Consider the following 57,671-nt stretch of genomic DNA (forward strand, 5'->3'; position numbering starts at 1 on the left):
CTGCGCTGTACAATAAGGCAGCCGGCTCACTGACGCCGTATGCACCGGTAAATTTAAAGACTGTTTCAGAAGGGTTCTGAAGTTTAATGGAGTTCAATTCATCTGGTGTGTAATAAATAAACTCCCAACGGTTTTTTTTCACCACTTCGAGCAGTCCCGCTTCATCCTTTTTTAGATCAATCGTGCAAACTGCTTTGACACTTTTTTTGAAAACCCTAATTCCTCAAGCGTTTCGTCGATTACTGCTTCGATTTCCGCTGCAGTGGTCCCGCGGTTGCAGCCCAATCCAAGGACGATCACCTTTGGTCGATATAAAACACCATTATGTAAAATCTCCGTATCGTCTTCGGATAAATTCCGATGGGTTACTACTAAGGCAGCATCTGGCTTTGCGGCCAGCGCTTCTTGGATCGATGAATACGGCTGAATATTTCCTGGTAGCGGCCGGTCATATGGCCACCAGTCTTTTTCGCCTGACTCCTGAACCACGGCGATTTTTTCTTCGTTCACAACCGAAGCGCTAACGGGCGTCAGCTTATCAGCCGAGTCCCAAATCCAGCCAAATCGTTTCCCGAACAAATCAACCGCAATCGTTCCCTGTACATCTGAAGCTGTGGTAATAATGGGACGGGCATGTAGAGTGGCCGCCACTTCTTTCGTTAGTTCATTGGCACCGCCGATATGGCCTGACAGCACGCTGATCACATGTTCGCCCTTGTCATCGATAACGACAACCGCAGGATCTGTTTTTTTATCCTTTAAAATAGGTGCAATCATTCGTACCACGGCCCCAAGGGAAATGATAATGATCAGCCCCTTATAGGCCTCGAAAAGAGAGGGCAGAAGAAGGCGAACGCTCCCGGTAAATAACTGGATGTCCTTGTTCTTCTCATCTCCTTTTTCAAACTTCGCCATATAGTACACATCGGCATTTTGAAACGAATGTCCCAGCTTTCGAGCCAGTTCGACCCCATGCTTTGTAATGGCGACAACCGCATAGTCCCCCTTCTGCTGGATGACCGCCCTTTGCGCTTCTTGCAGCTCGATCATTACGATTCCACCCCCCTGCGGAATCCGTGTGTAAACTTTTTGTCATAAAGCTTGGAACGATAATCTTGTTCGTGGATGTTTTCATCCAGCGCCCATCCTGCTAAAATCATCGCCTGTTTACGAATCCCGTTTACCCGCATATCCTCGTCTAAGCGTTCCAGTGTGGTCCGGACAATTTTTTGATCTGGCCACGACGCTTTATAAACAACCGCAACAGGAGTATCCTTGCTCCATCCTGCCCCGATCAATTCCTTGACAAGTTTCTTCGTTAACGTCGCACTTAAGAAAAGCGCAATCGTGCAATTATGTTTTGCTAAATCCGCCAGCTTTTCAAATTCTGGCACAGGTGTCCTACCCTCGGCTCTTGTCAGGATCACGGTTTGGGTTAAATCAGGAATCGTCAGCTCAGCTTGAGCGGCCGCGGCGGCCGCAAACACAGAGCTCACACCTGGAACAATCTCTATTTCGATTCCTCTCTTCTTTAACAAGACGATTTGTTCCATAATCGCCCCATAGACAGCCGGATCGCCCGTGTGTACACGAACAACCTTTTTCCCTTGTAGAATTCGGTCAGCCATGACGTCAACCATTTCTTCTAAGTGCATCCCGGCGGTTTTCAATATTTCGGCGGAAGGTTTTGCTTTTGCAATTAAGTCTTCGTTTACAAGAGAATCCGCATATAGAATAACATCTGCTTCCTGAAGATGCTGAAGACCTTTTACCGTGATTAAATCTGGATCACCCGGTCCGGCACCAATGATATAAAGCTTCATTTTCTCACCACCATTAGTGTTAAATATTCAAGCTCAGCTCCTTCGAGCTCATCTGCCCTCCAAATAATTTCTTCATCCGATGTTACCTTTGTGACGACTGAAGCCTTGTCAAGCAAATCTAAATCTCGTAATACTTCTAGCATTAAATCAATCACTTTCGCTACTTTTATAAAAATGACACAATCATTGTCTTGAATGACTTTTTTCATGGTTTCATAGTCTTCCCGTGCTGGAACAATTGCCACATGCTCATCCCCATCTGCCAATGGAATTCCCAGCCTAGAAGCCGCCCCATTGATGGACGAAATCCCCGGAACAACTTCAATCGGAACTTGCGGATACTTCTGCTGCATCAAACGCATCATATGAATAAACGTGCTGTATAAAAGAGGGTCCCCTTCAGTTACAAAAGCAACATCCTTTCCCTCCTGCAGCTTCGCCCATACATTTTCCACGGTTTCCGTCCATTTTCTTTCTAATGTGGCTGGATCCTTTGTCATTGGAAAGACAAGGCCCAGCATTTCTTTTTCGTTCGACTGAAAATAGACATCAATGATTCGATGGGCATAACTTTTGCTGCCCTTTTGTTTTTTCGGATATGCAATCACTGGTGATTCCTTTAATTTACGGAACGCCTTAACGGTAATGAGCTCTGGATCCCCCGGGCCAACCCCAAGGCCGTATAATGTACCTAACATGTTTACTCCCCTTCCTTGCGCCATGCTTCAATTATGTAAATCGGATTTAATGCATCAAATCTTGTCAAATTCAAAATGGGCTTACTTCTGGATATTTGAGCAAGCGTAATGTTCGTCTCATATCCCCGCTTTTTAAACACAAGCATCGCTTCTGATAGATTTTCAATTGTGACGGCATTTAAGACAATGCGTCCACACGCTTTCAAGCGGCTACAGCAAATATCCAAAATGTCTTCCATCCCACCTGCCGTCCCGCCAATAAATACCGAATCCGGATCCGGGAAGGTTTCTAGTCCCTCTGGTGCTTTCCCATGGACGAGTGTTGCATCCACACGAAACTTTGCTAAATTTTGCTTACAGTTTTCTAAGTCGCCCTCGTTCTTTTCGATGGCAAACACTTGTCCTTCCCTGGCGATTTTCGCAGCCTCAATCGCAACAGAACCTGTGCATGTCCCAATATCCCAAACTGTGCTATCTTCTTTTAACCTTAGGCCGCTAATGCTTAGTGTCCGAATTTCCTTTTTTGTAATTAAGCCCTTATCTGGTTTACGCTGTAAAAATTCCGAATCGTCAATGCCAATCGGCCAATGTGGGCTTTCCCCCTTTTTCTTAAGAATTACTACATTGAGCGGTGAAAACTCTTCATCCTTCATTTCAGAAAGGGTAAACCAGCGGCATCGTTCCTTGTCATTGCCAAGGTTCTCGCCCACAAACGCTTCATATTCAGTCATGCCAAAGGAAAGCAAATATTGAGCGATTTTATTTGGGGAATTTTCTGTGTCGGTTAAGATTGCGACTGTTTTTTTTCCATCCACTCGCTGTGCCAACCCTTTTATACTCCTGCCGTGAACACTAGTAAAATAAGCATCCTGCCATCTTTCTTTCATTCTGGCAAAAGCAAGCTGGATTGAACTTATATATGGATAAATATCCAAATCGATTTTAGAAGATAAATAGCTTCCAATTCCATAGAATAACGGGTCTCCTGAAGCTAGAATCACTACGTTTCTAGTCTCCGACTGCAACCGTTCCACTAGAGAATAAAGCCCGCCTTCAATCGCCATTTTTTCGCCGGCGAATTCAGAAAAAAAAGAAAGCTGTCTCTTTCCTCCTATTAATAGTTCACTTTCATTAATCCACTTTTCGTACATCGGGAGCAGGCTGACTTTCCCTTCATCCCCAATGCCGATCATTTTAATTGATGCCACTCTTTCGCACCGCCTTTCCTAACAATTGCCCCTTCATGGTATATAGGGTGGTATCTATGTCGATCCCACCATCGACTTCCTTTAACGCAGCGAGGCAGCAATAGTCGCTAAGCATTTCGAAAAAGGATAGGTGGCCCTGTGCTGCCATCAAATCACCAACCTGTGATGCCGTATTGGCAGTTCGAATTTCCTCGACCAGGGTAGCATCAGCACCGGTACGGCTTGCCACCTCAGCTAAAAAATCAAAATCTATCGGGGCACTTTTTGAGTGGACCATCATGATCCCCATTGCCACTTTTGAGAATTTCCCCATCATGCCGACCATCGAAACTCTCTTTACCCCTTGCTTCTTGCATTGTTTAAGGGTAAACCCGACAAAGTCACCCATTTCGATAAAAGCTTCCTCAGACAGCTCAGGGAATTGCTTTATGGCATTTTTCTCGCTCCGCCCGCCTGTTGTAATGACTACGTGCTCGCAGCCACTTGCCCGGGCAACACTAATAGCCTGGATGATACTGGCTTTATAAGCGGCTGTGGAAAAAGGAACGACAATCCCGCGAGTTCCGAGAATAGAAATCCCGCCAATGATTCCTAAGCGTCCATTGAGTGTTTTTTTGGCGATTTCTTCACCCGCTGGTACGGAAATGACGATTTTAATGCCTCTTGTAATCCCGAAATCTTTTAATACCCCTTCGGCTGTCTCGCGGATCATCCTGCGGGGAACGGGGTTAATCGCGGCCTCGCCGACAGGAACGGGCAAGCCGTCCTTTGTAACGCGGCCAACTCCAATTCCCCCATCAAGCACAATGCCTGGTTCATCGAGCCATGACACAGTGGAAACAATCAAGGCCCCATGGGTGGCATCTGGGTCATCCCCCGCGTCTTTTATCGTACTAGCTGTAGCCGTTTGTTCCGTTACTTCACAACTTTCTACCTGGAAGGTTGCAAACCGCTTAACGGGCAAGTATATCGTTGATTCTGTTTGCGGTTCACCGGTAATTAATGCCGTCAGCGCTGCTTTGGTGGTTGCTGTTGCGCAGGCCCCAGTCGTATATCCTTCCCGCAGTTTTCCTTTTGGTACTTCCTGCATGGGTTATCCCCGTTCAGCCATAATGGAAATGGCATTTAATGCGGCAACGGTCACGGTACTGCCACCTTTCCGGCCAATATTGGTGATGAATGGGATATCGAGCTTAGCTAGTTCTTCTTTTGACTCAGCCGCAGAAACAAACCCAACAGGCAATCCAATGACAAGACCAGGTTTTGCTTCTCCTTCTTTAATCAGGCGGATAAGTTCGAGTAAGGCGGTTGGGGCATTCCCAATGGCAAAAATACCGCCATCTGCTTCTTTGATCGCCTTCCGCATCGAAATAATCGCCCTTGTTGTATTCAGCCGTTTGGCTTCCTGGATGACATCCGGGTCGGAAATATAGACTTTAATTTCTCCTCCGAATTTTTGAATTCGTGCTTTATTTGCCCCGCTTTGAATCATTTGAACATCTGCAACTACCATTTTCCCGCTCCGAATCGCCCGAATACCGGACTGAATTGCGTCAGGATGGAAGAGGACGCTTTGCCCAAGTTCAAAATCAGCGGATGCATGGATGATACGCTGGACAACTGGATACTGATCCTCAGTAAAAGGGTGCTCCCCAATTTCTTCATTAATCATTTCAAAACTTCTACCTTCAATCTGTTCCGGTTGGACGGTTAACGGTTTAAATTCAGTACGAAAATCCATTTCTCTCACTCCTGTATTAAAATGATTGTTCTGTTGTGACAATTTGTGTGGAACCAATCTTTTTATGTAATTCTGTGATGACATCGATAAAATTAGCATAGACGGTGCCATAATTCAGTTTCGGGCGGCCAATAAGGATAACCTCAATCCCCAGTTCCTTGGCTGCTTCCACCTTTTCATCGACCGATCCGACTTTCCCACTCTCTTTAGTCACCATTAAGGTCACGCCATATTGCTTATATAGGGCTTTGTCGAACTCTTTTGAAAATGGGCCCTGGATCGCAATAATATTTTTCTGTGGCAGCCCTAGTTGCTCACATTTTTCCATATTATCCATACGAGGCAGCATCCTGGCGATCAAGCGAATGTCCGGGTTACCTAATAGTTTTTCTGTGAAAATTTGAAGCGTCTTGCTGCCTGTCGTCAGCATCACCACGCCTTTATTGGCCAATGCAAGCTCCGCAGCCTCCTCGTAGCTTTCGACGACTTTCATTTTGTCATATTGGAAATTTTGTGACTCCCGTTCATATCGAATATAGTGGATTCCCGCTGTTTCGGACGCCTTGATAGCGTTTTTCGAAGCTTCTTCCGCAAACGGATGACTGGCATCGACAACCGCTAGAATACCTTTTGTGTCAATCAACTCCACCATGTCCTCATCCGTTAATCTGCCTACTTGAACACATATACCTGACTCCCTTAATTCAACCGCTGCATTTTCTGTGACAACTGAGGCCAAGAGATTAAAGCCCTCCTTTTTTATTTCTAAAGTAAGGGCTCTTGCATCACTTGTACCAGCTAATACGAAAATCATCCTCTATCTCCAGCCTTTTGCACCGCATGTTTGTGATCATGGTGATGATCATGTTGATGATCATGGTGATGCTCATGGTCATGGCCGTGATGATGATCGTGGTCATGATGGTGGTGATGATCGATATGTTCCATCACATTAAGACGGTATTGGCAGGTATCACAGTTCATCTTCACTTCATCACGAAGGGCTTCTTCCACCCGATCTATTAAAATCGTCTGTAATTTTGGATGATAACCAAAATAGTCAGCCAACTTAATTTCAACCGCGGAATATTGATTTTGAATAGGTACCATCATATCTTCTAACCGTTTAATCAGGATGCCAGTGAATAGAAAGTAAGGCAGGATTACTACTTTTTTTGCTCCAAGCTTAATACAGCGCTCAATCCCTTCGTTCACAGAGGGATTGGTCACCCCCATAAAAGCAGGTTCGACGATTTTATAGTTTGTTTTTTCCCATAGTAATCTAGCAATTTTATATAAATCACTATTCGCATCAGGATCGCTTCCGCCACGTCCTAACAAAAGGACAGCCGTATCGTCTTCGATGGTTTCTACATTCTCGCCAATTTCTATTAATCTAGTTTTTAGAATTTCAAATGTTTCCTCATGAACACCAATTGGTCGGCCATAAGTAAATTGAACAAGCGGATATTTATTCTTTGCCTCATCAATAGCTGCTGGAATATGAATTTTGGAGTGTCCTGCCTGTAAGAGCATGATCGGAATCAAGACAATATGGTCGGCACCTTTCTCCACACATAGATCGATGCCTTGATTCACCGTTGGTCGTTCAAATTCTAAAAAACACGTCTCGACCAGGAAAGAACCTTCCCAAGTCTTTCTCATCTCACGGATGAACTCACGAACCTGCTGATTTCCCTCTTGATCTCTACTTCCATGCCCCACAAATAAAATTGCTCTCAAAATATTTCCTCCCCTTTGTTTGTAAATGCCTTACCTTCCAATTACCGCTAGACTTCTCTCCCTTATTCCCCGCAAACAGCTGCTTCGATCTTAAGATTTGGTGTGATATCCTGGTACACAAAACCTTGAACTTCTTTGACCCGTTTAAAAAATTTATAGAAACGTTCATTTGGATACGCCTTTTGTTGGTACTCTTGAACAATCCCCTCTATGACCCCGACAATTTTGTCCGGTGCGATTCCTTCAGCTACGATTTGGCCATTATGAGCGGTTCTTCCAGCTGTCTTGGCTCCTAAAAATAAATCAAACGCTCCCTTACGATAGACAATGCCAATATCTTCTTTAACGGCTCCATAACAGGCCATACCGCAGCCATTCACACCAAGTTTCAATTCTTTTGGGAGTTCCATGCCGCCAAGCCTTTCTTGAAGCTCATTGGCATAAGGGATGGAATCCTTCTTTTCTCCGTCACAAAAATCACAGGCTTTTACGGTTAATACATCGCCAACAGGTGCAATTAAAAAGTTGGCTGCAGTTAGTTTTTTAATAATCTCATCAGGCTTAGAGGTTAAAATTTGCAGCTTCATAAAATGGTCTTGTGTGTATTCCATGACTCCTTCTTCTCCGACAATTTCGGAAAGAATAACCATCTGATGCGCGGTAAATTTTTTATTGGCGACACCAGGGCTGACCGCTACCTCAAAAATAGATTGAAAGTCTTGCTTCACAATTAAACCTTGGGTTCGTCCATAGGTCTCACCAAGGATCATTTGCAAGGCTTCCTCAGCCAACTCTCTTGGCGACTCTTTCACTGAGGTTGGGGTGACTAGTTTCTTGTTTACCGGCATTACATCTTCCATTTGCTCCAGTGCCCATGGTTCGGCTTCCTTTTGCAGACGCTGATGCGGTTTCAACGGCTGAATTGCCTGATTTAATGTATACTTCCGCTGATAACCACGCGGAGTGATCATCAATTCATCGTAGAAAAATGTTGAAGAGTTGCCTATTAAAACGGTAGTTAACATGCCAATTTCATGTTCTAACATTTCTTGTAAATTTGTTAAGACGATCTTTTGACTATCACGGTATGCACTCTTTACCAATCCTACAGGGGTGTCTGGCGAGCGGTATTTTAATAGAATTTTTTGTGCTTCCATGATTTGCCGTGTTCTTCTCCCGCTTTTTGGATTGTATAGGGCAATCACAAAATCAGCTTGAGCGGCCGCTTCGATTCGTTTCTCGATCAAGCTCCAAGGTGTTAAATGGTCACTTAAGCTAATCGTACAGGCATCATGCATGACCGGCGCGCCTAATAAAGCAGCACAGGAGTTGATGGCAGAAATGCCAGGGACCACCTCCACATTTACCCCTGAGTCTTTTTTCCAGCCTTTTTCAATTAGCACTTCGTAAACAAGTCCTGCCATTCCATATACACCGGCATCACCGCTCGAAATAACAGCTACCGTGTAACCGAGCTCAGCTTGTTTCACAGCCTCCTGGGCACGGCTCACTTCTTCTGTCATTCCTGTGCTGATGATTTGCTTTCCAGCTATTAATCCCTTGATTAAATCAACGTAGGTTTTGTAGCCAATGATGATATCACTTTCTTGGATGGCTTCCTTTGCCCGTCCGGTAATATGTTTTTCATCACCAGGGCCAAATCCAATAACCAATAATTTGCCTTTCACACTATTACGCCACCTTCCACAATTTCAAACTAGAATCCAGCTACTATCCGCTGTTAAATCTTTTCTTTAACCGCTTTTTGTATTCCTTCGATGCATTCCGACCCTTCTGGATGTATGAATCCAGCTTCGGAATATTGATAGATCGAATGCTCCTGAAGGCAATGACCTTCCGCCAGATGACGCTTTACAATCGTAGTTCCCACTTCTGGGGTTACGTTTTTATACCAAGTCCCTGAAGGATAGACGATGGCAACGGGTGCATCCTTACATCTCCCATTGCATCTCGTTCTTGTAGTATGTATGATTGAATCTAAGCTTAAATTTGTGATTTCATTCCGTATCGCTTGTGTCGCTTCCTCCCCACCCTTTCTCATACAGCTGCTGCCGTTACAAATGAAAACATGGTGTTTCGTCCCTTGTAAATTCCAAGTAGTCATGTCACACACTCCTTTTTGTTTTTTTTCATAAAAAAAGCACCCCTATGGACATAGGGGTGCAGAAAATATACACACAAAAAAATAGCGATGTAAGTTCAGCACTTCTACCTATGTTCCCGTAGGTTGAATGAAGCTATTAGGTAAAGGCAGGTCTCCTGACTTAGGTTCATCATTCTATTGCGTCTTCCCGAAATTCCTTCAGTGACATCTGCAATGAACTCCCCTTACAGTGGCGGGTACCGTGACGGATTTAAACCGTACTTCCCTATTAAGCACTTTTTCAAAGTGCACCAATCCTAATCTATTCAATTTTTAAAAAGACTTGTTTCTTCTAGAGGCATACTATAAGCATAAAAAAATGATTTAGAATCATTAAAACGAAAAAATCCGTTCAACATAAGTTGAACGGATAAAACGCCAGCACAAAGAAAGTTAAAAAATAATCCTTTTTGTCCGAACGTTTCATCTTCTCAACCCCCGAAGAAATCGAAACTTTAAAAGCTAAGACAGGTCTCCTGACTTGTGTATCTTCCTACTTTAGACCCTTCCCGTAACGTCCATATAAACGTTTCAGTGGTTTGTCTATTTCGTCCACACTTACAGTTGCGGGGACAGTTCTGGTAATTCTCCAGATTCCCTATTAAGCCCTAAGGCATCTTAACTAATTGTTAACAAATTAGTATTTAATTTATTAGATATTAATATTCTAGTCTATCAGATTTAATATTTCAAGAGTTTATTAAACTACTTTAAGGAAAACGCTACCCTCCAATAACTTCATCTTGTTTAAGTAATTGAATGTAATATCGACATTTCTTTTTTTAAAACTTATTGTTATTTTAGGACAATTAAAAAGAGAACGCTTCGTGTGGTTTTCTTGTAAACCTGTGCGTGAAATTGTCCGCACTTTTTATATTTATATTTAATTCTATAAAAATTGAAATAAAAAAAACCTTGTAATTACAAGGTTTTTTAATTATATTTTCTCGACTACTACAGCGGTTCCATATGCTACAATTTCGCTCATGTTTTGCCCTATTTCACCTGAATCAAAGCGCATCATGATAATTGCATTTGCATCCATTTCACTAGCATTTTTAGTCATTCGATCCATCGCTTCTTTTCTCGCATCCTCAAGCATTGCAGTGTATTGTTTGATTTCTCCACCAACAAGACTTTTTAGACCAGCTAAAATATCGCCCCCTAATCCTCTACTACGTACAATTACTCCAAATACAGGTCCTTTTACTTCAACTAGTTTATACCCTTCAATGTTTTCAGTTGTAACTACGATCATATTGTCCACCTCAAAATTTTTATTCTTTACACAAATATATTTATCCAATTTTGTGTATGCATTTCAAAACCATTTTTAAACTTCTTTAGTTAAAAATGGAAAATTTGAAACGTATAATGTATTAATTCTATGTAATAGGTTTAATCCCTTTTTACTAAAGTGAATTTCAATCTTTAAGAAAATTATTATTAGTTAATATTTGCAAGACTGATTTTTCTACTTCAATTGATGCCTTCTCTTTTACATCAATAAACTTAGTGTTTAATTGCTTATACCAATCTTTTTCAAATTGATATAATTTCATATTTGATCAATTATAATCATCGAAATTACAATCTTATTTCATCATAATATTATTCTCAATTAATTACCAACAATTAGCAAATTAGACTATAATAATGTTATATTATCATTTTTTAAAGTTAGTTAAGGAGAATTTATGCTTACAATTTTCATCATAATTGGGGGTTTACTTTTATTTATTCTTTATGGACCAATACCAAGTTTACTAACTCGTTTATTTAAAATTTTTTCAATACATCATGTTTCAAATAAAAGTCAAAAACGCATTGCTTTAACCTTTGACGATGGCCCACATCCAGTTTATACAACTTTACTTTTAGATTTACTCCGAAGTCATTCAATAAAAGGGACTTTTTTTGTATTAGGTTCAGAGGCAGAAAAGTATCCATCAATCATTAAAAGAATACATGAAGACGGTCATTTAATAGGAATTCACAATTATAAACATAAATGTAATTGGTTTCTCAGTCCAAAATACTTAAAAAATCAAATAGAAAAAACTGCAAGTATTATTAAGAAAATAACGAACAGTGATCCACTTTATTATCGACCACCTTGGGGGTTAGTTTCACTGCCACTCCTATTTCAAAAAAAGTTCAAAATTATTTTATGGTCTGTAATGGCAAATGATTGGAGTAGTAAAAAAGGAAGTGAAGGCATTTATACTCGTTTGTTAAATCAAACGAAACCAGGATCAATTATTTTATTACATGATAATGGAGATACACTAGGTGCAGATGTAGATGCACCTATTCATACAATAAAAGCTTTAGAAAGATTTATTGAACATTGTTTTCAAAACCAATATATATTTGTTAGGATTGATGACTAGCTATTCATTCAAACCAATAACCACAAGGATACTCTTTACCTTGTGGTGTTTTTACGTATTCATAAAGTTATTGTTCATAAAACATCTAAGAAATCGAACTAAAAATATCATTAACAATTAATTGTGAACTAAATCCTTTATTTAATGCAGTTAAAGATGATTTCATTTGTTCTAAATGATTTGATTTGAAAAGAATTCGATTAATATAAAAGGTTAATTCATTTAACGACTTTACTGTTACTGAAGCACCAGCATTTTCAAATAATCGGGAATTCTCTTTTTCTTGACCTGGTGTTGGTTTATATAGGATTGTCGGTAAACTACATGCAATACATTCTGATAATGTAATACCACCGGGCTTCGTTATTAAGAGATCAGATTTTTTATACAAATTACGTATATTATTTACGTAGCCAAATATTTGTAGTCGGTCTTCGTATTCTTCATTCAACTTACTTAATTTATTATAAAGTATGCGATTATAGCCACAAACAACTGCTACATTAAGTTTTGTTTCAGCAAGTAACTGCTTGACCATTTTTTCTACGTCCTTTAATAATCCAACTGCCCCAGCAACTATTAAGATTTGATCGTTTGATTTCGATTTACTTGTTCCTTCATTTAAAAAATTTGTTTCCTTAAATTCTTGGCGTAAAGGTATACCACTTACAAATATTTTCGATAAAGAAACGCCTAAATTCACCATTTGATGTATTAATCCTTCCGTCGCTATATAGTAGCGATCGATTTCATTATGAATCCACGAACGGTGAATATAATAGTCTGTAACAACTGTATATAATTTGCAAGGATGTGATGAATATTTTTTCCATTTTGCTACTGACCCAACTGGAAATGTAGTAATAATAATATCTGGCTTCTCTTTTTGAAGAATACTTTTTATATTCTTTCCGCATAATTCTAAAAGCCTGTCAAAAATGACTGTACTGAATAATTTCTCAGTCCCATAGAAAAACCATTTATAAATTGTTTGTGCATGTTGGAATAATTGCAAATGAATATTTTTTGCAAATACATTTATTGTTGGATATGCTTCTTCGTATATATCAATAATTGTTACATCGTTAAAGTTAATATGTTCAAACTCACTTTTTAACGCTTTTGATACTTCTTTATGCCCATTTCCAAAACTCGATGTAACGACAAGTATTTTAGGCTGCAATACCATACTAATCAACCTCTCAGAATAGACAAATTAATTAAACGAATGTATGAATTAACATTGAGATTACAACTGCAAATGAAAGATAGTAATGCCAGTTTTTATCTTTGCGTTTATATCTTAAAAAACCTAATATTCCTAATGGAACTAGGAGCAAATAAGTTATTACTCCTGAAATATAAACTGCATCTGTTTTCCATTGAAAAAAAGTCATAATCACAGAGTGTACTGTAATTAAAGCAAAAGTAATTAACGAGATTGGGACATGAATTAACTTGCACCATTTCAATAATTTACTTAAGTATTTCTTAAATTTCTTTTTACCATTTAACTTTTTTAATCTAATTAAAAAATAAAGTGGAAAGAGAATAAATGCCGCAAATACACCTAACCTTCCAAGGGATCCTTTATCTTTCGCATAAAATTTCAAAGGATTCATTTTATGAAAGCCATGTTGTATTCCATTTTGTATATGAGGTCCAATATTCGTTAATAATTCAGTTTGATGCGAGACTTTCCACCATGCAATAATAAAAATAATGATTGAAATTGCTAATGCTATATAAATTAATTTTCTCTCAGATTTATTTTTTATCCAATTACTAATCATTTTGGTTTGTTCCTTTCAAGTTTTGAAGAAATATTAGATAATACATGGAATTTTACCCTCCCTTTTAATACAACTAATGTACAAAATAATAGTGAAAATTTAATGAAAATTGTCTTATGTTTTAGTTAAATTGATTAATTTTGTGTCAATTTAGTTTTCTTACTTAATTTTCTAAGAACATCGATTAAAATTGGAATGATTGAAATAAAAATGATCCCAATGGTTAATAGACCAAAATGATTTTTAACAATTGGAATATTACCAAAAAAGAAACCAATCGACACCATTAGTCCAACCCAAAGTGTCGCTCCGAATATGTTATATGAAATAAATTTTGAATAGTTCATTTCACCAATTCCTGCTACAAATGGAGCAAATGTCCTAACAATCGGAATAAACCTTGCTAATACAATAAATTTAGGACCTTTTTGTTTGTAAAAGTTTTCAGTTTCATGAATGTATTTTGTATTTGTTTTTTTACTCTTACTTAATTTACTTCCGAATTTCCTACCTATAAAATAATTTAAAGAATCACCTAAACTAGCTGCGATTATTAGAAGGATTAGTAATCCAAATAAGTTTAATAAATGTAAGGATGCAAGTGCACCTGCAGTAAAAATTAATGAATCTCCAGGTAAAAATGGTGTCACAACAAGTCCCGTTTCCAATAAAATAATGAAAAATAAGATGATATAAGTTATTGCCCCATAGTTGTGCACAAAAGTTAATAAATGTTGATCTAAATGCAATATGAGATCAATTAAATTTTTAATAATCTCCATATAAATCTAACTCCCCCAAAATTTTCTCTATATTTTTGTCTTAAGTTGAAACAAATTTGAAATCGGAATTTTAATTTTAAAACTGCTACCCTTACCGAATTCGCTATTAACAATAATTTCTCCATTGAGAGACTCTATAATCGATTTTGCGATCGATAACCCGAGTCCAGTATTACCTTCATCCCTTGACCTATGCTCTTCTATTCGATAAAACCGATTAAATATTTTGTCTTGTAGCTCTTTGGCAATTCCAATACCATTATCATTTATTTCATAATAGAAATAGTTTGCTTTTTTTTCTGATCTTACGTAGTAATTTAACGATATTGTACGGTTCTCAAGTGAGTACTTAATCGCATTATCAACAAAGATATTAATTAATTGTTTTAGAATTTCTTGATTTGTTTTAACGATAAATTTTTCTTCATTTAATAGCTGTATTGTTTGTTTTTTTTCTGATGCTTTATATTGCCATGCTTTTTGAATTTGTTCCGAAAAGACATCGATTCTAAATTCTTCAATATTAACTTTGGCGATTTGTTTATGATCAAGTCTCGCTAGAAACAGTAATTGATGAACTAGATTACGTGTATCACTTAATTCCTTTTTTAAATCGGTTAAGGTTTCTTTACCAAAATCAGAAAGGCGATTTTGCTCAACGCTCAATACATCAATACCAGCTTGTAATACAGATAACGGTGTTCTTAATTCATGTGAAGCATTTTCCACAAATTCTTGTTGTTCTTTATAAGATGCGATAATTGGTTCCATTGCCTGATTTGTAATTTTCTTGCCGAAGTAGTACGCCATAAAACAAAAGATAATCGAAAGTAAAAATGAGATACTGATAAACTGCTTTATTAAATAAATAACTGACGATAAATCTTTACCACTATAAATTGTGCCGAGGTAATGATTTGATGAATCATACACCTTTTCTGCAGCAATCATTAAATGTAGTTCTTCTTTATCATGAGGATCGATTCGTTTAATGAATACTTTATTTTGATTGGGATTAAGCTGTTTTAAGACTTTTTCTATATCCTTTGTATACCCAGGTGCTGTTTCATCATAGATTTCAAATTCATTATTTTTATTTAAAAAATAATTAAAATAAACATTTTTACGTTTATGTTTTCTTTGAGTATTGTCATCATTTGGACCAAGAGATGCAGCATTCATTTTTACTTCTTTGATTTCTTCCTTTAATACTGTAATTAGATCACTCTTTTGGTCTAAATAAATGTAAAACGACAATACAATTCCTACTGAAATATTAAATAAAATAATAAAAATCATTAAAATTCTAAGATTGAAAAATGTTAATCGCTTGCTAATTTGTTGAAATAATGAGATCTCATTTTTCGATTGAATATCCAACACCTCTAACACTCTTTATATAAGTTTTCTGATTAGGCAGATCAATTTTTTTTCTTAGATTTTTTACATACGCTTCAACAGCATTACTTGTTACCTCTGATTCAATTCCCCAAACTCTTTCAAAAATAACTTCTCTAGTGAGCACAATCCCTCTATTTTTTACTAATAAATCAAATAATTGTAATTCTCTTTGGGTTAAAATTATTTGTTCATTCTCCCTACATAAACTAAAATTTGTCCGATTATATGTTAAGTCCTCAATCGTGATAATTTCATCTTGAAGTGGTGCAAAATTCCTTCGATTGAGTACCTTAATTCTTGCGGCAAGTTCACTAAAATCAAATGGTTTGATTAAATAGTCATCCGCTCCAGCTTCTAATCCTTCAACACGATGGTTAATACTATCTCTCGCTGTTAACATTAAGATAGGTCCTTTAAATCCATCTCTTCTAAGATTTTTGCATATTTCTAATCCACTAATTTCAGGTAGCATCCAGTCCAAAATAATTAAATCAAAATCATAGTGAGTAGCTAATTCCAATGCTTGCTTTCCATTAGTAGTCCATTCGATTTGAAATGGAGTTTGTGTTTTTAGCAAATGGGTTGTCATTTTTCCTAATTTTTGATCGTCTTCAGCAAATAAAATTTTCAAAAGATGTCTCCTCTAATAAGTTCATAATCAGGAACTTAAATTATTTTTCATATTAAAAGGTAACTTTTTTATTATTCTTTCGTATATTTTCAATAATATTTTCATTATTGGTTCCGTTAATGATGATGTTTTTAAAACAACAATCGCGACTACACCAGCCAAAATAAATGCACCAATTATATCAAATGGATAATGTACCCCAACAAAGATTCGTGAAATACCAACTAATATCGCCCAAACAAGTGAAAACATACCTAAACGGTCTTTTCTAAGCAATAAAATAAGAGCTGTAGAAAATACTAATGTTCCGTGATCACTTACAAAAGATGAATCGGATGAATGTGAAATCAGTTTCGTCACATGGTGATTAACAAAAGGTCGCGCGTGGTAATAAAATTGATGGATTATAAAGTTACCGCCTAGTGCTAAAATAAGTGTTAAAACGATATAAAAAGCAGTGCACTTACGTTCGCTACCTTTTTGAATCCATAAATAACATAAAAGTCCTATTACGATTAAAATGGCAGATTTAGATAAAAATATCATTACATTATCTAATGCCGGCCATTTGCCAGCAAAACTATTTATTAATTTAAATATTGAGTAGTTCATTAAAATTTCCTCCGTTTTTTTGATCGGAAATTATTATATAAAAGTTTTATGAAAAATTGATGAAAATAACTAGGTTTATTTTTGATAAATAAAAATAGGACCTATTATAAATAGGTCCTTTTATGCTTAATCTTTAGTAACATAATTTTCTATAAGATGTTTATAAATAACCGCCGCCAATTCTTTTTCTACTTCGAATCTTGAATTTTCGGTTAAATCAAACTGACTTCCGTTCAAAATAAATATGATCCCAAACTGTTTTTCTTCATCCCAATATAAATTGCTGATTAAACCGTATGCTTCACCTGCATGCCCAATCATTTCTTTGGAACCTGGTAAGAAGTCGTGGCTGATATGAAAACCAAGCCCCATTTTACTAAAGAAGTGATTATTTTCTTCTCTAGACCATTGAATTGATGTCATTAATTTTGACGTTTTTTGATCAAGAATTTGTTGTCCATTAAAACTTCCTTTTAACATATGTGCTCGTAAAAACTTACTTAATTCAACTGCAGTAGTCCTTAGTCCACCTTGAGGTTCAAATAATCCTCCATGATTTCCTATGGTGTATTGATCCCAATGAGTTTTCGTGTATCCACTTTGGCTAACATCATCAATTGATATTTTATATTCGTGTGTATCTTTATTTTTTTCATATAAGTTTGCTAGTTCATGGCTTTTATTTAAATTTGAATATGAAAAAGCTACATTCTTCATTTCTAGAGGTTCAAATATATTTTGTTTGATATACTCGTCAAAGCGTATATTAGTGACTTTTTCAATAATTGCACCGCATATGATAGCGCCAATATTAGAATAAATCCAATGATCACCTGGTTTCCAATCCCCCCATATTTCTTTCGTAAAATACTTTCCATTTTCATCTAATAATTCTGTAAGTTGTAGAGAAAAATTTGAATGTCCATCTCTAATAAACTTTGCATAAACACTATTTGATGCATCGTCTGAGTTAAGTGAAGATGTATGAGTTAGAATTTGTCTTAACGTAATATAAGAATTTGGAAATTTAGGATTTCTTACTTTAAATCCTAAATAATGACTAATATCTTGATCTAAATCTATTAATTTTCTTTCGACTAATTGCATGATTGCTGTAGCAGTAAAAAGCTTTGAAATAGAAGCAATTCGAAACATCGTATTTTCAGTAACTAAGTCTCCAGTTTCTAAATTACGAAAACCATAAGCATCAGACCAAATTAGTTTATCTTTTAAAACCGCGGCTGCTTGACACCCGACAATATTAAATTTGTCCATTATTAATTGAATTTCTCTCGATACTATTTTAATTTTTTGTTGTTTAATATTGTTTTGCATTTTAACCTCTCCAATCTATCAATTTCAAGTGAATTTTATGTAAAATACTGTAAATTTTTCATGTAAAAAATTTTTTTAAAATGAAGCGTTTACAAAGTTATTTTAATATTGTAATAGTGCCTACCTGTTGCTAAAATGAATCATATGAAAATGGAATTAAGGGGATAGAATGGATGATTTTGATCGAGGTTTTTGTTTATGCAGGAATTATAGCTGCTAGCATTTCGGGTACTTTGGTTGGTATTCAAAAGAAATTGGACTTATTTGGTGTTGTTTTTTTAGCAGCTTGTACTGCACTTGGCGGAGGGTTAATTCGTGATATTATTTTAGGTCAAACCGTACCGAATGCTTTTGCAAAACCTCAATACTTTATCGTAAGTACAGTAGTTTCAATTGTAACTTGGTTATTTTATCAACGAACAATGCAGTTCCAATCAACTTTAATCATTACTGATGCAATTGGTCTAGGTGTTTTTACTGCAGTAGGTTCATATTCGGCAATTGACCACGGTTTAAAAGGTTCTTTTTTAATTATTTCGATGGGTTTAATTACTGGAATTGGTGGTGGAATTATGCGGGATGTATTCGCAAGAGAAATTCCATTTGTATTCCGAAAAGAAATTTATGCAATTGCAGCAATTATTGGCTCTATAACAATTTTATTTACACATGGTGAATTTACTAAACTTCAATCTTTGTATATTTGTTTTCTAATTACAACAGCAATTAGAATGATCGCTGTACGATACAAAGTAAACTTTCCTATTCGAAATGTAAATGATAAAACGTTTTTACTTTAAGCTTAACATAAATGTTAAGCTATTTTTAATGGTCCTAACCAATAATTGATTAGGACCATTTTTATTACTGAGAAACACTTTTTGATTCTATGTATTCTTTATATAAAATTTCTTTTTGTACATATTCTGTTAATTCATCAATTACTTCAGTTACTTTTGCAAATGCTTCAGGCTTCACAACTGTATCATTTTCAAAATCAACCGAGTCTAAAACTAGTTGTTTTGGTAATGCATTTCCATATACACCACGAATTACTGTTCTCATACTATTTAAAGCGTTAATACCGCCTTTTCCACCACCAGCTACTGCTAATAAAGAAATTGGCTTTTTCTTGAATGGCTCAGAGCCTAATAGTTCAATTAGGTTTTTTAAAGCTCCACTCATCGCATTATTGTACTCTGGCGTACAAATAACGATTCCATCAGCTTTAACTAGTAATTCTCTAATTGCTTTAACTGCTTCTAATTCTTTTTGTTCAGCTTCCCCGTTATAAAGAGGAACTTGTTCAAATGCTAAATCTAAATTTGTATAATTATTAGATTCTGCGATTTGTTTTGCTAAGAATCTAGTTCGACCATTTGCTCTAGGTGAACCATTTACTACGACGATATTCATTTAAATTCCCCTCACAATTTAAAATAGTTGTAACTTAATTGACAAATTTTTACTATTAATACTTTAAAACTTCAAATTATAGTATAAATGAAAACTATTTATTTGCCTATTATTTTAAACAGAATTTAATGAAAACTTCTATATTAAAAAGAATTAAAAAGGTTATATAGTTCCTGTTTAAAGAAGAATAGAGCTCTCTTTATACTCCATTTCCTCTATTTTTACCATGCCCATGATTTATTCGATTGAACTAACACTAAAGTTTAGTATATACTTATTTGACAGAATATTGAAATTACACATGAAATGGATGTGATACATATTGGGGAATATGGCAGTAAATAAAAAGGCGACAATTAGTATCATTATTGCAATGGCTACTTTCGGCACAGTAGGTTTCGTCGCTCCTAAAACAGGCCTAAAAGCCATTGATTTAGTTTTTATTAGATGTGTTTTTGCGAGTATATTTTTATTTTCTGTTTGGTATTTTTCAGGGTTAGCTAAAAAAGAAATATTTAATAAAAAAGATATAACACTTTCTTTATTTAGTGGGATCTTATTGGTTTTGAATTGGGTATTTTTATTTAAATCATTTGAAAATTTATCAGTTACAATTTCTGTTTCAATTTATTACTTAGCTCCCGTTATTTTATTCTTATTAGGTAGTTTAATTTATAAAGAAAAAATTACGGTAGTTCCTTTACTTGGTGTTTTAAGTAGTTTTATCGGATCAATCCTTTTATCCGGTATTAATTCTGATTTTACACTTGATAAATTTCTTTCATCTGGTGTCATTTGGGCATTTCTTGCGGCAATCTTTTATGGATTATTAATGATTGTGAATAAAGGGATTACACAAACAAGTTCATATTTTACGACTTTACTTCAGACAACATTAGGGTTTCTACTATTAATTCCTTTTGTTAAATTTGATTCTTTTCAAAACTTGCATTTAGAAAACTGGAGTTTTATTTTAATTATTGGATTTGTTCATACAGGCGTTATCTATGCATTATTCTTTGGGAATATTCGATTTTTACCTTCTAATATGATAGCTGTGCTAACATTTTTAGATCCTGCAGTAGCAATTGTGTTAGATACAGTCATAACAGGATTTAAACCAACACCAACACAAGTAGTTGGAATTTTTATGACATTTTTAGGTATCGCTTTAATACTGCTACTGAATTCACCAAAGAAGGTATCGCAAAATTCAAATGAAAAAATTGCAAATTAACGATTCATCAGTTAAAAAGAACTTTAACTTCATTGTCAAACTATACTAAAAGGACTATAATTAAGTCATAAAGAATATACTAAAAAGGGATGTGCTGCGAACACACCCCTTCCGAGTAGTAATTGGTAAAGTTGCTTTCCTCGGATCCAGTGAAGAAATAATCACCACAACCATTCGAGGGGTAGGGTGGTTATTTTTTTTTGCTAATAGAAATGATAATACCGATTATGCTTAAGATTACAGTTGCAGTTATCCCAACACATTGAATAATTAAATTAGCAATCTCATAACCAGTCACATTCTCACCTCCCTTCTTAGCGAAGAAAGGCACCTACCACAACCCTACTCTACCTAATTTTACCATAAGTATATTCAAAATACCAGAATGTATGTTCTGTTTTTGCGATATTTAATTTAGATGCATTTCGTCTATTCATGAAGAGTAACCTTACCCCAACAGCATTTTTTGAACTTAATAAGGGTACTACAATGATTGGTTATTGAAAATTCTCCATTTCTGAAAAACGCTTAATTTGAAACAAGTTTACATAATAGTTTTAGATAAATAAAAAAGAACACTTGTTTTAAGTGCTCCCTAATTTCTGCTATTAATTATTAAACGTATAATTCCATATAAGATGGCTATTATCATTCCAACGACAAATGCAACGGAAGAAATCGCATAATGTAATCTAAGCTCATATTTCGAAATACCATTTTTTTAATTCTTCAATTTTTTCTTTTACTTTTTTTACTAATGAATTCTTTTCTTGAGTGGCTGCCGTTTCTAATAAAAGTTGTTGATTGTGTTTTCTTTGCTCTCTCCATTCTTCTAATAGTATGCTAGTCTGCTTTTCTCGTTGCTTTAATACTTCTTTATGTTGTAGATCCATCTTTTTATAAAGTCTTTTTTCCATTTCATTCATTAGTTTTTCAATTGTTTGTAACTGGTGTTCATTGCTTATATGTATTAGGTGCTCTGTTAAGATTAAAGACTTTTCTTCGTCTATCATGTCAGTATGAGGTATTAATCTATTGGTTTGTTCTATTATCATTCTCGCAGACTTCTCTAACGTCATACCATCATGCTTACTTAATTCAATTAGTTTTTCAAATATCAAGACATCATAACTTGAATATTGTCGATGCCCTCTACTATTCTTCTTGATCTTATAACCAACATTCTCTAAGATGTCCTGATACTTTCTGAAGGTGCTAGGTTTCAACTCCAACTGCTCTCTTATTTGAGTACTAGTTAATATTACATCACCGTCTATCATGCCCTCACACTCCTTACAATGCTTATATTCTATACTGGCATGCTATCTCCTTTTTGCATTGCAAAAGGTTTATTGAATTTAAGATTTTATTGAAAGATTTGATGAGCGAATAAATGAATTTTTATAAAAGAGGACCACAACTTAAGTGATATCCTCTAATTAATTTCTTCTATTGTAATTTATTTAAAGTAACGTATATCTTGATAAAAGTATTGTTCTAATTTACAGTTCTATTTTTATACGAATGAATTGAATAATAGTTTCTTTATTTATAAAAGAAATATAATAAAAAACTCATTTGTATTTTTAACAAATGAGTTTTCAGATCAAATTATGATGCAAAATACAATATTTTAGTTTAAAAGATATGTCATTAAGAATATTACAAATACTGTTAAACCCGCTGATATTTTTAAGTTCCTACCTAAGTTTAAATGATTCACCATATCTCCTACTTTCAAATAAAATATTGGTTGTATTATTATTACTATAAAAATGTATTTTTAGAAAATTCGTTCTTTGCTACAGAATAATCATACTAAGTATTCTGTTTTATTTCCATGTATAAAGTGTGAACATTATTCTATGAAAATTTATTAACAATTTTAGCTGTTATATTGACACATTTATTTTAAGCCTCAAATTAAAAAACTCATTTCAAAACGATCTTTGAAAATGAGTTTTTTATTGTTAATTATTTTGAATCAAACTTTGATAAACTGCCATCATATCACGTTTATTTAGTTCTCTTATGCGATTGAATATCGGTATATCTTTAACCTCTTCAGTTAATTGGTTTTCAGGAACTATTTCACTTACTTTACCAGTGAGCCATGTTTGAACCGCAATGCCCTCAACAAGCTGTTGACGTCCACTCTCATTGATCCCACTAGCAAAACAGCTAACACAAGGAATTGTTAATTTATATACCCCGTCATGTAGATTATCTTCAGAAATAACTTTCTTTCCTTTACAGAACGGACAAGGGTTACTCGCTTTTACTTTATTAATTAGTGTAACGATTTTTTTATATCCAAATGCTTCATAAACATATGTTAGTTTTTTGAATTTACCATTTGTAAAATATTTGTCTATAATGTCTTCTCTAGTCTCAAATATATCTTTAAAATCAGTTATCGATACTAAGTTTTTATTGCTTACTTCTTCAATATTCGTCTTAACACGATCCCAAAACGGTAAAGCATTTTGTAATACAACTTCATATCCAACGAAGCTTGCTTGTTTTATTTCTAGCATTTTTAAAGCAACCTGTTGCTCTCGAGATAGTAAAGAAACTTCTACTGTTAATGTTGATTCTCCACCAACAATTGATTTTATTTCTTCTAAGACTGTTAGCTGACCAACTGTTTCAATTACTTGATCTACTGGTTGATTGATGATTTCACGAATATCAAATTTGCCAAACATTAATTTTTTGTGATGGTTTAATACTGTGCCGTTGCAAATAGGACAGGTAATTTGCTCTTTGGAAGCCTTCATTTGTTCTTTAATAGCTGATTTTGAAATTGACATATATCGTCCAATAATAGTATTAAAGCCTTCCCATAATCTTTGTGTCTTTCCAGCTTTATCATAAAAAGTCTTTTCATAGTATCCATATAAAAAAGTATGCTTTTCTGCTTCTGACATCTCATTAAAACTTTTACTAATGTCTTGACCAAGTTCATTTTTTATTTCATCAAATAGGAATTGTAATTTAGGATATTGGTAATATTTTAGAACTTCCATTACATCTGAATGTAATAAACCTTCCCAAAAAGGTACTGTTTTATCTTTTATGACTACATCAATATCAAACTTCTCAATTACTCTACGGCCAGAACAGGATGGACAATGATTTTCTTGGTTATAAAAGTCAAAACTTCTTGTATCCTTATTAGTCGGATGTGAAGCAACGATTTGATTAATTAGTCCGCCGATTTCATATAAAAAAGTATATTGACTGTATAAATGTCTTTCTAAATCAATTGCAATAACAGGAAGAATAGCATCAGATTCATATTCTCCATAAATAAGTCGTGCCATCGATGATAGACTTTTTAATATTCCACCTTTATAAATGTTTTCTGCATTTTTGAAATAATTTATATTATTTTCTTGTAAATATTGAACTCCCTTTTGTACTTTAAGTGATGATGAAATTTGCGCCTGAGGCTTTTCATTATCCTGTTTTATCTGATTAAAATAATTATCATGATTTACAACTTCAAGATGTTCAACAGGAGTAATCTTTCTTTTCCCAAAATCAACGATATAATCCGAACTTTCTAACATATAGGCATTATGTTCAATCATCATAATAGAAATTGATTCATCTTTTAGAATTTCTCGAACACTATCTATAAATTGATTTAATATATTTTGTGATAATCCTTTTGAAGGTTCATCAAAAATGAATAGTGTATGAGGGTTTCTTGAATTAGAAAATAGTTCAGAAACTAAATGTACACATTGAAATTCTCCAGTTGATAATGTTTGTGTTTTTCTTTCTAGAGTAAGATAGCCAAGACCAAGTTTGATTAATAAGCTTAATCGCTTATGTGCAATGTCTTCGTTCGGTAGTTCTTCAATGATATCCTCGATTGAACGCAGGAAAATATCATCTATTTCTTCACTATATTTTGTTAACTTTCTTTTTATATCTAAGAATGTAGCAACTGTTGATCGACTCGTAATCGATTGGTTTCGATCCTGACCTACCATCACTAATTTATCTTTTGGGTATCGATTTAAAAAGTCTTTTGACATACATTCATTTACTAGCGTAGATTTACCACATCCAGATTCTCCAGTAAATGTTACTAGTCTATTTTTAGGGATCTGTATTTCTTGAATTTGGATATTACGACAATGAAGATCTTTAAACTCATAGAACTCACTTGGCAAAGTGTTGTTTCTTTCCCAATAAATCGGTTTAGGTCGTGGAGATTCTTCAACAATTTTCCCGCCGTATTTACCACTTCCAGGTCCAAAAAATACTTGATCATCTGTTGCATCTAGCACAGTATCGGAATGGTCAATTAACCAAATTTGATTTTTAAACCCTAATTCTTTTATCTCATCTAATATTCTATTTAAAGTATCATGGTCAAGACCAACCGAAATTTCATCGATGATAATAACAGTATTTTCACTAGTTGCCATAAATTCGGCTAAATAAAGTCGAGTTATTTCTCCACCGGATAATGTTCCTGTTATTCGATTTAGGGATAAATAGCCAATATTCATTTTGATAATATTGTTGAGTAAATGCTGTTTAGCTTCACTAATTTGTAATTCTTCTGCTAGTGATAAGATTGTTTCTACACTTAAGTTATTAATATCCGAAATAGAATGTGGTCGATCAAATAACTCAATTGTATATTCTTCAATTTTTTGATTATAACGGTTTCCTTTACACTTTTTACATTCAATATTTTTTGTAATTCCGCGGCCTTTACAATCCGGACACCAGCCTAGTTCATTATTAAACGAAAAAACTTCTGGAGAAAGATTAAACTTTTCTGCAAGACTTACACGAATGTCTTTAAAAACACCAGTATGTGTTCCAAGTGTTGAACGTGGATTCGTAGAAATCGATGATTTGCCAAGGAATAGGACTAATGGCATTTCTTCCATTTTAATCGCACTAAAATTTGTTTCCATTATGTTTGGGAATAAATATTGATATTCAGCCTTTGGAAGTAAAGACACTAGTCGTTTCTTTGACTCCTCACCAATTGTTTGACAAAAAGTTGTTTTACCAGAACCAGATAATCCAGCAATTCCCAATGACTGATTCTCAGGTAAAATTGCATCTAATTTATTAATATTATTTGCAATTAATTGACTTATTTTCAAATTCTTTTCCTCACTTGTCTCGTAAAATTTGAATAAATTATGTATGCTCTTTCCTTATATGAGCTTTAATATCTGCAATTATACTTACAATAAATATATTACCAATTTAAGACAATGCAAGCTATAGATCGTGAATGATAAAATGAGCTATATTCGAGGATTTTCACAAAAGTAATAAAAAACCGAAATTTAATTTCTTTATTTTTTAGATTTTTTTGAAATTTTATTTCAAAAATTATAGACAATACTTTCCATTTTTGGTAGTTTTATATTATGTAAGCGCTACTAATTTAATAGAAAGTAAGGTGGAACACATATGAAGGAAAGAAAACTTGGAAAATATGCGATTGCTGCTACAGTGGGCGCATCTCTATTATTTCAACAAATTCAAAATGTTCATGCTGAAACTACTTCACAGTACTCAGTCCCGCCTAAGCATGAGCTGCGAGCAGCTTGGATTGCATCAGTTACAAATATAGATTGGCCATCTGCTACTGGCTTGTCTGAAATGCAACAAAAATCGGAGTTTATTAAACTATTAGATGATGTGGAAAAGATGGGAATGAATTCAGTTGTTGTACAAATTAAGCCGACCGCTGATGCTTTTTATCCTTCTGAATATGGTCCATGGTCAAAATACTTAACTGGTACACAAGGTAAGGATCCAGGCTATGATCCACTTGCATTTATGGTTGAAGAAGCACATAAACGAAATATTGAATTTCATGCTTGGTTCAATCCATATCGTATTACAATGCCACGAACAGCACCAGGAGATGCGACTTTAGATGATTTAAATACTTTATCTGAAAACCATCCTGCAAGAAAACATCCTGAATGGGTACTTCCATATGGAAAGCAATTATATTTTGATCCAGGTAATCCTGACGCACGTCAATTTATTATTGATGGCATAATGGAAGTAGTAAAAAAATATGATATCGATGCAGTGCACTTGGATGATTATTTTTATCCATATCGCATTGCGGGTCAAGAGTTTCCTGATCAGGCTTCTTATGATAAATACGGTAAACAAAAATTTACTAATATAGACGATTGGCGCCGTGATAATGTTGATCAGTTCGTAAAACTTCTTCATAATTCTATTAAAAAAGAAAAATCTTATGTAAAATTTGGAATTAGTCCATTTGGAGTTTGGCGAAATATAGCAAAAGATCCTACTGGTTCAAATACAACAGCAGGTCAAACAAATTATGATGATTTATTTGCAGATACCAGAGAATGGATTAATAAAGAATACATTGATTATATCACTCCTCAAATTTACTGGAACATCGGATTTGAAGCTGCAGCATACGATGTTCTTGCAAAATGGTGGACTAATGAAGTAAAAGGCAAGAATGTTGATTTATATATTGGACAAGCTGATTACAAAATTAACGCTAACAATGAGGCATGGGCTCTACCTGACGAATTACCAAATCAAATTGCATTAAATCGTACAATTCCTGAAATCAAAGGTAGTATGCATTTTTCAATTAAAGACTTAAATCGAAATCCACTTGGTATTAAAGATCGTTTAAGCAAAGATTTATATAGAACAAAGGCATTAATCCCTTCAATGCCATGGTTAGATGACCAAGCTCCTAAGAAACCAAAATTTGAAAACGCTCTTCGTACAAAAGATGGAATCCAACTTACTTTGAATACTCATCCTAATGATCAAGATGTTTCATATTATGTTGTATACCGTTTTGATGGATTACATAAAGATAGCATTGATGATCCAAGAAACATCTTAACTACCGTTCGCAAATCAGAAAATGGCAAAACAACAACATATTTAGATACAACAGCAAATATAGATAAAGACTATACGTATGAAATAACTGCTGTTGATCGACTTCATAATGAAAGTAAAGTAAGTAATCAAATAAAGGTTAAAGCTAGTAAAAAATAAGTATAATAAAGAGCTTCCAATTCAATGTAGGAAGCTCTTTATATTTTCAGTGCAAAAAAGTTTATATTATATTGCTGATTTCATAATGACTGCTTTAATCATAAAATAACTAATTTCAGAAGGTAATTCATCTTTAATAGGTCGAAGTTTTTCGCTTCCAACTGAATTAATTACTTCAATAATTTGTTTTTCAATATCTAAAGGCACTACTTCATCCCAATCAAAATGATCATCTTCCATTGCACTTTGCAGAATATGATTTTCAACAGTAGTCGTATTTAATCCTCTCTCTTTTGCAATTTCAGAAATAGTAAGTCCGTTTTGATAAGATTCGTATGATATTTTGTGTGAAGGTACTTTATTAATTGTTGCAGCTTTTGGTCTTGTTGTTTCTACTTCAATATGGTTCTCTTCTTTATATTTCTTGATTACTTCTATAAACTGATTACCAAATTTCTGTTGTTTTTGTAATCCGACACCTTTTGCCTGTAGAAATTCTTCATCGGTAGTAGGGAGTAATTTACATAAATCTCGTAGAGTACTATCTGCAAATACGACAAATGGTGGTACTCCAAGTTCTGTAGCAATTTCTTTACGTAAACTTCGTAGTTGATCAAATAAATCATTATCGACGTTTGTAATTTCAGTAACTTGGATTTCTTCTTTTTTCATTACGTTTATTTTATTTAATAGTACTTCTCTTCCTCTATTTGTTACAGTTAACAGTGGGAATTTACCGCTTGTAACGCCAATAAATTGTTCCGATGTTAAATAATCAATTAAATCTCCAACACTTTTTAATGTACGATTTTTGAATAAACCGTATGTCGTTAAAGTATGAAAATTTAAGTCTATTAATTTTTTATTCATTGATCCTGTTAGCACTGATGCAACCATCGTTTTACCAAATCTTTCGCCCATTCGAATAATGCATGATAATACGATTTGAGCATCTATTGTAATGTCTATAGCAGTCCGCTTGTCAATACAATTACTACACTTACCACAGGAGTGGTCACTTTCATCCCCAAAGTATTTTAAAATAAATGCCTGTAAACATGTTTCGCAATAACTGTAATCCTTCATTGATTGTAGTTTTGAAATTTCTTGTTTTAGTCGATTATGTTCAAAGGTAGATTGCTCAATTAAAAATCTTTGTATTTGAACATCTTGTGCAGTAAAAAGTAAAATACATTCACTTTCTAATCCATCTCGTCCTGCTCTTCCAGCCTCTTGATAATAGCTTTCCATATTTTTAGGCATTTGGTAATGGATTACGTATCTAACATTACTTTTATCAATTCCCATTCCAAATGCATTTGTAGCGACCATTACATTGATATTATCTTGTAAAAATGCATCTTGTTGTTTTGAACGTTCTGCATCGCTTAAGCCTGCATGATATTTACCGACAGAGATGCCAAGGTTTTTTAATTTATTTGTAACATTATCTACTTCTTTCCTAGTTGCAGCATAAATAATACCTGATTCGTTTTTATTTTGTTTTATGTAATTACAGATATAATCTAATCGATTTTGACCTCTAATGACTTTAAATGACAAATTCTCTCTTTCAAAGCCTGTAATGATTGTCGTTTCCTCAATTATCCCTAGTTGATTACATATATCAGATTTAACTTGAGGAGTTGCCGTCGCAGTAAGTGCCAGTAATGTTGGGTTAGTAGGCAATTCTTGTATTAAGTTTTTAATACGTAAATAACTTGGTCTAAAATCATGTCCCCATGACGATATACAGTGTGCTTCATCTACTGCTACAAGTAAGATTGGTAATCTTTTTAATTCATTAATAAAGCTTTCTGATTCTAATCTTTCAGGTGCAACATATAGAATTTTGTATTCACCATAACTTAAATCCATCATTCTTTCATTTACTTCATTATAAGAAAGTGAACTATTAATAAATGTGGAAGGAATACCTACTTGATGCAATGCATCTACCTGGTCTTTCATTAAAGAGATTAAAGGAGAAATGACGAGGGTAACTCCTTGGAGAATTGTCGCTGGAATTTGATAACAGATCGACTTTCCACCACCTGTAGGCATAATACCTGCTGTGTGCTTACCTGATAAAACTCGTTCAATAATTTGTTCTTGTCCAGCTCTAAAATTTTCATATCCAAAATACTTTTTTAAGTTTTCTCTTGCAAGTGTTAACATGCTTGCCTCCTTTTTTATTTTATTTGTACAATTCTATTTTACTATAAAGAAATTGAAGAAAGTAATTTTCTTAAGCCGTTTTCGAAATTTGCATTATCAAGCTTCTGACGTTTTTTTGGTCCTTTCACTCGTCCACCTGCATTTCGAATTTTCTTTGAAACATATCGAGTATGTAAAAGTGAATCTATATTTTCATTTGTATATTGAAAACCATTTTGATTTAATACATAAGCTTGCTTTGATAAAACCATTGCAGCAAGACCATAATCTTGAGTAATTACGAGATCTCCACTTACAACTCGATTTACTAAAGCAAAATCAACTGCATCCGCACCTTGTGAAACAACTATCGTTTCAGCGCCCTCTCTTTGCATTATATGAGCAGTATCACATAATAAAAGTACGTTTAGTTTAAATTCTGCTGCAATTTTAATTGTTTCTGAAACTACTGGACATCCATCTGCATCAATTAAAATTTTCATTTGATTCTTCCTCTTTCAATTGTTCTTTTAAATTAAATAACTCGATATCAGTTAATTTTCTCCATTTACCTATTTCTAGATTTTCCAAATGGATATTCATAATTCGAATTCTCTTTAATTTAATCACTTTAAATCCAAAACTTTTTGCCATTTTTCGAATTTGACGATTTAAGCCCTGCGTTAAAATAATTCGAAATGTATATTCATCTATTTTTGCTACTTTACATTTTTTAGTTAAAACAGTTCCTATAAGAACACCATTTGACATGCCATTAATAAAATCTACATCAATTGGCTGATCGACTGTGACAATATACTCCTTTTCATGTTCATGTTCACTATGTAAAATTTTATGTGCAATAGGTCCGTCGTTTGTAAGGATGATTAATCCTTCAGAATCTTTATCTAATCTACCTATAGGAAAAATTCTTTTTGGATAATTGACAAAATCAATTATATTTCCTTCTACAGTTTGTAATCCTGTACAAGTAATTCCTACTGGTTTATTTAGAATGATATAGTCTTTTTCACTCGTTAAGTAAATAACTTCATCACTTACTTGTACAAGATCGTCTTCTTCTACTATGCTGTTTTTTTCAGCAATTAGTCCGTTAATTTTAACCTGTCCCGAAGAAACCAATCGTTCTGCCGCTCTTCTAGAACAATATCCTGATGCGCTAATATAAACATTAATTCTCAATACTTATTCCTCTTTTACTAGTCTTTCTTTTATCATAACAAAAAGTGCTGTGACATAACAGTCATCACAACACTACGAATTATTCATAAAGTTACTTCTTTTATAAAATTGATAAACTCTGTATTACCACGCTCTTCAGCAATATCAATTGGGGTTTTACCAGAATTATTCGTTTTAATTTCAGCACCGTTTTTTAACAAATGTTCAGCAATAGACGTATTTCCTTCAAATGCTGCGATATGTAATGGAGTGTGACCTTCACTGTCGCTAATATTAGGATTTGCTCCATTCGTTAAAAGAAAATCGATTACTTCTATTGACTTAGCACCTGCAATTGCTGCATGTAGAGCTGTGTTTTGTGGAATGAATGAAAGCTTTGAGTGAGAAAGTGCATTGATCTGAACACCATTTTTTACTAAAGTTTTTACAACTTCATATTGACCGTAATGTGCCGCGATTCCAAGTAATGTTAACCCATGCTCATTTTCTTCATGAATCAAATTTGGCTGCTCACTTATAATTTCAATTACAATTTCATTTTCACCTTTTTCCGTAGCATCAAATAATTTTGCAAGTAAATTTCCCATAGTTATCTCTCCTTATTTCTACATTCAATTTTTAAATAGTTTAAAAATAAATGAAGCTTTTTATTTAAAAGTCTCGCCTCATCTACATCTACTGGTATTAATTGGATTGTATTTCCTTGTTGCATTTGTACAAGTTTCCAAAGGTCTGAATAAATTACTGTACCTAAAGTTGCATATCCGCCTGTAGTTTGAGAGTCTGCTAGTAAGATAATTGGTTGTCCAGTTGGTAGTACTTGAATCGTTCCAAAAGTAGTACCTTCGGATAGAATATTTGAATCAAACGGTTCTAAATTAGAATTTTTTGAACTTAAATACATTCCCATTCTATTAAACGTACCAATTGTAAGAAGTTCAGATAAAATTTTTGATTTTATATGGTGAGGTATTTTCTCAAAATGACTACTTTTTATAAAATGAACCAAATTGTGCTTAGGATAGATTGGAATATACTCATGTTTTAGTCCATTTTTTACCAGTTTATATGAAGTACTTGAACCATAAATTATTGTACCTTTTTTAATTATTAATCCAAGAGAAGCAGGCTCATATGAGGACTGACTTTCGAAATGACATTCACTTGTAATCCCGCCGGGTATTGATATATATGAATAAACACCAGTATTTCCCCCGTTAAAAGTCAAAATCTCTCCTTTTGCTATGTCGATTATTTTATTCATCTCAACTAATTTACCTTTAATTGTGGGTTTCAAATTTCCCCCAGTAATGACGATTGAAAATTGATTTAATGCTTTTAGGACAGTACCACCAATCGCAATTTCAATACTAGCTGCGTTACATTTATTTCCTATTAATAGATTTCCAATTTGATAAGCTAACTTGTCCATAGCACCAGAAACAGGTATACCTAAATGTCTAAAACCATTCCTACCATTATCTTGAATTGAAATAGAAACTCCTCTTTGTAAAACTTCAAAAATCTCTTTCAAAGTATTACGCTCCTATAGACTTAACAAGAATGTTATTATCACTAAATACCTTACGTAATTCCATCGCTAATTTAATTGAAATGTCAGAATCACTATGTATACAAATGGTATCAGCTTGAATTGGAATATCTTTACCGGAAATTGTCGATACGGTTTTGGTTGTTACAATTTGAAGTGCCTGATTTATAGCATCTTTAGTATTGTGATGAACCGAATTTAATTGATTACGAGGGACTAATAAACCATCATCACCATATGCTCGATCTGCAAATACTTCTGAAGAAAAAGGAATATTCATTTCGATCGCTGCTTCTATTAATTTGCTATTTGCTAGTCCATATAAGGTTAACGAAGAATCGAAGTTTTTCATTGCTTTTGTAATCGCTAAAGCGAGTTTCAAATTTGTAGCTGCCATATTATAAAGTGCACCATGAGGTTTTAAATGACGAAGTTCAACTCGGTTTACTTTGCATACCGAATAAAGTGCACCAATTTGATAGAGAATTAATTTATATATTTCTTCTTCACTGAATTTCATTTCTCTTCTACCAAAACCAAGTAAATCTGGAAAGCTTGGATGCGCTCCAATTGATAAATTATACTGCTTTGCTAATTTTACTGTTTCATAAATTACAAACGGATCTCCTGCATGAAATCCGCAAGCGATATTGGCTGAAGTAATATGTGGCATAATTTGCTCGTCATTTATTTTGTAATTCCCAAAACTTTCACCTAAATCACAGTTCAAATCAATATGAATCAATAAAACGCACTTCCTTTTTAATTGAATAGTTGTCCTCTTTCACTAGCTGTTCAATCTGATTAAATCCTTCGATATTAATCTCATAAAATTTTACTAGATCTCCAGGTTTAAAGTTTTCTGTGCCATTATTTTTCGTTGAAAATATTGAGATTGGAGTACGTCCAATAATATTCCACCCACCTGGAGATTCAAAAGGATAAATCCCTGTTTGGTTTCCAGCAATCCCAACCGATCCCTTTAAAACTGTTTTTGGCTTGATTAGTCTTGGAGTTGAAAGTTTAGGATTTAACCCGCCAAGATATGGAAACCCAGGTATAAAACCAATCATATAAATGGGATACATTTTTTCTAGATAAAGTCGAACTACGTCTTCAGTTTCTAGTTTATTATGCTCTGCTACTTTTTGAAGATCTGTCCCAAAAGTGGAACTAAAACAAATAGGAATTTCATAAATTGTATGCTCTCTGTTAATTTTTGAACGACTGTAACGATTAAAATGACACTTTATTTCTTGGTTTATTTCCACGTATGAAAAGTTAATTGAATCATAAAAAATCGTAATGGAATGATAAGATGGTACGACTGCTGATATTTTAGTCATTAATTTAATTTTTAGATATTCTGAGAAAGTATGTACTAGATTATTTGTTTCTATTGAAATCGAATCACCTAAATAACATACTAAGCCAGAGCAACCTAATGGAAAAATATCTAATTTGGTGCTAGTCATTTAGACTAATCACTTCGATTGCAAGCTTTATAGCATTCGTCAAATCAGTTTGCGACCAACTTGGCAACTTCTGATCAATTACGGCCATTTCATGTGAAGCTGGAATATGAATAAAGCCGCTCGGAATTTGCTTGTTTATTTTTTTTAATTCATTAAGCATTTGATACATAACGTTATTACACAAATAAGTACCTGCAGAATTGGATATTTCAGTTGGAAATTTGCGATTGTTTAATTCATTAACAATTTTCTGAATTGGAAGTGTTGAAAATAGTCCATCCGGTCCTTCTGGGTCAATTTTAGCTCCCTCATATTTATTCCCTTTATTATCTGCTGCACCATCATTGCAATTTATGGCGATCCGTTCTGGCGTTATTTTAAATCTACCACCTGCTAATCCTAATGATATAACCGCGAATGGGTTATACTTATGAAACAAATTTATTAATTCATTGCCTGCTGTGCTGAAATCAACAGGTAAAACTGCCCCAATAATTTGAAACCCTCCAACCTCTTGATTATTTAACTCTTTCACAATTTCTTCTGTAGGATTAATTGAAAAGTTCAGAAAAGGTTCAAAACCTGTTAACAATAATGTATTCAAAAGCACTCAGTCCTTTGATAAAATTTATATAGTTCTATATTTCGTCAAGATCAGTTTAATTTCCTTTCATATTAGTAAAAGAGGTTGATTATCTTCCGTATTCAACCTATGACCTCCTAATTTCAGTCTTCTTTTCAATATTGATTATTAAAAACTGATTTTTTCATTTTGCCAACCTATTACGGTATGTGAAATTTTTAAAATTAGGCATAAAAAAAGAAACTTAAACCTCTCTTTTTAAGAGAAATTTAAGTCTCTTTAAGAAAAACTTAAGTTTCTGATATAATTTTCTACTTAAGAAGAACCACCAACAGTTAATGAAACTTCAATTTTCTTATTCTCAACAACTTCGTTAGATATGAGTTTCAATAAATTTTTTGCCGCTAATGAACCCCAATCAAATGTAGAATAAGATACTGTACTTAATCTTGGTGATACATATTGTGATAATTCGATATTATCAAAACCTACAATAAAAACATCTTTACCTACTTTGTAATTTGTATTTTGTAGATAGTTATAGATCCCAATTGCCATTTCATCATTTAAACAGAAAATTGCACTTGGTTCAGTATAGTTTGAAAAGATTTGATTTGCTGCTAACTCTCCTGAATCTTTCATGAAATTTCCACCGATTTCAATTAATTCAATTTCAGGATAATTTGCTAATTCTTCTCTAACACCTTCCATACGTTTACTTGAATCGTATGATCCTTCTGGCCCTGTTACAGCATATACTTTTTTTACATCATTTTTCAGAAGTTCCTTAATCGCTAATTTAGCTCCGCCATTATTATCTAATAGAACTCCTTTAATATTGTTGTGCTGTAATTCTCGATCCATCACTACCATTTTATAATTTTTTTCAGCATAATCTAAAAGTTCTTCATTTGAAAAAGCCTGATCTAAAATTATTCCACCATCAATTACTTTTTCTAGTAAAAGACGATGTGATTGCACGCCAGAACAAGCAATTAATTCATACCCTTTGTCATTTAAAGCTTGTCTCATTCCTCTTAATAGTGGTCCGTAAAAATAACCTCCATAATCAGCTAAGAATACCCCAATAATTTTTGTTTCTTTAACCTTTAACATTCTTGCCGCTGCATTAGGAACATAACCTAATCTATTTGCGATCTTCATTATTCTGCTTCGAGTTTCTTCTGTTACTTTTGGGCTTCCATTCAATGCATATGACACTGTTGAAATGGAAACTCCAGCTTCTTTGGCAATATCTTTTATTCCTGCCATCCCATATCCTCCATTCTATGTATACCAAAAAGCCAATTTTTTCTATTTTTTACTTTTATTACGTTTAGATTAAATGTAGATGAAATATAATACTTATATTAATTCTATCAAAATTAAGTAAAATTTACCTACATTTTTTCTCCCCTTTGTACCTAAATAAGAAAAGTTATATTTTTACTTATAAAAAGTGAGCACTGAAGTATTTTGAACTTTCATTGCCCACCTTTATATCTCTGGTAAAATTTAAGAAGTAATTAAGTTATTGCGTTTCCAGCCTAAAATTTTAGCTCCATTCTTTACGTAATCGTTTTTCATGTATAAATCCCAAATTAATCCTGTTTCATAGTTTTCAATCATCAGCAATGTTGCACCTTTATCAATTCCAATTACTCGATCTGACACCCAGTTTGATGTAACGTCTCGATTATATGAATCTAGGAAACCATATTTGCTCCATAATTCAGGTACATTCTCATAGAAATAATTTAATGCATCAAGTGATTCTTTTGGTGTAAAAACAATTGAACCAGCTGCTGCTGCAGGTGCAATCGTGCCATCATTAATATACTGATCACAATTTGGATGAAACGGTCCAGCCCCATATGCTTTATATCCGTGTGGTCCATCGCATGCAGTTAATCCCCATGCGTGTTCACTCTCTGCAAAGGTTTTAAAGCCCTGTGCATTATCATTACAATACTTCTTGGCGGCTAATGAAGCTTTAACGGAGTTTTCATGCCAATTAATTCCATCATCATCAACAATATTCTCAAAATTAAACCATGCATGTGAAAATTGGTGGGTAAACAGCGCCCCTCCAGGTGAATGATAAAATTCATACTCACCATATTTTACTAAATCTCTTCTAAAACCTTTGTAAATTTCCTTTGGAACCGGGTGAGTAGGAGATGCAACGCCAAAAATGTACTGCATCAACTGCTCCGCATACATATCCCAGTGACCAAATCCACCTGTTTCAGGATTATAGCCCATAAAATACATATTATTTTTTTCATCATAATACTTTTGCCAATTAACACGATTAAAGATTTTATCAAAAAGTTCTTTAATTTCTCCACCAAAATATTCTGCAGATGTTACAGCACCATTCAGAAATAGAGATGTATCTATAATCGATGCACAATCATAAAATGCTTCAAATTTTTTTGCTGTTTCCATATGAAGGAAGTGGAAGAAAAATCCTTCTGATTCTTCTACATTAATTAAAAAGGTGTTTAATGTACCTAACGTTCTTTCATATCCTTCTTCGTATGTAATCCATTTCTTTTCGATCCCGATAATAATGGCGCTTAAACCGAATCCAACTGATGCGATACTCGCCATATCTTTATTTGATTCGGCTGTATTATCACGTATTAAACCATATCCTGGACTATTTTTATCAGTGTTTGCTTCATTCCAGAAAAAATCAAAACATCCTTTAGCTTCTAAATCTAAAATTCTCTTTTCCACTAACAACACCTCTGATTCTTAAATTTTATTAAATTACGATTAACGAATTAAAAATTTTCAATTAACATTTAAATTATTCGCCAGTAATTCCAGATCGATCGACACTTTCAACAAACCATCTTTGCGTAATGAAGTAAATGACTAGTAACGGTATAATTGTTAGTAATGTTCCCGCTAGTTCAATTCCTTCATTAATACTTGTCCCACTAGCACCGCCTTGTGCAGGGAACAATTTACTATAAGTTGCAACGAACTTTTGTAGTTGAAGCGGTAAAGTTGACAATTTTTCTCCAAAATAAATTGATGCTAAGTAAGTTTCGTTCCAATACCATACAAGTGAAAATAAAAACGATATAATATAACCAGCAGATGCCATTGGTACAGCAATTTTAAAGAAAATCTTAAAATGTCCTGCTCCATCAAGTTGAGCAGCTTCATCTAATGATTTAGGAATCGATCTAAAAATTTGATAAAAGATCAAAATAAAAATCGCGCTATTTAAACCTTGTCCAAATATTGCTGGTAATACATAGGCAGTGATGCTATCTAAAATATGAATTTTATTAAACAAAATATATCTTGGTATAACTGTAACCTGTGGCGGAATAACAAATGTTGCAAGCACTAAAATAAATAAAATGTTTTTTCCTTTAAATTGAAATCTAGCAAATCCATAACCGATTATTGAAGCAACAAACGCTTGTAAAATTGATGGTAATACAGTTACATAGATTGTTTGAAGTAATATTGGCCAATAATCTAGTACATCTAATGCTCGCTTATAATTATCTGTATATAGTTTTGTTGGAATCCAATTTACAAGAGAATTTAGTAGATCATTTATATCTTTAAAGCTATAAGATAACATATATAATATAGGGTATAAGAATACAAAACCTATTCCAATCAACAATGCATACATTAGAATTTTTACAAGTAATCCATCATTCCCCTTCATGCCTAATAAGATTCTTCTAACTTTCGTTGAAATGTCCTTTTTAATTCCTTGATTCACAGTACTCACCCCCTATATTATTTTTTTCTTTCTAAGAAAACCACAATCCATATCATGATTAATAGAATGATTGTAATGATAACGAAATAAACCCATGAAAGTGCTGAAGCATATCCAAATCCTGTTTCAATTTTGAACATATTTTTTTTAATATGGTCTATTATAGGATTCATTGTAGAAATAGAATATATGACCGTTGTATAAATAATGTTTACTAGTATCATAGGGAATAGAGTTGGCAAAGTAATTTTCCAAAATATTTCCCATGTAGATGCACCATCAATTTTTGCTGCTTCGTATATTTGTATATCAACTTTTTGTAAGGCTGCAATAAAAATTAAGATTTGTACACCAGTAAACCACAATAACAACACCATGTTATCCATAATGTATAAAAATAAATTACTAAAAAAACTAGGATTTTCAGCAGCTAATTTATAAAAAGCATATTGTTTTATTTCAGGGATGGCAGTTACTCCTTGCTCTGTGAGCTTAGTTAAAACAGGACCACTACTAATTATTACTGGCAAGAAAAAGATCGTTCGAAAGAATCCACGAAATTTAATCGGTTGGTTTAATAGAATCGCGATTATTAATGCGATAATAACAATAATAGGAACTGAGACAACAACGTGAGCTGCAAAGTCTCCTATTTCCTTTAAGAACTCTACATCAGTTGTAAATGCATCTTGGTAATTTGCCCATTTTGCAAATTTCGTTTGAATACCGTCAGTTGTAATAATGACATTAAAAAAACTTAAATAGAGTGAATACAAGATTGGATAAGCTGTAAAGACTGCAAATCCAATCACCCAAGGCAAAATAAAAATGTATCCAGCTGTCTTTTTATTGTTTACTAATCTTGTAAAAATGTTATTCATTGCTATTTTCTCCTTTCATCACAGCAAATTCTTTTGCTGCAACTGTAAGGCTACCATTATTAAAAGGAGTATTTGTATAGTTAATAATAATGCTCATATTATTTGAATAAGTTACTTTTACAACGCCTTCACTAAGAACTTCTCTACTCACGATTGATTCGTTTTTTACTAACTTCAAACTTTTTTGAATAACATCATACTGTTTAACGACATCACTTTTCCAGGTTTTATATTCGGAAGTGTATAAATCTCTAGAAGGCGTTTCAGAAAGTAAATACGACTTATTACTAGTTAAGAAAAAAGATGGATAAGCTCCATAATCTATTAATCTTAAAAGCTCTTCCTTTTGATTTGACCAAAAATTGGAAAATGGTGCATAGTAATCAACATATCCTTTTAATACGATTTGCAAGAATGGTACAGTATCTGAAACAAACAAGTAATTAGATGATCCCATAGGAATATCTAAATATTTATCTGTCATTCCCCAAGCATATACATTAGGTTGATAAAGTGCTGTTTTATCAACATCCCCACTATTTAGTAAGCTTAGAACTTCGTTAACCGATTTTTTACTTTTTTCTCTTGATGATGTATTGCGATCATTAAATGCTGAAAATAGTTCATTTCCATTTGAATCAACTGCTAAATTTTCCATAGCATATTCCTTGTATTTCTTTTTATCTTTTTTTGCATAGCTAATTGCTTTTTCAGGATGTAAATAATAGTAGTTGTATCCATTCTCTTCATCCATAATTGCTTTTGTATTTACTTGTTTAGCTATATTTTTTCCACCAAAGAGACTTGAAGAGCCTTCATATGCCTTTACATAATCTGTATAAAAGTATAATGGTACATCCTTTTGCTTTAGCTCTTTAACAGTATTTTTTATTTCGCTTTTACTTCCTAATTTTCGTTCAAAAGGAAATTTTTTCGGAAATGATCCAGTAAGTCCATTTTTATTCCAACCTTTATAGACGATAAAGAAATCATCTATACCTTTACCCTCCAACTCATTAACATATTTTGGAAGATCACTGATTGGAGTCATTGATACAACTGAATCCCAAAATAATCCTTCTTTTTTCTCACCGCCTAAAAATTCTAAGCGTAGCATCGGAGAGTCATTTGTCTTTTTCTTCAAAACTCCATTATTTACAAGATAAGATTGGTAGCTTTTGGCCATTCCAACATAGTTAGCATTTTCATTTTCTAGTATTCTATAATGTAATTTAATATTAAATTTGTTACGTTTCTTTTGGAATAAATCCATTGCTTTTCCACTTTTTTGATTTTTGCTTGTCGGTTGCTTATAAGCATAACGATAGGTGAAGTGAGACGTGACCCAATTAAACTCTGTAGATAGTCCAGCTTTATACGCATCAATCCTTGCATAATTATCTCCATCCTCGATGATTCCTAATAGAGCATTTTGATGTTCTCCATGAACAACCCCAAATACAGGTACGCTTGCTTTATAACTTTCATTTGTATCCTTTGATTGGATTGTTGAAGAAATGCCCTTATCCTCGCCATACACTGTTGCACTATAAGGGGACTCCATTTTTACCCCATTTTTTCCATACCGTATTAAAGCCCCAGAACCATCTGGTATAAACAGATAACCAGGAATTTCATCCTCTTTAGAAGCTCCGAAAAATGGATAAATATTTGCTGAAACAATTTTCACTTTGCCCATCTCGTTAATATTTGATTCAGGTATGCTAACCACGATCTCATTCTCAGTTAACTGGACTGAGAGTTTCATTTTTATTTTCGCTTGTCTAAATGTTATATTTGCGTCAAATCCGTTTGCTTTCTTTTTAAGGTTTATATTGGCAGAATTTGTTGTAATACTTTCTTTTCTTAATTTCCCTTGCATATTTAAGTAATCAATTGTAATTGCTGATTCCACGAATTGTTTCCATGTACTATTTAACTTATATTTTTCCATGTGATCTAGTGATGAGCTCCAAATATAACCGTTTGATTTATTCTTTACTTTAATTGCTAGAGATTCACTATTAACATATAATTCTAGTTTTTCGTTTTCCGCTATCTTTTCAAAACCATCTAATGAGGAATTTTGACTTTTAATTTTATTTTTATGTACTTCCATTTGTGTAAACTGATTGGAGGCATACTTTTGCGTATTTTTGTTGACAGATGTAATGAGATCATTATTTTTTTCAGCATATACATTTGGTTGAATTGATAACAGTAACAATGAACTAGACAGTATAATTTTCTTATACACGAACCATTACCTCCTGGATTACTGAATAAACAAAATCAATTACTTGATTTAACAAAATATAAAGAACAAATAATACAACAACTGTAATAACACAACTAAATAAAGTAAGTAATATATTCTTAATCGTCTCTCCAATTGTAAAATTATGGATTTCTTTGATCATAATAAACAAGATTAGTAGAGACCATCCAACCATTAATTGAGTTGTAAACGTAAAAAGAAACGATTCATTTATTGTAATAACTCTTGATAAAAGTGTAACTGGAATACTAAATACTAAGTAAGGAGCTAGGGAATAGATTGTCCCGATATAAACATTTTTGAAACTACCTTCACCATCATTAATTGTACTAATTAAATAGTTCATAATGACAAATAGTGCCAAGGCACCAAAAAAGATTGAAATGATTAAAAATAAACTAAATCTCTCTAATAGTTCCGAGTTAAAAATGAATCCAGTAAAGTTAAGTGAAATCAAATATTCAATGAAAAATAGTAAATAAAAAATAGTCGCAGATAAGAAAGAAGCTTTTTTTAATTTTTTAATATCATAAAATGTGTCAATCGGATGTCTAAATAGTTTAAATATAAGTAATAACTCACTTACTAGTTTGATATTTTTAAATCGATTTACATTGATTTTTATTCCATGAAAATAATCTTTTTTTCGATTTATATACCGAACTAAGTAATAGAATAAAATTGCTAAAATGATAAAAGATAGAACCTTTCCAGTATGTTTCTCCAGTAGATTATGGCGAATCTCCCAAAATGACTGTGAATATCCTTCTCGATTGTTAGCTAATTTAAATTCATTTAATGAATCCTTATATTCTTGTTGTTTATAATAAGCTTGTCCCATAGCAATATGTGCTAGTGAAAATGAAGAATTTAATTGAAGAACTTCTTGCCAGTACTTTTGACTTTTTACATATAAACCTTCTTCAAAATAAGCTAGTCCTTCATGTAATTTATTTGTAAATTCAGTTGGTTCAAAAATGTGAATGATCCCTTGCTCAGCATCTGCAATATATAGATCACCTTTTGTATCAATTCCTATACCTGATGGTTGTTTGAAAATCCCTTGGCGTTGAACATTAGACTCTTTGCTACCAAATTTAAATAATAAATTTCCAGTGCTATCATATTCGTATACATAACCATCCGAACTTAACACATAAAAATTCCATTGTTTTCCTACAACTATATCGATTGCAGAATTTGATGAATATACACTATCCGGGAGCATATTGGTACCTGCTACATTTAACTTTTTAATTGCATCACTTTCTAATCCATTTGTAACCGTATAAACAATTCCTCTTTGATCAATGTCAATACCTGTAGAAGCAATTGGTACATTCATAAAACCTTTTCTTTGGCCCGTTTTAGACATAACGTAATTTTTAAAAGTTTGATACAAAGAAGTGGATGCTCTATTTGCACCAAAATATCCAAGAAACTCACCGTCTTTATTAAGCTGAATAATCCCGTTTGCAGCTCCCTCACCGATAATATACATATTACCTCTACCATCCACAGATAGTTTAAGTGGTTTAAAAGGCTGTCCTTTTCCAAATAACGGTGATTCAGGTTTCCCATACTGTGCAAGCAATTTTCCATCTGAAGAAAAACAATAAACCGTTTCTTTTACTACATCGGCAACATAAAGTTTATTATCCACGCCAACTGAAATTCCAACAGGCTTTTCTAAAATACCCTTCCCAATTTTTTTAATTAATTTTCCAAATTGGTCAAATATAATAATCTCTTTACTTCCTGAATCGGCAACATAGATTTTGTTATTTTGATCAATAAATAGATTCTCGGGTTTTATCATTTGATCATTCGAAAGGATCCCAACAGCCTCATACGCAGTTTGTGTCTTAATTTCTTCTCCATCAATTGAGAGTGTATATGTTTTATAGGCATCTGCTGCATAAGTATTTGCTGGAAACATCATGATCAGCGATATCATAATTAATAGTAATTTTAAATGATTTTTGTAATTATTCATTTACTATCTCGCTCCTAGCATTTACTTAATACCTGAATGAGCCATCGTATCCATTACTTGCTTTTGCATAAATATAAAGATAATTAAATTAGGAATAAACATGATTAATGACGCTGCTGCAGTTAACCCTGTTCCAGCAACTGTATTCCCGTTAGCAGTAGTCAACGTACTCATATAAAAAGCAAATGTTTTAATTCCTTCATTGTTAACATATAAATCTGACGTTTCAATGTTATTCCACACTACTTGAAAGGCTAATATTGCAACTGTGGCAATTGCAGGCTTAATATTTGGAATAATGATTCTGAAAAATATTTGAAAATCTGATGCTCCATCCATTCTAGCTGCTTCAAGCAATTCATTTGGAATTTGATCAATAAATTGCTTAACAAGAAACAGACCTACAGGAAGAGCTAATAAAGGTAGAATATGAACCGTAAAAGTATTAATTAAGTGTAATTTTTCTATAATAATATATCGAGGGATCGCAACGGCCGCCGGTACAAACATTAAAGCGAGTGTATTTACCTCAAATATTGTATTTTTTAACTTGAATTGTTTCTTTGACAAGGCATAACCTGCCATCGTACTTATTAAGATTATTAAAACTACAACAACAATGGTTACAACAATACTATTAAATAAATATCTTGTAATTGGCGTTCCACCTACATTTCCACTATCTAATAAATTAAGGAAGTTTTGCATTGTAGGCTTTTGTACAAAAAATCGTGGTGGAAATGCAAATAATTCATCAATTGGTTTAAACGCATGATTAAATATGTAAATGATGGGAGAACCCATTAAAATTGCCATCGGAATTAAAATGAGATAGAACTTTATTTGACTTTTATGAAACTTTTTGGGATTAATTTGTGTCCCTTGAAAAGAAGCCATTTTATCCCTCCTTAACTATGAAATTTGTTTAATCTTTCTCCTCAAATAGTTTTCTTGCTACTTTTGAAAACAAGTAAACTACCAATAATAAAACGACTGAAATTGCCGCTGCATAACCCATTTCATATCGAATAAAACCATAATCATCAATATGATTGACCATCAATTGACCTGCGTTTTGAGGTGTAGGATTTGTCCCTGAAAGTGCCACACCAATGGCACCGGCCTGAAATGTATTTACTACTGCCATTACTGCACCGAATAGCATTTGAGGTTTCATGGATGGGATCGTGATGTAGATTATTTCTTGAAAACGATTTTTGATCCCATCAATATATCCAGCCTCATAGATTTCAGGATTAATATTCAATATCCCAGATAACATCGCTAAAAATCCTACTCCCATACTTGTCCATAGGGTTACAATAATCATTATTGTCATTAAGTACTCTGGAGACTGTAACCATTGAATTGGTTCGGTAATTAAATTTAAGTTGAGTAGTAATCCATTCAAATATCCTGATGCATCTCCACTAAAAATTACAGTCCACAAAACTGTCATCGCAACTCCAGCTGTCATCGATGGTGAATAAAGAATTAACGCCAAAACTGTTCTTGGTTTATGTGGAATTTGTGCTAACATCCACGCCATTAAAAATGATAAAATATATCCTCCTGGGCCAACAAGTAGAGAAAACTTCAGCGTATTTGGTACAACATTTTGCATAAAAACTGCATCTTGTGTTAATAAACTTACATAATTCTTTAATCCAATAAACTTAGGAAATTCAATTGAGTTAAAGTAAGTAAAAGATAAACCAATGGCTATTAAAACGGGCACTATAATAAAAATTAAAAATAGTAGAATATAAGGGCCAAGAAAGACCCACGCGTTATAATCATTTTTTTTCTTATTCATTATTGGTACCTACCCATTTTTTGACTGTTTCTAATCTTGGAAGAATGTATGGTTTGACAACTTTACCATCATTCATATAACCAAACTCCTCCATTTTCCTTCTAATTTCCCGATCAACGATAATGGTAGAATCATCGATAGAAGCACGTAGATTTGCACCATTAAACACTACCTTATTCCAAGTATTACTAATCTCACGTTCAATCATATATGCTCCTGGTGTCTTTGGAACTTCCATTAAATATTTCCACTGCTCTAGAATGACTTTTTTATGACCTTCTGGAAGAGGAGAATTTTTAAACGCTTCCAAATTTGCAGAATTCCACATATATTCTGTTCCATAAATCGTTTGGAGGTTCGTTGCGAAATCGGTTTGAGTCTTTGTAGACATCCACCATTTTAATAGTTTCCAAGATTGCTCTTGTTTTTTACTTTTTTCGAACATCATAGCAGATTGTGCGGAGCCTGTAGCCCACCTTGAAATTGATCCATCTTTTTGCTCTACACCTGGATATAATGCAATATCCCAAGAACCAGCAATTTCTGGTGCTGCAGATGTTAATTTTATATAAGTCTCAAAATTAGATATTCCAATCGGTATTGAGCCATATCGGAATGAATTATAAAAATTCGGAACCTGTAATGGTAAGCTATACATCGTGTATAAATCAGTCATCAATTTCATACCTTCAATTGATTCCTCTGAATCAATTGCTGTACTCATGCCATTTTTTGAATAAAGATCCCCACCATGCTGATAAATAAAAGGCGCTGTAAACATGAATGCTTTATTAGCAGAAGTACCCGATAATGGAATAAAGAAATTTAGCCCATACCTTTGTAGTTCAGGTAACATTTCCTTCACATCATTCCAGGTATTTGGAATTGGAATATTTAGTTTATTTAATATGTCCTTACGATAATAAAGAACGTAAAAATCCTGTGTTTCTGGTAATGCATATACTTTGTTATCAATCATCATTGGCATAAATGCACCTGGAGAAAATGTTTGAATATACTCTTTAAAATCCTTAAATTTACTTAAATCAGCTGCAGCTCCACGCATTGCTAATTCATATGGAGTACCAACGCTAATCCCTAAGGCAACATCTGGCTGCTGATTTCCAGCATTTGCAAGGATTAATTTTTGCTCGTTCGGCATTACGGAAAACTTTACTTTGATTCCTGTTTCTGCTGTAAAAGTACTATCTGCCATATTTTGCATCAATTCGACATATTGTTGATTTCGATTTACCCAAACCTCAACAGTATCTTTATCTACTGAAGACGTGTCATATGTTTTATTTGTAAAAGAAAAATAGAATTCTTTCACTTTGCTTGTTAACTTATTTACAAACCCTGTAGTAGCTTTAGGAAGCTTAGTATTACCATGTACATAAATTCGATCAAGCAATAACGGTTGTGTTTGAAGCGAACTTTGAATATTCCCTAAAATTTGTGTCGCTGAGTTTGATCCGTCTGAAAGGTCCGTTAAGCGCTTTGGAATTTTATCAGGATCGTTTTTTAGTTTATTTAATTTCGAAATAATTAAAGCTAAATCAACTTCTTCTAATGATTTTGAATCGTTGTCATTTTCGTATATTTTTCGTAATTCGTTTTTATTTTCATCTAATCTTTCAGTCCAAGAGGTTAATTGATCCTTTATATCAGGTAAGTATTCGGTAATTTTCCAATCACGATTACTATCAGTCGAATTGCCTGTTAATTTTTTAATTGATAAACTTAAATCATTTATCTCATCCATTATTTCTTTTAAATTATGAATGATTGGTTCAACAGGTGATGCATCAGCAACTAAAGTAATTTCATGTTCACCTTTATTTAAATAAAAGTAATAAGGTTTGTTTTTTTCATCTGACAGCGTCTTGTTGTGCCATTTTTCTGAAAAATCAAACTTGTAATGTTCTACTTCCTTAAATGGTATCTTTCCATCTATTAGTAAGCTTCTGAACACTGGAGAACCAGATTTAGCATTTTGTAACATTTTAAAAGTAAGAGCGTAATTCCCTGCCTTTTTCACGTTTACTTTCCAGGTAACACTTTCTCCAGCGGATTCTCCGCCATATAGAGTATTCAATAATAATTCATTACTTTTATATGGGATGACATCTGGATTTTTAATTGTAGTTGGTCGGATTCTTGAAGTATTTTTAATATATGGGTGCTCTGCTTCTATTGTGATTAGATCAGATTGCACTTTGTCATTAAAATATTTTTCTTTATACTCTTCGTATGAAAATAACTTTTTTGGTGATTGCACATAAACTTTCCCTAATAACATACTTCCACTTGTATTTGTTAATGTAATAATATTTTTTCCCTTTTTCAAATGAAATTGTAATGGTTCTGGTTGTAAATTACTTGGATCTTGAGCCAGTACATGATTCCATTCCTTAATTTGAACTTGTTCTGGAATCAGTTCATTTCCATAGTTATTTTTTTCGAATGTTTTAATTTTATCTTTCCAATTAATTGGGGCTACTATTCTCCGACTCTCGTAAAACTGAAATTGTCCATTTATTTTAATAGAGAGTTCTGGATTTGAAATTTCTTTACTTAAACCATAATAATCGAATCCTATTTCATATAGAGCATCTTCAGGAGTATTTAGTTCAATATTGATTGATTTATTATTAGAAAAGTTTATAACGCTTTCATTATAGTCCTTACTATTATTTGCAGATATGTAATCTTTCTTATCTACATTTTTAAATAAATTAGGAGAAACAGCACTTTCAAATGAAGTGCTGTTTTTAACTTGTTTCTCCCACTCTTTTAGGACTTGATGAAATTGTTTTTCTACTAAAGTCTGTTCACTTGATTTTAGGTCAGTAGCAGAATTTGTCATTTTAGTTCCTTCTGCCCGAACAGCTGAGACACTTAAAATATTGATACTACTAACTAATAAAACAATTGAAAACCATTTACTTAGTTTAGATACCAATGCCATCGATCCTTCCAAGCTATTACGCAATTATTTTTTCATTGCATTAACTGCATTATCGTATTGTTGTTGAGCTAAATCATTTAATTGCTTTGCATAGTCTTGATAATTAACTGATCCATATACGCTATCTTTTAATAAGTCAACCACCTTTGCATTATCATTATCGCCAATTTTAATTCCTGTAGTTGCTTCCCATCGAGACGCGGCATAACCCGGTACGATTTTAATTGGATCAATCATTGCTTTATCTAAATTTTCATATGCTTTTTGAACGCCTGGTACACTAATCATATCCCAATACTTTGCTAAGACTTCTGAGTCGGTAGTAATTGGTAAAGTATTAATTTCGGTACCACTCTTAATGCTTAAATCCATTCTTTTTAAGAATCCATCTTTTCCAAACGACATAAATTTGGCAAAATCATAAGCTTCTTTTTTATATTTTGTACTTTTTGCAACACCTAAATAGTCAACAGCCATCGCTGTTCTTCCGCCTGGGATTCCAACAAAATCCCAATCAAAATCTACATTTTTCGCAAAATCGCTATTCATCCAAGTGCCATTCCAGAAATATGCAATTTGTCCTGCTTTAAAAGCGGCTCCAATATCATCGCCACTTAATTTATCTTTTTGTTCCTGATTTAATCCTTCATATGCGTATCCATTTGTTCCTAAGTCTTTTGCCATTTTTACACCTTCAAACATTTCAGGTGAATCTAAGTGATATTTACCACTTCCGTATGTAAACCAATTTACATTTTCATTTTTTGCTCCTGAATACCAATCAACAAAATCTGTCGTTGAATTGATTCCTACAATACCTTTACCTAAGTCCGTTGTATCTTTTATTCCATTAATAAAATCAGGTAAAGAAATTCCATATTCAGGTGCATCTATGTTTGCATTATTAAAAATATCTTTGTTTACGTAGTATCCCATAAAATGTTGTGCAAATGGAATCGCATATGTTTTGTCACTATTTTTCGTTGACTCTTTAACTGATTCTGGTAAACTAGTAAAGTCTTTATCTTTGTTTACTAAGTCAGAAATGTCTAGTAACCAATCATTTGTTATTCCTGATGGTATATCAGATAACATAAACACATCCGGTAATTTCCCAGCACTAGCAGCTGTTGATAAGGAGCCCTTCCAATCATCGTTTGTAATATTTTCATCTATTTTTATATCGATGTTTTTGTGTGTTTTTTCGTATGCTTCAATCATTAAACGTTCTAGATTTTTTTCAGATTCTGTACCAAGATTCCAGTTTGCATAATTAATTACTATTTTTTTATCAGCAGTAGTTGAAGAAGTTTCTTTGTTGCAAGCAGCCATCGTTAAGGCAACTGATGCCGCGGCGGCAATTTTCAGAATTTTTTCCATTTTCTATTTCCTCCTAAATCTAATTGTATAATCAGGGGTTATCGAAACGTTTCTATGAATTTATTATACATAATACAGTAATCGCTTTCAATTCCAATTTTTAATTTTTAGTAAATTATTTATTAAGTTTGTCGAATTTTTTAACATTTATATTTTATATAAAAATAAACCACTCAAGTCTTACTGCTCAAGTGGTTATTTATATTAAATACAATTATAGAATTTTAATTCTGCAACTTTTTCTCGTGTGTTTATATTTACGATGTATTGATTAAGATCAATTTGTTTTACTTTAATACTATTATTTTCTTGCGGTTTCCATTTTGTTGATTTAAATAAAAATTCTTCTTCTTGCATAATTTTCACATTTACTTTTATTTCATTTTTTTCACGTTCAACTTCAAAGATTTCACCAGTACCGTACTCAATGAATATATCTTCAGTTAATTTAACTTGAATCGGAAGAACTAATCCGCCTTTACGTGGAATCGTAATCCTTTTACCATTTAATACCTTCTTACCTTTATATGAAATAGTTGTTTCCTTTTCATATTCATCGAAATTATGTATGAATATGAATTTGCAATCATTTTCTGAAATTCGAGCAAAAGCATCAATTGCTTCAATATTTTCATCAAACGAAAAATCACTATAAATCCCGAGCTTATTCGTTATTTTTTTGATCGCTTCTAATTGATAATCAAATTGTAATTCCATACCTAAACCAATCACAACAACTTTGCCGTCACCCAATTTTTTTTCAAATGCAACAACATCTTTATCATCATCTTCAGTCCACGCAAACGCTCCCTCGGCCTGATTAAATGTTTGCATCATTGCTGCTATGTTCTCCATATCTTCAACAATAGCAAAACCATGTTTGATCCCTTTTGGATCTACTTCTATAAAATCCTTCAATATCGTACACGGAGTACATTTCATTGTTTCAGTCGGTAATATTGGGAAGATCATAAGATTCCCACCATTTTTAACATAATTTACTAGTTTTTGTTGGATCCTAGCGTCCATCCACCTTGTAGAAAAAACCAAAAGTGATGAAATTTTTTTTACATCAATTTCTCCATTTTCTAGTAGGTTATAGCCGTCGAAAGCTATATTGTTTATTGTTAAGCCTTTCGCAATTCCATTAAATAAAAACGCTTCTCTCCATTGCTCTATTTCTTTTATCATTCCTTCTGTATACTTATTATGAAATTCTGTCATAAAATAATCTGGATAAAATGCTAGATGTGTATTATATTCAGGCTTTGTTTTTAATAATTCATCATTATATACTTGGAACATCTTACCTAAATGTTGGATTGATTTATAGTGTGCTCTCTCTTTCCCAATTGCTGAAAGAGGTGCCTGCCATTCATGCCTTTTTCCAAATAATCCTATGTCTTCGTAATTTTCGCCACTGACAAACATGTAATAATTTACTGCATTCATACCGTTGGCAACACTTAATCTTGTAATTAAATCAAATGCTGATGGTTGTAATCTTGGCTTATCCGTAATACAACCACCTTGAAACTCCGCTGAAAATAATGGTTGATCTCTCGATTGAACTGATCTAGTAAATGCATTGGCTACGATAATATCCGTATAATTATCGTATTCTAGATTACCTATATAGTAATCTCCAGCAATAATAACATCTTCTATTTTTGTCGTTTCGATTAATTGTGAAATGCCAATTGGATATTTCATTCCGCGCTTTAAAATACCACCAACTGTATCAAAACCATGAATATTTACAACAAATGGAATCGTTATTTGATTTTTCACAGCGAATTCTTTTAATTTTTCTATATATGTACGATAATGCTCACGCATAAATAAGCTATATTCATTTTGTAGAGCAAACGAGTAACTTTCCTCAACTTTTTTAATCTTTTTTTGGACAAATTCGTCAATATTCGAAATTTCATCAGTAAATATATTTTTGAATTCTTCGAGACTATATTTTTGTTCTAAATAATCTTTAAAATATTTTAGGGTTACATCATTATAGTCACCTTGATTTGTTACCCAGTGGAACATGCCTACTTCATTATCAAGTTGGAACATAATAACTGGACCACCATTAGTAACTTGAAGTGGGGAAATAATTTCACATACATGCCTGTACCAGTTTTCTGTTTTTGCTAAATAAATTGGGTGCATATAACTTACTAAGCGTACTGGATGACTCTCTCCTTTTTCATTTTTTGCTAATGCTTCATCATAGTGGTCAATGAACCACGTTGGTACGCCGTGATCAACAATTTCCGCCATTACATATGGTCCTGGACGAACTAGGCAATACATATTTTCATCTTGAATCATTTGAAGAAAAGCTTTCAAATCTTTTTCAGATCTTGTTTTTCCAGTTAAATCAATTTCTCCCTCCGTCCTTTCATGAAACTGCCATGGAATATATGTGCTAACCATATTTGCTCCGGCAGCCTTAATTTGTTTAATTCGATTCTTCCATTCGCTTTGTGGTAGTCGAAAATAATGTAATTCTCCACCAAATAAAATGACTTCTTTTCCATTTATTATGACATTTTCATTTTTTATTTGTATCATTTAGAAAATCAACTCCATCTTTAATAGATTACTACTTATAATTACTTTGAATTTATTAAAAACACTCAACTCGCTTGATTCAACTGCCTGTATTCCGCCTTACTAATTCTCTTTACGTTCTAATTCAGAATTTGCATATATAATAGAAGAAACAGGAAATTCTAATGAAGTCCTGTTTCATAAACCTATTGAAAATATATTTTTAATTGATCATCTACCTTACCATGTTTAGTAGACTTAACTAGTATTGAGTCACCTTGTTTTTCGATTTTATAGTCATGACTTGGTAAAATTTCTTTTTTCGTATAAAGTTTTATAACATCTTCCGCTTGAGTTAAACGGAATTGGATTGAATGGTCATCAATTGCTTGAATTTCAGCAGTCGCATATTCAATAAGTATTCCATTTATATTTAGATTAATTGGTAGCATCACACCGTCTTTACTATTAAGAGTAAAGTTTCGACCTTCGAATAATTGTGTTCCATTATTATTTAGATGGAATTTTTTATCAAAATCATCCAAGTTTAAGATGTGAATAAATCTTTCGTTTTCTTCATTAACAGTAGATGTCATAAATATCCCATGATGGATAAAGTCGTGTGTAAGTTTAGGTGACGCTCCAAGTTTTTCGAGTGCAGTTTTAAACAAATCTATGTCACATCGATACGACATTGTAAATGCTATTACTCTACCTTTACCAGCATTTATGTCAAAACCACAGACTGCATCTGATCCGTACACATGAAACACTGGTTCACCATTCGTGAGTTTAAAAGTTTGAGCTCTATTTGAACGCACTTCTGGTCGTGGTAATGCCCAATTATTTGGATAGATTGATAGATAATGATATCGATCTTCAACTTGATCACCCGTATACTTTAATCCTAGAGCATCAATTAAAATTGTACATTCATTGCCTTCCATATCAAATAAAGGAAGTTGACCATAAATAAGTAATGAACCTCCTGCATTTACAAACTCTGTTAATTTCTGTTGGATATGTTTGTGTAAATATTTAGCAGATGGGAGAACAATTACGTTATTCTTTTCTGGATCTAATTGTTTATTTTGAATATCTATTGAACTAAAACGATATCCAGCTAATAACATAGCTCTACCCATAATTTCCCATGCTCCATATGAACGATTCATTTCAATATTTGAATAGATTTCTTTCATCTTTTCACTTTTTGGATAACGAGATTCAGTCATATAATAATCAGGGATGAAGGCGAAGGATACATTATCTAGCTCTTCATTCATCGTTGCTACTTTATCTGCAACTGCCATTACAGTCTTAATCCCTCTTGCCATTCGTGGGTACGTATAGTTTAATTCACCTTCTGGACTAATAGGAGCAGCAAATCCATGCCTTTCACCTGTAAATGCTACTCGATCGTTTCCATCATTCACTTTTTGATTTAATCGATAATTTCTACCACCGGTCATTAAATAATAGTTAATTAATCGATTCCCTTGTGCAATACACATTCTATGTTTAAAATCTACCGCTGAAACATCTAAGCGTCCTGCAAATGTCTCACCATAGTTTGCGTCGCCACAAGCAAACTCAACAGAAGTTAGAGGTTGATCTTCATTATGAACGGCCTCCATAAAGCCATTAATTAAATATAAATCTTGAAAACTATCCATATTTAAATTGCCGAAATAAATATCAGAACCAGAAATATATCCTGGAGCTTGTGTATAACTTTCATATAATTGACTAATACCGATTGGATAAGTAAAGCCACGGCCTCCACCAGTACCATGTATATTAATAACAAATGGAATATCCTTTACTCCAAATTCCTCGCAAAATCTTCTTAACTCATGAACGTATCTTGCAAAACGATTTCTCATAAAATAGCCTAAATCAAAATGTAATTGACTAGTGTATTCTTCCCTTGGAGAACGAATAAACTGAATTCTATTTTCGTAATCTTCGAGGTTAAATGGATAACGATTACTTAATGTGTTTACATCGTATTTTTCTTTTAACCATTTTACAAAATCTTCTATTAAATATTCAGTTAAATCTGGTGTATTTGATACCCAAGATAACATTCCAATCTCATTATCTAATTGGACACCAATAATGTTTCCACCATTTGTTTGTAATCTAGGTTTAATAATTTCCATAATCACTTCATACCATTTCTTAGTTGTATGAAGGAAATTTGGAGCTAAGTAATCTAACGTTTTTGTCTCTGCCGGCTTATGATCCCATCCAATAGGAACAATTTCTGGATATTTTTCGTATACCCAAAAAGGAATACCTTCATTTTTCATTTCTGCCATTATGAATGGCCCTGGACGAACAAAAAAATAAAGATCGTTTTCTTGACATAAATCAATGAATTCTGCGATATTCAACTCAGGGCGAGTCCTACCATCAACATCAAATTCTCCCTCAATTGGCTCGTGACAAATCCAAGGTACGTATGTTGCTACTGCATTACAGCCAGATTCCTTTAATTTATCAATTCGATCCTGCCATTCTTCTTTTTCCAACCGATAATAATGTATTTCACCACAAGTAATGATGACGGGTTTTCCATCAATTAGGATTTGTTTATTTTTTATTTCAACCATCTGATCACCTCATTAAAAATTCTAAAAAGGCATATGATTTGCCTTTTTAGAGAAACGTTTCGATTTTTTAGTAAAAATTTTAACACTTTTATGAAATTATTAGAAGGTTAGATTAGTAGTTTTCGAGTAAAAATATGTCAATTATTTAATTGCCTTTGTAATAACGTCTACAGCCTCTTTGTGGCTTTTATTTGCTAATTCATCTAATTGTTTCGCATAATCTTGATATTGTATTACCCCTTGAGATGCAAAATTAAATAAGTCCCACACATTTGGATCATCCTTATCCCCGATTTTCACACCAATTTTTGCTTCCCAACGTGCTGGAATATAACCTGGTAAAGTCTTCATTGGATCGACCAAAGCATTATTCAAATTATCGTAAGTATCTTGAATACCAGGGATGCTATAAATTTCCCAATACTTATCTAGTAGTTCCTTGTCAGTTGAAATTGGTAATGTTGTTAAATCTTGTCCATTTTTAACACTCAAATTCATACGTTCCTTGAATCCTTCTTTACCAAACGACATAAATTTAGCAAAATCATATGCTTCTTTAGGATGCTTAGTATTTTTAGAAATCCCTAAAAAGTCATTAACAATAGCTGCTCTTCCGCCAGGGATTCCTATATAATCCCAATCAAAGTTTAATTTTTTCATAAAATTGGGAATATTGTATGTACTACTATAATAAAGTGCAATTTGTCCGGATTCAAATGCTAGTCCTGCATCCTCACCGCTCAGTCCTTCCTGCTGTTCCTTTTTTAATTGTGAGTAAGCATAACCATTAGATGCTAACTCTTTCATTTTATTCATTCCATCAATCATTTCCTTTGAGTTTAAATGAAATGAACCATCTGCATAAGTATACCATCCTAACTTTGGATTTGCCGCACCAGGATACCACTCTACCGAACCTTGAGTACTATCAATACCTACTGTTTTATTTTCAAGATTTGTTGCCTTTTTTGCTATTGTTAAAAATTGATCGATCGTATATCCGCTTTTTGGAACATCTAAGTTTAAGCTATCAAGTATATTCTTATTTACAAAATACCCCATAAAAAATTGAGCAAATGGTATTCCAAATACTTTCCCCTCGACCATTGAGGCATTTTTTACTGTATCAGTAATCTTAGAAAATTCCTCGTCCTGATTAGCGTACTTAGATACATCTAATAACCAGTTATTTGCTAAACCAGTTGGAATATTATTTTGCATGAATACATCCGGCAGTTTTCCAGCACTTGCTAATGTACCTAGGGCCTGGTTCCAATCACCATCTAACACTTCAACTTGAATATCAACATTCTTATGCTTTTTCTCGTATGCACTAATCATCATTCGCTCCAGATTTTTTTCATTTTCTGGACCATTATTCCAGTTCGCGTATTTAATAACAATCTTATCTTTGTTTTCTGCTGTACCTGATGTTTTTTCTTTCCCACATGCAGCTAAAGTAAAAACTAGGGTTGTAGCCATTGCAACTTTCATTAACTTGCTCATAATTCTACCTCCTCATAAAATGAATTGTTACCTCTCGAAACGTTTCACTTTGTAAAAAAATATCTAATAAGTTCTTCCTCATCGAAACGTTTCTATTAATCAAATTGTACACATTTGTGTATGCGTTTTCAATACTTTTTCTTAAAGAATTTAATACCTTTTTTTGTCGAGTTTTGACGATTCCACTAAACTGCTATTTAGCTTAATAAAAAAAATCGACTAAATAGCCGATCAAGTTGTAGTCTAGTTACCTTAAACAAGATTAAGTGTCATATGGAATGTTGGAGATAAAGAACCTCACCTTGGTTTTGAGTAAGTTTAAGTAATTGCACAAATTACTAAGCATCACGTAAAGTAATTTAACAAAAACATATAATAATCAAATGAAATCGAACTTTCATTATGATGGATGACTATATTCTTATATTTATTAATTGAGTGATCTCTTTGCCAATTCGATAATTCCGCCAAATGTTTAAAATTCGGTCTTGTAACTGAATTAGTCAGGTAGGCAGACCGATAAGCTCCTGGCCATCTCATTTTATTTAGGGTATAAATCATTTGTTCAGCTGTCATTATTCCTAATCCATGTCCAAAATACGTACCATCACCTAGAACAACTGCATTTTCTCCTCTCCACTCTGGGGTTAGTGGATTAAATTCTGGATTATTAAAATACACGATATCTCCAGGAAAAAAACGGTTAGAATACTGGGCATTTACTCCTAAGTCAGAATCAGTATGCCAGCCGTATAAATAGATGTTTCGAAAAATTTGATTAAATAAGTTTTCACCAATCAGATTTAGGACCGCATGGTAATAGATAATGACCATTGCCGTTGCACATTCAAACGCATAAAATGGACTATTAAAGTAAATATCATTAATCGCGTCAGAAGGTTT

The 57,671-nt window shown here is 33.3% G+C and carries 46 protein-coding genes, 1 pseudogene and 2 riboswitches (2 of these 49 cut by a window edge); of the genes and pseudogenes, 4 read left to right on the forward strand and 43 right to left on the reverse strand.

Annotated features, from left to right (window positions below; genetic code table 11):
• From EP747_RS18965 to EP747_RS19015, 11 genes and pseudogenes are all read right to left on the reverse strand, one after another.
• Positions 1-1,050: pseudogene (locus EP747_RS18965) on the reverse strand (cobalt-precorrin 5A hydrolase) (it extends 71 nt beyond the left edge of the window).
• Positions 1,050-1,823: a precorrin-4 C(11)-methyltransferase gene (gene cobM, locus EP747_RS18970; RefSeq protein WP_129691641.1), complete on the reverse strand. Its 774-nt coding sequence runs from the start codon at positions 1,821-1,823 to the stop codon at positions 1,050-1,052. Before cobM ends, EP747_RS18965 begins: the two are co-directional and overlap by 1 nt.
• The gene (cobI, locus tag EP747_RS18975) at positions 1,820-2,521 is read right to left on the reverse strand and encodes a precorrin-2 C(20)-methyltransferase (protein ID WP_129691642.1); all 702 of its coding nucleotides are present in this window, start codon (positions 2,519-2,521) and stop codon (positions 1,820-1,822) included. The genes cobM and cobI overlap by 4 nt, the downstream gene beginning before the upstream one ends.
• Positions 2,522-2,523: 2 nt before the next feature.
• Entirely contained in the window at positions 2,524-3,714 is a 1,191-nt protein-coding gene (cbiE, locus tag EP747_RS18980; RefSeq protein WP_129691691.1) for a precorrin-6y C5,15-methyltransferase (decarboxylating) subunit CbiE, read from the reverse strand.
• 1 nt (position 3,715) lies between these two features.
• Entirely contained in the window at positions 3,716-4,819 is a 1,104-nt protein-coding gene (locus EP747_RS18985) for a cobalt-precorrin-5B (C(1))-methyltransferase (RefSeq protein WP_129691643.1), read from the reverse strand.
• Positions 4,820-4,822: 3 nt separating this feature from the next.
• Positions 4,823-5,470, reverse strand: a complete 648-nt coding sequence (locus tag EP747_RS18990; RefSeq protein WP_129691644.1) for a precorrin-8X methylmutase — start codon at positions 5,468-5,470, stop codon at positions 4,823-4,825.
• Positions 5,471-5,486: 16 nt separating this feature from the next.
• Complete coding sequence (gene cobK / locus EP747_RS18995; RefSeq protein ID WP_129691645.1) at positions 5,487-6,284, reverse strand: precorrin-6A reductase; 798 nt, start codon at positions 6,282-6,284, stop codon at positions 5,487-5,489.
• The gene (locus EP747_RS19000) at positions 6,281-7,213 is read right to left on the reverse strand and encodes a sirohydrochlorin chelatase (protein ID WP_129691646.1); all 933 of its coding nucleotides are present in this window, start codon (positions 7,211-7,213) and stop codon (positions 6,281-6,283) included. The genes cobK and EP747_RS19000 overlap by 4 nt, the downstream gene beginning before the upstream one ends.
• Positions 7,214-7,275: 62 nt before the next feature.
• Positions 7,276-8,901 carry a precorrin-3B C(17)-methyltransferase gene (gene cobJ / locus EP747_RS19005; RefSeq protein ID WP_129691647.1) on the reverse strand — a complete coding sequence of 542 codons (1,626 nt, stop codon included), beginning with the start codon at positions 8,899-8,901 and terminating at the stop codon, positions 7,276-7,278.
• A 53-nt stretch (positions 8,902-8,954) separates the two neighbouring features.
• Entirely contained in the window at positions 8,955-9,338 is a 384-nt protein-coding gene (locus EP747_RS19010; protein WP_056466994.1) for a (2Fe-2S) ferredoxin domain-containing protein, read from the reverse strand.
• 127 nt (positions 9,339-9,465) lie between these two features.
• A riboswitch (cobalamin riboswitch) is annotated at positions 9,466-9,648 on the reverse strand.
• 177 nt (positions 9,649-9,825) lie between these two features.
• A riboswitch (cobalamin riboswitch) is annotated at positions 9,826-10,013 on the reverse strand.
• 301 nt (positions 10,014-10,314) lie between these two features.
• A complete protein-coding gene (locus EP747_RS19015) occupies positions 10,315-10,635 on the reverse strand; it encodes a YbjQ family protein (protein WP_088011817.1) in 321 nt (106 codons plus the stop codon).
• 439 nt (positions 10,636-11,074) lie between these two features.
• Between EP747_RS19015 and EP747_RS19020 the strand changes: the two genes are divergently transcribed.
• Complete coding sequence (locus tag EP747_RS19020; RefSeq protein WP_129691648.1) at positions 11,075-11,770, forward strand: polysaccharide deacetylase family protein; 696 nt, start codon at positions 11,075-11,077, stop codon at positions 11,768-11,770.
• A gap of 85 nt (positions 11,771-11,855) precedes the next feature.
• Here EP747_RS19020 and EP747_RS19025 read toward each other — a convergent pair whose 3' ends face one another.
• The 7 genes from EP747_RS19025 to EP747_RS19055 all read right to left on the reverse strand — a co-directional run bounded on the left by EP747_RS19025 (position 11,856) and on the right by EP747_RS19055 (position 18,324).
• Positions 11,856-12,959 (reverse strand): MGDG synthase family glycosyltransferase, encoded by a 1,104-nt coding sequence (locus EP747_RS19025; protein ID WP_129691649.1) that lies wholly within the window; start codon positions 12,957-12,959, stop codon positions 11,856-11,858.
• Between the two features lie 31 nt (positions 12,960-12,990).
• Complete coding sequence (locus tag EP747_RS19030) at positions 12,991-13,563, reverse strand: hypothetical protein (protein ID WP_129691650.1); 573 nt, start codon at positions 13,561-13,563, stop codon at positions 12,991-12,993.
• A 134-nt stretch (positions 13,564-13,697) separates the two neighbouring features.
• The gene (locus EP747_RS19035) at positions 13,698-14,345 is read right to left on the reverse strand and encodes a DedA family protein (RefSeq protein WP_129691651.1); all 648 of its coding nucleotides are present in this window, start codon (positions 14,343-14,345) and stop codon (positions 13,698-13,700) included.
• A gap of 27 nt (positions 14,346-14,372) precedes the next feature.
• The gene (locus tag EP747_RS19040; RefSeq protein WP_165347153.1) at positions 14,373-15,602 is read right to left on the reverse strand and encodes a sensor histidine kinase; all 1,230 of its coding nucleotides are present in this window, start codon (positions 15,600-15,602) and stop codon (positions 14,373-14,375) included.
• 100 nt (positions 15,603-15,702) lie between these two features.
• On the reverse strand, positions 15,703-16,377 hold the full coding sequence (locus EP747_RS19045; RefSeq protein ID WP_129691653.1) for a response regulator transcription factor: 675 nt from the start codon (positions 16,375-16,377) through the stop codon (positions 15,703-15,705).
• A gap of 27 nt (positions 16,378-16,404) precedes the next feature.
• Positions 16,405-16,989 (reverse strand): phosphatase PAP2 family protein, encoded by a 585-nt coding sequence (locus EP747_RS19050; protein WP_129691654.1) that lies wholly within the window; start codon positions 16,987-16,989, stop codon positions 16,405-16,407.
• A gap of 126 nt (positions 16,990-17,115) precedes the next feature.
• The gene (locus EP747_RS19055) at positions 17,116-18,324 is read right to left on the reverse strand and encodes a serine hydrolase domain-containing protein (RefSeq protein WP_129691655.1); all 1,209 of its coding nucleotides are present in this window, start codon (positions 18,322-18,324) and stop codon (positions 17,116-17,118) included.
• A 173-nt stretch (positions 18,325-18,497) separates the two neighbouring features.
• Here EP747_RS19055 and EP747_RS19060 point away from each other — a divergent pair, with 173 nt between their 5' ends.
• Complete coding sequence (locus EP747_RS19060; RefSeq protein ID WP_129691656.1) at positions 18,498-19,124, forward strand: trimeric intracellular cation channel family protein; 627 nt, start codon at positions 18,498-18,500, stop codon at positions 19,122-19,124.
• Positions 19,125-19,188: 64 nt separating this feature from the next.
• Here the strand turns inward: EP747_RS19060 and EP747_RS19065 are convergent, their stop codons facing one another.
• On the reverse strand, positions 19,189-19,740 hold the full coding sequence (locus tag EP747_RS19065; RefSeq protein WP_129691657.1) for an NADPH-dependent FMN reductase: 552 nt from the start codon (positions 19,738-19,740) through the stop codon (positions 19,189-19,191).
• 331 nt (positions 19,741-20,071) lie between these two features.
• On the opposite strand from EP747_RS19065, the gene EP747_RS19070 reads away from it, so the two are divergent.
• Positions 20,072-20,977 (forward strand): DMT family transporter, encoded by a 906-nt coding sequence (locus EP747_RS19070; RefSeq protein ID WP_129691658.1) that lies wholly within the window; start codon positions 20,072-20,074, stop codon positions 20,975-20,977.
• Positions 20,978-21,675: 698 nt separating this feature from the next.
• Here EP747_RS19070 and EP747_RS19075 read toward each other — a convergent pair.
• Positions 21,676-22,257, reverse strand: a complete 582-nt coding sequence (locus EP747_RS19075; RefSeq protein ID WP_129691659.1) for a MerR family transcriptional regulator — start codon at positions 22,255-22,257, stop codon at positions 21,676-21,678.
• A 690-nt stretch (positions 22,258-22,947) separates the two neighbouring features.
• Entirely contained in the window at positions 22,948-26,118 is a 3,171-nt protein-coding gene (locus EP747_RS19080) for an ATP-binding cassette domain-containing protein (protein ID WP_129691660.1), read from the reverse strand.
• Positions 26,119-26,434: 316 nt separating this feature from the next.
• On the opposite strand from EP747_RS19080, the gene EP747_RS19085 reads away from it, so the two are divergent.
• Positions 26,435-28,039, forward strand: coding sequence for a glycoside hydrolase family 10 protein (locus tag EP747_RS19085; protein ID WP_129691661.1), 1,605 nt, complete (start codon positions 26,435-26,437; stop codon positions 28,037-28,039).
• Between the two features lie 66 nt (positions 28,040-28,105).
• Here the strand turns inward: EP747_RS19085 and recQ are convergent, their stop codons facing one another.
• The 22 genes from recQ to EP747_RS19195 all read right to left on the reverse strand — a co-directional run.
• Positions 28,106-30,217 carry a DNA helicase RecQ gene (gene recQ / locus EP747_RS19090; protein WP_129691662.1) on the reverse strand — a complete coding sequence of 704 codons (2,112 nt, stop codon included), beginning with the start codon at positions 30,215-30,217 and terminating at the stop codon, positions 28,106-28,108.
• Positions 30,218-30,258: 41 nt separating this feature from the next.
• Positions 30,259-30,699, reverse strand: a complete 441-nt coding sequence (locus tag EP747_RS19095) for a YaiI/YqxD family protein (protein ID WP_129691663.1) — start codon at positions 30,697-30,699, stop codon at positions 30,259-30,261.
• Positions 30,683-31,399 (reverse strand): pseudouridine synthase, encoded by a 717-nt coding sequence (locus EP747_RS19100; RefSeq protein WP_129691664.1) that lies wholly within the window; start codon positions 31,397-31,399, stop codon positions 30,683-30,685. Before EP747_RS19100 ends, EP747_RS19095 begins: the two co-directional genes overlap by 17 nt.
• An 83-nt stretch (positions 31,400-31,482) precedes the next feature.
• Positions 31,483-31,986, reverse strand: a complete 504-nt coding sequence (locus EP747_RS19105) for an ankyrin repeat domain-containing protein (RefSeq protein WP_129691665.1) — start codon at positions 31,984-31,986, stop codon at positions 31,483-31,485.
• Positions 31,987-31,988: 2 nt separating this feature from the next.
• The gene (locus tag EP747_RS19110; protein WP_129691666.1) at positions 31,989-32,933 is read right to left on the reverse strand and encodes a biotin-dependent carboxyltransferase family protein; all 945 of its coding nucleotides are present in this window, start codon (positions 32,931-32,933) and stop codon (positions 31,989-31,991) included.
• A 4-nt stretch (positions 32,934-32,937) separates the two neighbouring features.
• A complete protein-coding gene (locus EP747_RS19115; protein WP_129691667.1) occupies positions 32,938-33,696 on the reverse strand; it encodes a 5-oxoprolinase subunit PxpA in 759 nt (252 codons plus the stop codon).
• Complete coding sequence (pxpB, locus tag EP747_RS19120; protein WP_129691668.1) at positions 33,683-34,426, reverse strand: 5-oxoprolinase subunit PxpB; 744 nt, start codon at positions 34,424-34,426, stop codon at positions 33,683-33,685. Before pxpB ends, EP747_RS19115 begins: the two co-directional genes overlap by 14 nt.
• Positions 34,419-35,036: a pyroglutamyl-peptidase I gene (locus tag EP747_RS19125; RefSeq protein ID WP_328590747.1), complete on the reverse strand. Its 618-nt coding sequence runs from the start codon at positions 35,034-35,036 to the stop codon at positions 34,419-34,421. Before EP747_RS19125 ends, pxpB begins: the two co-directional genes overlap by 8 nt.
• A gap of 288 nt (positions 35,037-35,324) precedes the next feature.
• Complete coding sequence (locus EP747_RS19130) at positions 35,325-36,281, reverse strand: LacI family DNA-binding transcriptional regulator (RefSeq protein WP_129691670.1); 957 nt, start codon at positions 36,279-36,281, stop codon at positions 35,325-35,327.
• Positions 36,282-36,524: 243 nt separating this feature from the next.
• A complete protein-coding gene (locus tag EP747_RS19135; RefSeq protein ID WP_205753850.1) occupies positions 36,525-37,754 on the reverse strand; it encodes a glucoamylase family protein in 1,230 nt (409 codons plus the stop codon).
• 73 nt (positions 37,755-37,827) lie between these two features.
• Positions 37,828-38,769, reverse strand: coding sequence for a carbohydrate ABC transporter permease (locus EP747_RS19140; RefSeq protein ID WP_235832940.1), 942 nt, complete (start codon positions 38,767-38,769; stop codon positions 37,828-37,830).
• A gap of 17 nt (positions 38,770-38,786) precedes the next feature.
• Positions 38,787-39,650: a carbohydrate ABC transporter permease gene (locus EP747_RS19145; protein WP_129691672.1), complete on the reverse strand. Its 864-nt coding sequence runs from the start codon at positions 39,648-39,650 to the stop codon at positions 38,787-38,789.
• Complete coding sequence (locus EP747_RS19150) at positions 39,643-41,907, reverse strand: DUF5696 domain-containing protein (protein WP_129691673.1); 2,265 nt, start codon at positions 41,905-41,907, stop codon at positions 39,643-39,645. The genes EP747_RS19145 and EP747_RS19150 overlap by 8 nt, the downstream gene beginning before the upstream one ends.
• On the reverse strand, positions 41,900-43,924 hold the full coding sequence (locus EP747_RS19155; RefSeq protein ID WP_129691674.1) for a YIP1 family protein: 2,025 nt from the start codon (positions 43,922-43,924) through the stop codon (positions 41,900-41,902). Before EP747_RS19155 ends, EP747_RS19150 begins: the two co-directional genes overlap by 8 nt.
• Positions 43,925-43,945: 21 nt before the next feature.
• Positions 43,946-44,821: a carbohydrate ABC transporter permease gene (locus EP747_RS19160; protein ID WP_129691675.1), complete on the reverse strand. Its 876-nt coding sequence runs from the start codon at positions 44,819-44,821 to the stop codon at positions 43,946-43,948.
• 28 nt (positions 44,822-44,849) lie between these two features.
• The gene (locus EP747_RS19165; protein WP_129691676.1) at positions 44,850-45,740 is read right to left on the reverse strand and encodes a carbohydrate ABC transporter permease; all 891 of its coding nucleotides are present in this window, start codon (positions 45,738-45,740) and stop codon (positions 44,850-44,852) included.
• On the reverse strand, positions 45,733-48,711 hold the full coding sequence (locus tag EP747_RS19170; protein ID WP_129691677.1) for an extracellular solute-binding protein: 2,979 nt from the start codon (positions 48,709-48,711) through the stop codon (positions 45,733-45,735). The genes EP747_RS19165 and EP747_RS19170 overlap by 8 nt, the downstream gene beginning before the upstream one ends.
• A gap of 24 nt (positions 48,712-48,735) precedes the next feature.
• Positions 48,736-50,091, reverse strand: a complete 1,356-nt coding sequence (locus tag EP747_RS19175; protein WP_129691678.1) for an ABC transporter substrate-binding protein — start codon at positions 50,089-50,091, stop codon at positions 48,736-48,738.
• A gap of 204 nt (positions 50,092-50,295) precedes the next feature.
• Entirely contained in the window at positions 50,296-52,665 is a 2,370-nt protein-coding gene (locus tag EP747_RS19180) for a beta-galactosidase (protein ID WP_129691679.1), read from the reverse strand.
• 185 nt (positions 52,666-52,850) lie between these two features.
• The gene (locus tag EP747_RS19185; RefSeq protein WP_129691680.1) at positions 52,851-55,262 is read right to left on the reverse strand and encodes a beta-galactosidase; all 2,412 of its coding nucleotides are present in this window, start codon (positions 55,260-55,262) and stop codon (positions 52,851-52,853) included.
• A gap of 141 nt (positions 55,263-55,403) precedes the next feature.
• Positions 55,404-56,768, reverse strand: coding sequence for an ABC transporter substrate-binding protein (locus EP747_RS19190; RefSeq protein WP_129691681.1), 1,365 nt, complete (start codon positions 56,766-56,768; stop codon positions 55,404-55,406).
• 345 nt (positions 56,769-57,113) lie between these two features.
• On the reverse strand, positions 57,114-57,671 hold the 3' portion of the coding sequence (locus EP747_RS19195) for a protein-glutamine gamma-glutamyltransferase (protein ID WP_129691682.1). Its footprint extends 276 nt past the window's final position; only the last 558 of its 834 coding nucleotides appear in the window; its start codon lies beyond the right edge, outside the window — the gene reads right to left on this strand; it ends in the stop codon at positions 57,114-57,116.

It is taken from the genome of Gottfriedia acidiceleris (assembly GCF_004138285.1).
GTDB lineage: Bacteria > Bacillota > Bacilli > Bacillales > Bacillaceae_G > Gottfriedia > Gottfriedia acidiceleris_A.

What these genes read in the sequence shown, in the direction of transcription:
- EP747_RS19065 (WP_129691657.1), bottom strand. Translation starts at nt 19,740, where the DNA reads ATGAATATCGTCGTAGTAAATGGTTCACCTAGAGCAAATGGTCGAACT.
- cobI (WP_129691642.1), bottom strand. Translation starts at nt 2,521, where the DNA reads ATGTTAGGTACATTATACGGCCTTGGGGTTGGCCCGGGGGATCCAGAG.
- pxpB (WP_129691668.1), bottom strand. Translation starts at nt 34,426, where the DNA reads ATGACTAGCACCAAATTAGATATTTTTCCATTAGGTTGCTCTGGCTTA.
- EP747_RS19165 (WP_129691676.1), bottom strand. Translation starts at nt 45,740, where the DNA reads ATGAATAAGAAAAAAAATGATTATAACGCGTGGGTCTTTCTTGGCCCT.
- EP747_RS19020 (WP_129691648.1), top strand. Translation starts at nt 11,075, where the DNA reads ATGCTTACAATTTTCATCATAATTGGGGGTTTACTTTTATTTATTCTT.
- EP747_RS19130 (WP_129691670.1), bottom strand. Translation starts at nt 36,281, where the DNA reads ATGGCAGGAATAAAAGATATTGCCAAAGAAGCTGGAGTTTCCATTTCA.
- EP747_RS19015 (WP_088011817.1), bottom strand. Translation starts at nt 10,635, where the DNA reads ATGATCGTAGTTACAACTGAAAACATTGAAGGGTATAAACTAGTTGAA.
- EP747_RS19085 (WP_129691661.1), top strand. Translation starts at nt 26,435, where the DNA reads ATGAAGGAAAGAAAACTTGGAAAATATGCGATTGCTGCTACAGTGGGC.
- EP747_RS19190 (WP_129691681.1), bottom strand. Translation starts at nt 56,768, where the DNA reads ATGAGCAAGTTAATGAAAGTTGCAATGGCTACAACCCTAGTTTTTACT.
- EP747_RS19070 (WP_129691658.1), top strand. Translation starts at nt 20,072, where the DNA reads ATGGCAGTAAATAAAAAGGCGACAATTAGTATCATTATTGCAATGGCT.
- EP747_RS18990 (WP_129691644.1), bottom strand. Translation starts at nt 5,470, where the DNA reads ATGGATTTTCGTACTGAATTTAAACCGTTAACCGTCCAACCGGAACAG.
- EP747_RS18985 (WP_129691643.1), bottom strand. Translation starts at nt 4,819, where the DNA reads ATGCAGGAAGTACCAAAAGGAAAACTGCGGGAAGGATATACGACTGGG.
- EP747_RS19025 (WP_129691649.1), bottom strand. Translation starts at nt 12,959, where the DNA reads ATGGTATTGCAGCCTAAAATACTTGTCGTTACATCGAGTTTTGGAAAT.
- EP747_RS19180 (WP_129691679.1), bottom strand. Translation starts at nt 52,665, where the DNA reads ATGATACAAATAAAAAATGAAAATGTCATAATAAATGGAAAAGAAGTC.
- EP747_RS19175 (WP_129691678.1), bottom strand. Translation starts at nt 50,091, where the DNA reads ATGGAAAAAATTCTGAAAATTGCCGCCGCGGCATCAGTTGCCTTAACG.
- EP747_RS19170 (WP_129691677.1), bottom strand. Translation starts at nt 48,711, where the DNA reads ATGGCATTGGTATCTAAACTAAGTAAATGGTTTTCAATTGTTTTATTA.
- EP747_RS19160 (WP_129691675.1), bottom strand. Translation starts at nt 44,821, where the DNA reads ATGGCTTCTTTTCAAGGGACACAAATTAATCCCAAAAAGTTTCATAAA.
- EP747_RS19010 (WP_056466994.1), bottom strand. Translation starts at nt 9,338, where the DNA reads ATGACTACTTGGAATTTACAAGGGACGAAACACCATGTTTTCATTTGT.
- cobM (WP_129691641.1), bottom strand. Translation starts at nt 1,823, where the DNA reads ATGAAGCTTTATATCATTGGTGCCGGACCGGGTGATCCAGATTTAATC.
- EP747_RS19060 (WP_129691656.1), top strand. Translation starts at nt 18,498, where the DNA reads ATGATTTTGATCGAGGTTTTTGTTTATGCAGGAATTATAGCTGCTAGC.
- EP747_RS19075 (WP_129691659.1), bottom strand. Translation starts at nt 22,257, where the DNA reads ATGATAGACGGTGATGTAATATTAACTAGTACTCAAATAAGAGAGCAG.
- EP747_RS19105 (WP_129691665.1), bottom strand. Translation starts at nt 31,986, where the DNA reads ATGGGAAATTTACTTGCAAAATTATTTGATGCTACGGAAAAAGGTGAA.
- cbiE (WP_129691691.1), bottom strand. Translation starts at nt 3,714, where the DNA reads ATGATCGGCATTGGGGATGAAGGGAAAGTCAGCCTGCTCCCGATGTAC.
- EP747_RS19050 (WP_129691654.1), bottom strand. Translation starts at nt 16,989, where the DNA reads ATGAACTACTCAATATTTAAATTAATAAATAGTTTTGCTGGCAAATGG.
- EP747_RS19145 (WP_129691672.1), bottom strand. Translation starts at nt 39,650, where the DNA reads ATGAATAACATTTTTACAAGATTAGTAAACAATAAAAAGACAGCTGGA.
- EP747_RS19155 (WP_129691674.1), bottom strand. Translation starts at nt 43,924, where the DNA reads ATGAATAATTACAAAAATCATTTAAAATTACTATTAATTATGATATCG.
- recQ (WP_129691662.1), bottom strand. Translation starts at nt 30,217, where the DNA reads ATGTTAACACTTGCAAGAGAAAACTTAAAAAAGTATTTTGGATATGAA.
- cobK (WP_129691645.1), bottom strand. Translation starts at nt 6,284, where the DNA reads ATGATTTTCGTATTAGCTGGTACAAGTGATGCAAGAGCCCTTACTTTA.
- EP747_RS19055 (WP_129691655.1), bottom strand. Translation starts at nt 18,324, where the DNA reads ATGCAAAACAATATTAAACAACAAAAAATTAAAATAGTATCGAGAGAA.
- EP747_RS19035 (WP_129691651.1), bottom strand. Translation starts at nt 14,345, where the DNA reads ATGGAGATTATTAAAAATTTAATTGATCTCATATTGCATTTAGATCAA.
- EP747_RS19030 (WP_129691650.1), bottom strand. Translation starts at nt 13,563, where the DNA reads ATGATTAGTAATTGGATAAAAAATAAATCTGAGAGAAAATTAATTTAT.
- EP747_RS19185 (WP_129691680.1), bottom strand. Translation starts at nt 55,262, where the DNA reads ATGGTTGAAATAAAAAATAAACAAATCCTAATTGATGGAAAACCCGTC.
- EP747_RS19095 (WP_129691663.1), bottom strand. Translation starts at nt 30,699, where the DNA reads ATGAAAATTTTAATTGATGCAGATGGATGTCCAGTAGTTTCAGAAACA.